The sequence below is a fragment of the Gordonibacter massiliensis (ex Traore et al. 2017) genome, assembly GCF_019731765.1.
Lineage (GTDB): Bacteria > Actinomycetota > Coriobacteriia > Coriobacteriales > Eggerthellaceae > Gordonibacter > Gordonibacter massiliensis.
The window spans coordinates 51,313-108,050 of sequence record NZ_JAASIO010000010.1; the positions used below are offsets into that span (position 1 = coordinate 51,313).

The 56,738-nt window shown below is 63.9% G+C and carries 55 protein-coding genes (1 of these 55 running past the window's edge); 11 read left to right on the plus strand and 44 right to left on the minus strand.

Annotated features, from left to right (window positions below):
* Positions 1–195: 195 nt before the first annotated feature.
* The 3 genes from HCH03_RS11425 to HCH03_RS11435 form a co-directional block, all read right to left on the minus strand.
* Positions 196–999: a trimeric intracellular cation channel family protein gene (locus HCH03_RS11425; protein ID WP_221689594.1), complete on the minus strand. Its 804-nt coding sequence runs from the start codon at positions 997–999 to the stop codon at positions 196–198.
* 87 nt (positions 1,000–1,086) lie between these two features.
* Positions 1,087–1,617 (minus strand): methylated-DNA--[protein]-cysteine S-methyltransferase, encoded by a 531-nt coding sequence (locus HCH03_RS11430; protein ID WP_221689595.1) that lies wholly within the window; start codon positions 1,615–1,617, stop codon positions 1,087–1,089.
* 8 nt (positions 1,618–1,625) lie between these two features.
* Positions 1,626–3,326 carry a DNA-3-methyladenine glycosylase 2 family protein gene (locus tag HCH03_RS11435; protein WP_221689596.1) on the minus strand — a complete coding sequence of 567 codons (1,701 nt, stop codon included), beginning with the start codon at positions 3,324–3,326 and terminating at the stop codon, positions 1,626–1,628.
* A 262-nt stretch (positions 3,327–3,588) separates the two neighbouring features.
* On the opposite strand from HCH03_RS11435, the gene HCH03_RS11440 reads away from it, so the two are divergent.
* Complete coding sequence (locus tag HCH03_RS11440) at positions 3,589–4,419, plus strand: hypothetical protein (RefSeq protein WP_221689597.1); 831 nt, start codon at positions 3,589–3,591, stop codon at positions 4,417–4,419.
* Between the two features lie 226 nt (positions 4,420–4,645).
* Positions 4,646–5,755, plus strand: a complete 1,110-nt coding sequence (locus tag HCH03_RS11445; protein ID WP_221689598.1) for a DUF3089 domain-containing protein — start codon at positions 4,646–4,648, stop codon at positions 5,753–5,755.
* A gap of 60 nt (positions 5,756–5,815) precedes the next feature.
* Here the strand turns inward: HCH03_RS11445 and HCH03_RS11450 are convergent, their stop codons facing one another.
* The 8 genes from HCH03_RS11450 to HCH03_RS11485 form a co-directional block, all read right to left on the minus strand.
* Positions 5,816–6,445 carry a TorD/DmsD family molecular chaperone gene (locus tag HCH03_RS11450; protein ID WP_221689599.1) on the minus strand — a complete coding sequence of 210 codons (630 nt, stop codon included), beginning with the start codon at positions 6,443–6,445 and terminating at the stop codon, positions 5,816–5,818.
* A 205-nt stretch (positions 6,446–6,650) separates the two neighbouring features.
* Positions 6,651–7,874 carry an NrfD/PsrC family molybdoenzyme membrane anchor subunit gene (gene nrfD / locus HCH03_RS11455; RefSeq protein ID WP_221689600.1) on the minus strand — a complete coding sequence of 408 codons (1,224 nt, stop codon included), beginning with the start codon at positions 7,872–7,874 and terminating at the stop codon, positions 6,651–6,653.
* A gap of 16 nt (positions 7,875–7,890) precedes the next feature.
* The gene (locus tag HCH03_RS11460) at positions 7,891–8,508 is read right to left on the minus strand and encodes a 4Fe-4S dicluster domain-containing protein (RefSeq protein WP_185905628.1); all 618 of its coding nucleotides are present in this window, start codon (positions 8,506–8,508) and stop codon (positions 7,891–7,893) included.
* Between the two features lie 9 nt (positions 8,509–8,517).
* A complete protein-coding gene (locus tag HCH03_RS11465) occupies positions 8,518–10,932 on the minus strand; it encodes a molybdopterin-dependent oxidoreductase (RefSeq protein ID WP_221689601.1) in 2,415 nt (804 codons plus the stop codon).
* A gap of 895 nt (positions 10,933–11,827) precedes the next feature.
* Positions 11,828–12,766, minus strand: coding sequence for a slipin family protein (locus HCH03_RS11470; protein WP_438821626.1), 939 nt, complete (start codon positions 12,764–12,766; stop codon positions 11,828–11,830).
* A gap of 80 nt (positions 12,767–12,846) precedes the next feature.
* Positions 12,847–13,329: a GntR family transcriptional regulator gene (locus HCH03_RS11475; protein ID WP_221689602.1), complete on the minus strand. Its 483-nt coding sequence runs from the start codon at positions 13,327–13,329 to the stop codon at positions 12,847–12,849.
* Between the two features lie 17 nt (positions 13,330–13,346).
* A complete protein-coding gene (gene nrfD / locus HCH03_RS11480; protein WP_221689603.1) occupies positions 13,347–14,333 on the minus strand; it encodes an NrfD/PsrC family molybdoenzyme membrane anchor subunit in 987 nt (328 codons plus the stop codon).
* Between the two features lie 475 nt (positions 14,334–14,808).
* Positions 14,809–16,107: an ATP-binding protein gene (locus HCH03_RS11485; protein WP_221689604.1), complete on the minus strand. Its 1,299-nt coding sequence runs from the start codon at positions 16,105–16,107 to the stop codon at positions 14,809–14,811.
* 243 nt (positions 16,108–16,350) lie between these two features.
* Here HCH03_RS11485 and HCH03_RS11490 point away from each other — a divergent pair, with 243 nt between their 5' ends.
* Positions 16,351–16,734: a hypothetical protein gene (locus tag HCH03_RS11490; RefSeq protein WP_221689605.1), complete on the plus strand. Its 384-nt coding sequence runs from the start codon at positions 16,351–16,353 to the stop codon at positions 16,732–16,734.
* Positions 16,735–16,856: 122 nt separating this feature from the next.
* On the opposite strand, the gene HCH03_RS11495 is transcribed toward HCH03_RS11490, so the two are convergent.
* From HCH03_RS11495 to nrfD (HCH03_RS11535), 9 genes are all read right to left on the minus strand, one after another.
* Positions 16,857–17,711 (minus strand): TorD/DmsD family molecular chaperone, encoded by an 855-nt coding sequence (locus tag HCH03_RS11495; RefSeq protein WP_246599989.1) that lies wholly within the window; start codon positions 17,709–17,711, stop codon positions 16,857–16,859.
* Entirely contained in the window at positions 17,692–18,153 is a 462-nt protein-coding gene (locus tag HCH03_RS11500; protein WP_221689606.1) for a DUF4405 domain-containing protein, read from the minus strand. The genes HCH03_RS11495 and HCH03_RS11500 overlap by 20 nt, the downstream gene beginning before the upstream one ends.
* Before the next feature lie 10 nt (positions 18,154–18,163).
* Positions 18,164–18,520 (minus strand): hypothetical protein, encoded by a 357-nt coding sequence (locus HCH03_RS11505; RefSeq protein ID WP_221689607.1) that lies wholly within the window; start codon positions 18,518–18,520, stop codon positions 18,164–18,166.
* 129 nt (positions 18,521–18,649) lie between these two features.
* Positions 18,650–19,876: an NrfD/PsrC family molybdoenzyme membrane anchor subunit gene (nrfD, locus tag HCH03_RS11510; protein WP_221689608.1), complete on the minus strand. Its 1,227-nt coding sequence runs from the start codon at positions 19,874–19,876 to the stop codon at positions 18,650–18,652.
* A gap of 18 nt (positions 19,877–19,894) precedes the next feature.
* A complete protein-coding gene (locus tag HCH03_RS11515) occupies positions 19,895–20,515 on the minus strand; it encodes a 4Fe-4S dicluster domain-containing protein (protein WP_246599990.1) in 621 nt (206 codons plus the stop codon).
* A 12-nt stretch (positions 20,516–20,527) separates the two neighbouring features.
* The gene (locus HCH03_RS11520) at positions 20,528–23,038 is read right to left on the minus strand and encodes a molybdopterin-dependent oxidoreductase (protein ID WP_221689609.1); all 2,511 of its coding nucleotides are present in this window, start codon (positions 23,036–23,038) and stop codon (positions 20,528–20,530) included.
* Between the two features lie 366 nt (positions 23,039–23,404).
* Positions 23,405–23,812, minus strand: a complete 408-nt coding sequence (locus tag HCH03_RS11525) for a GntR family transcriptional regulator (protein WP_080143642.1) — start codon at positions 23,810–23,812, stop codon at positions 23,405–23,407.
* A 199-nt stretch (positions 23,813–24,011) separates the two neighbouring features.
* Positions 24,012–24,980, minus strand: a complete 969-nt coding sequence (locus tag HCH03_RS11530) for a slipin family protein (protein WP_246599992.1) — start codon at positions 24,978–24,980, stop codon at positions 24,012–24,014.
* A gap of 14 nt (positions 24,981–24,994) precedes the next feature.
* Positions 24,995–25,930 carry an NrfD/PsrC family molybdoenzyme membrane anchor subunit gene (gene nrfD, locus HCH03_RS11535; protein WP_221689610.1) on the minus strand — a complete coding sequence of 312 codons (936 nt, stop codon included), beginning with the start codon at positions 25,928–25,930 and terminating at the stop codon, positions 24,995–24,997.
* 126 nt (positions 25,931–26,056) lie between these two features.
* On the opposite strand from nrfD (HCH03_RS11535), the gene HCH03_RS11540 reads away from it, so the two are divergent.
* The 4 genes from HCH03_RS11540 (at position 26,057) to HCH03_RS11555 (ending at position 29,489) form a co-directional block, all read left to right on the plus strand.
* Positions 26,057–26,230 (plus strand): hypothetical protein, encoded by a 174-nt coding sequence (locus tag HCH03_RS11540; RefSeq protein WP_221689611.1) that lies wholly within the window; start codon positions 26,057–26,059, stop codon positions 26,228–26,230.
* A gap of 252 nt (positions 26,231–26,482) precedes the next feature.
* On the plus strand, positions 26,483–27,280 hold the full coding sequence (locus HCH03_RS11545; protein WP_221689612.1) for a glucose 1-dehydrogenase: 798 nt from the start codon (positions 26,483–26,485) through the stop codon (positions 27,278–27,280).
* Positions 27,280–27,957, plus strand: coding sequence for a YczE/YyaS/YitT family protein (locus tag HCH03_RS11550; protein WP_221689613.1), 678 nt, complete (start codon positions 27,280–27,282; stop codon positions 27,955–27,957). The genes HCH03_RS11545 and HCH03_RS11550 overlap by 1 nt, the downstream gene beginning before the upstream one ends.
* 404 nt (positions 27,958–28,361) lie before the next feature.
* Positions 28,362–29,489 carry a lactonase family protein gene (locus tag HCH03_RS11555; RefSeq protein WP_221689614.1) on the plus strand — a complete coding sequence of 376 codons (1,128 nt, stop codon included), beginning with the start codon at positions 28,362–28,364 and terminating at the stop codon, positions 29,487–29,489.
* A gap of 6 nt (positions 29,490–29,495) precedes the next feature.
* On the opposite strand, the gene HCH03_RS11560 is transcribed toward HCH03_RS11555, so the two are convergent.
* The 11 genes from HCH03_RS11560 to nrfD (HCH03_RS11610) all read right to left on the minus strand — a co-directional run bounded on the left by HCH03_RS11560 (position 29,496) and on the right by nrfD (HCH03_RS11610) (position 39,301).
* Positions 29,496–29,978 (minus strand): PIN domain-containing protein, encoded by a 483-nt coding sequence (locus tag HCH03_RS11560; RefSeq protein WP_221689615.1) that lies wholly within the window; start codon positions 29,976–29,978, stop codon positions 29,496–29,498.
* Positions 29,948–30,265, minus strand: coding sequence for a type II toxin-antitoxin system RelB/DinJ family antitoxin (locus HCH03_RS11565; RefSeq protein ID WP_221689616.1), 318 nt, complete (start codon positions 30,263–30,265; stop codon positions 29,948–29,950). The genes HCH03_RS11560 and HCH03_RS11565 overlap by 31 nt, the downstream gene beginning before the upstream one ends.
* A 153-nt stretch (positions 30,266–30,418) precedes the next feature.
* A complete protein-coding gene (locus tag HCH03_RS11570; protein WP_221689617.1) occupies positions 30,419–31,105 on the minus strand; it encodes a TorD/DmsD family molecular chaperone in 687 nt (228 codons plus the stop codon).
* Positions 31,071–31,547: a DUF4405 domain-containing protein gene (locus HCH03_RS11575; protein ID WP_221689618.1), complete on the minus strand. Its 477-nt coding sequence runs from the start codon at positions 31,545–31,547 to the stop codon at positions 31,071–31,073. The genes HCH03_RS11570 and HCH03_RS11575 overlap by 35 nt, the downstream gene beginning before the upstream one ends.
* Before the next feature lie 9 nt (positions 31,548–31,556).
* Positions 31,557–31,913 carry a hypothetical protein gene (locus HCH03_RS11580; protein WP_221689619.1) on the minus strand — a complete coding sequence of 119 codons (357 nt, stop codon included), beginning with the start codon at positions 31,911–31,913 and terminating at the stop codon, positions 31,557–31,559.
* A gap of 129 nt (positions 31,914–32,042) precedes the next feature.
* Positions 32,043–33,269: an NrfD/PsrC family molybdoenzyme membrane anchor subunit gene (gene nrfD / locus HCH03_RS11585; protein WP_221689620.1), complete on the minus strand. Its 1,227-nt coding sequence runs from the start codon at positions 33,267–33,269 to the stop codon at positions 32,043–32,045.
* An 18-nt stretch (positions 33,270–33,287) separates the two neighbouring features.
* On the minus strand, positions 33,288–33,917 hold the full coding sequence (locus HCH03_RS11590; protein ID WP_185905647.1) for a 4Fe-4S dicluster domain-containing protein: 630 nt from the start codon (positions 33,915–33,917) through the stop codon (positions 33,288–33,290).
* A 5-nt stretch (positions 33,918–33,922) separates the two neighbouring features.
* On the minus strand, positions 33,923–36,451 hold the full coding sequence (locus HCH03_RS11595) for a molybdopterin-dependent oxidoreductase (protein ID WP_221689621.1): 2,529 nt from the start codon (positions 36,449–36,451) through the stop codon (positions 33,923–33,925).
* A 448-nt stretch (positions 36,452–36,899) separates the two neighbouring features.
* A complete protein-coding gene (locus HCH03_RS11600; protein WP_221689622.1) occupies positions 36,900–37,907 on the minus strand; it encodes a slipin family protein in 1,008 nt (335 codons plus the stop codon).
* 27 nt (positions 37,908–37,934) lie between these two features.
* A complete protein-coding gene (locus tag HCH03_RS11605; RefSeq protein ID WP_080143653.1) occupies positions 37,935–38,333 on the minus strand; it encodes a GntR family transcriptional regulator in 399 nt (132 codons plus the stop codon).
* Between the two features lie 14 nt (positions 38,334–38,347).
* Positions 38,348–39,301, minus strand: a complete 954-nt coding sequence (gene nrfD, locus HCH03_RS11610; RefSeq protein ID WP_221689623.1) for an NrfD/PsrC family molybdoenzyme membrane anchor subunit — start codon at positions 39,299–39,301, stop codon at positions 38,348–38,350.
* Between the two features lie 284 nt (positions 39,302–39,585).
* Here nrfD (HCH03_RS11610) and HCH03_RS11615 point away from each other — a divergent pair, with 284 nt between their 5' ends.
* Positions 39,586–41,103: a response regulator transcription factor gene (locus HCH03_RS11615; protein ID WP_221689624.1), complete on the plus strand. Its 1,518-nt coding sequence runs from the start codon at positions 39,586–39,588 to the stop codon at positions 41,101–41,103.
* A 28-nt stretch (positions 41,104–41,131) separates the two neighbouring features.
* Here HCH03_RS11615 and HCH03_RS11620 read toward each other — a convergent pair whose 3' ends face one another.
* The 7 genes from HCH03_RS11620 to HCH03_RS11650 all read right to left on the minus strand — a co-directional run bounded on the left by HCH03_RS11620 (position 41,132) and on the right by HCH03_RS11650 (position 48,759).
* A complete protein-coding gene (locus HCH03_RS11620; protein ID WP_221689625.1) occupies positions 41,132–42,166 on the minus strand; it encodes a 4Fe-4S binding protein in 1,035 nt (344 codons plus the stop codon).
* Complete coding sequence (locus HCH03_RS11625) at positions 42,163–42,786, minus strand: 4Fe-4S dicluster domain-containing protein (protein ID WP_221689626.1); 624 nt, start codon at positions 42,784–42,786, stop codon at positions 42,163–42,165. The genes HCH03_RS11620 and HCH03_RS11625 overlap by 4 nt, the downstream gene beginning before the upstream one ends.
* Before the next feature lie 18 nt (positions 42,787–42,804).
* Positions 42,805–43,500 (minus strand): TorD/DmsD family molecular chaperone, encoded by a 696-nt coding sequence (locus tag HCH03_RS11630; protein WP_221689627.1) that lies wholly within the window; start codon positions 43,498–43,500, stop codon positions 42,805–42,807.
* A gap of 181 nt (positions 43,501–43,681) precedes the next feature.
* On the minus strand, positions 43,682–44,503 hold the full coding sequence (locus HCH03_RS11635; RefSeq protein ID WP_221689628.1) for a DmsC/YnfH family molybdoenzyme membrane anchor subunit: 822 nt from the start codon (positions 44,501–44,503) through the stop codon (positions 43,682–43,684).
* A complete protein-coding gene (locus HCH03_RS11640) occupies positions 44,503–45,135 on the minus strand; it encodes a 4Fe-4S dicluster domain-containing protein (protein ID WP_221689629.1) in 633 nt (210 codons plus the stop codon). The genes HCH03_RS11635 and HCH03_RS11640 overlap by 1 nt, the downstream gene beginning before the upstream one ends.
* Complete coding sequence (locus HCH03_RS11645; RefSeq protein ID WP_221689630.1) at positions 45,125–47,911, minus strand: molybdopterin-containing oxidoreductase family protein; 2,787 nt, start codon at positions 47,909–47,911, stop codon at positions 45,125–45,127. Before HCH03_RS11645 ends, HCH03_RS11640 begins: the two co-directional genes overlap by 11 nt.
* 239 nt (positions 47,912–48,150) lie before the next feature.
* Positions 48,151–48,759, minus strand: a complete 609-nt coding sequence (locus HCH03_RS11650; protein ID WP_221689631.1) for a hypothetical protein — start codon at positions 48,757–48,759, stop codon at positions 48,151–48,153.
* 641 nt (positions 48,760–49,400) lie between these two features.
* Between HCH03_RS11650 and HCH03_RS11655 the strand changes: the two genes are divergently transcribed.
* From HCH03_RS11655 to HCH03_RS11665, 3 genes are all read left to right on the plus strand, one after another.
* Positions 49,401–50,999 (plus strand): DEAD/DEAH box helicase, encoded by a 1,599-nt coding sequence (locus HCH03_RS11655; protein WP_221689632.1) that lies wholly within the window; start codon positions 49,401–49,403, stop codon positions 50,997–50,999.
* A gap of 232 nt (positions 51,000–51,231) precedes the next feature.
* Positions 51,232–51,612 (plus strand): helix-turn-helix domain-containing protein, encoded by a 381-nt coding sequence (locus tag HCH03_RS11660; protein ID WP_221689633.1) that lies wholly within the window; start codon positions 51,232–51,234, stop codon positions 51,610–51,612.
* A 2-nt stretch (positions 51,613–51,614) separates the two neighbouring features.
* On the plus strand, positions 51,615–52,886 hold the full coding sequence (locus HCH03_RS11665; RefSeq protein ID WP_221689634.1) for a type II toxin-antitoxin system HipA family toxin: 1,272 nt from the start codon (positions 51,615–51,617) through the stop codon (positions 52,884–52,886).
* A gap of 28 nt (positions 52,887–52,914) precedes the next feature.
* Here the strand turns inward: HCH03_RS11665 and HCH03_RS11670 are convergent, their stop codons facing one another.
* From HCH03_RS11670 to HCH03_RS11695, 6 genes are all read right to left on the minus strand, one after another.
* The gene (locus HCH03_RS11670; protein ID WP_080143658.1) at positions 52,915–53,838 is read right to left on the minus strand and encodes a slipin family protein; all 924 of its coding nucleotides are present in this window, start codon (positions 53,836–53,838) and stop codon (positions 52,915–52,917) included.
* 25 nt (positions 53,839–53,863) lie between these two features.
* Complete coding sequence (locus HCH03_RS11675; RefSeq protein WP_438821546.1) at positions 53,864–54,247, minus strand: GntR family transcriptional regulator; 384 nt, start codon at positions 54,245–54,247, stop codon at positions 53,864–53,866.
* Between the two features lie 228 nt (positions 54,248–54,475).
* The gene (locus HCH03_RS11680; protein WP_221689635.1) at positions 54,476–55,102 is read right to left on the minus strand and encodes a TorD/DmsD family molecular chaperone; all 627 of its coding nucleotides are present in this window, start codon (positions 55,100–55,102) and stop codon (positions 54,476–54,478) included.
* A 33-nt stretch (positions 55,103–55,135) separates the two neighbouring features.
* Entirely contained in the window at positions 55,136–56,119 is a 984-nt protein-coding gene (gene nrfD, locus HCH03_RS11685) for an NrfD/PsrC family molybdoenzyme membrane anchor subunit (protein ID WP_221689636.1), read from the minus strand.
* Positions 56,120–56,194: 75 nt separating this feature from the next.
* Positions 56,195–56,722 carry a 4Fe-4S dicluster domain-containing protein gene (locus tag HCH03_RS11690; RefSeq protein WP_221689637.1) on the minus strand — a complete coding sequence of 176 codons (528 nt, stop codon included), beginning with the start codon at positions 56,720–56,722 and terminating at the stop codon, positions 56,195–56,197.
* A 2-nt stretch (positions 56,723–56,724) separates the two neighbouring features.
* Positions 56,725–56,738: the 3' portion of a molybdopterin-containing oxidoreductase family protein gene (locus HCH03_RS11695; RefSeq protein WP_221689638.1), read on the minus strand. The gene runs 2,404 nt beyond the window's last position; the window shows 14 of its 2,418 coding nt (coding positions 2,405–2,418); its start codon lies off the right edge, out of view; it ends in the stop codon at positions 56,725–56,727.

A 56,738-nucleotide genomic window follows, 5' to 3' on the forward strand; every position in this document is an offset into this window, starting at 1 on the left:
CCACCGTCTACCATCTTGCCCCGCAAAAACCCGCCCCCCCCCCCCCCCGATTTTCATCACTTACCCACGAGGTTGTGGTTTCGACGCCGATCCGTTTCCTTCGACGCAGGTCCGCTTCCCCCGGTTGCACCCGCCCTCTCGCGGGGGTCTTCGCCTTCGATTTCTTCCTTTCGCGCATTCCGTCGGGCCCTGCCCCTATCGGCGCCCTTCGCCCTCGCGATCCCCTTTCCGCGCGCGCGAGCGCTTGCGCTGCCGTCGTACCGAGATGCGATCGCCGCCGTGCAGGAACACGCCGGACACGAGCCGTTTGAGCGAGCCCAGGCCGCGCGTGACGTGCGGGGTGAGGTCGGCCTCGTCGCGCGTCTTCCAATCGAAGTACACGCTCCAGTAGCGCAAGAGCACCACGGCGAGCACGCAGGCGATGCCGGCCACGACGAGCGGGCTTCCCAGGTACGCGAGCACGGTGAAGAGCAGCGCGCCGCCCAGGCCCGCCACCGCGTAGAAGTTCGACTGTTGGAATATGCCGGGCGTCTCGCCCACGCAGATGTCGCGCACCGCGCCGCCGCCCACGGCCGTGATGGCGCCCAGGACGACGGTGAGCACGAAGCCCTCGCCGCAGGCGTACGCCTTGCTGGCGCCCGCGAGCGCGAACAGGCCCACCGACAGCGCGTCGGCGAAGAACACCGTGGCGTCGAGGTGCTTGAACAGGCCGCGGAAGTAGAACACGAACGCGCACAGCACGATGCACAGCAGGATGAGGTCGGGATGCGACGTGAAGTACACGCCCTTGTCCTGCAGCAGCACGTCGCGGATGATGCCGCCGCCGTAGCCCGTGAGCAAGCCCAACACCACGGTGCCGATGATGTCGAGCTTGCGGTCGCACGCGAACAGCGCGCCCGTGAGCACGCCCACGACGACGGAGAAGTAGTCGATGCCCCACGGCACCGTGAGCACCTGCCCGTCCGCGAACGCCGAGCCGATGAGTCCCGCTATGTCCATGCGCGCCTTCCTGCGAGCCCCGGTAAACCTGCGGTGCCCAGTGTCACCATTTTCGGCGGCTCGGTCAAGGGGCGGGGTTATGCTAGCCTACAGCGCGGTTCCCTTCGTGGGGACTTTCAGGGCGTCGACGTCGACGCCTTCCAGCTTCAGCAGGGCGATCTTCTTCTGCAGGCCGCCGGCGTAGCCGGTGAGGCTGCGGGTGGAGCCCACCACGCGGTGGCACGGCAGGATGATGGAGATGGGGTTGTGCCCCACCGCCCCGCCCACGGCGCGGGCCGAGGTGCGCGCACCGGTCTCTTCCTCGATGCGGCGCGCCAGCTCGCCGTACGTGGTCAGCTGGCCGTAGGGGATCTCCGCGAGCATCGTCCACACGCGCTGGCGAAACGCCGTGCCGCGCGGGCGCACGGGCGGGATGGGGCCGGGATCGGCGCCTTCGAAGTAGCGGTCGAGCCAGGCGCGCGCCTCGTGGAGCACGGGCAGGTCGGGGCGCTCCTCGGTTTCGCCGAGCGTGGCCTCGAAGTACTTCTGGCCGTCGAGCCACAGGCCCACGAGGGCGTCGCCGTCGCTGGCGACGGTGAGGGGGCCGACGGGTGAATTGAGGGTGCTGAGGTAGTCCATGGTTGATCCTATCGTTCGGGTGACGGGTTTGCGGCGGACCGGTCGGACGGCGGGGCCTTCGCAGGCGGGGCCGGCTCGTGCGGCACCGACCACAGCGACATGACGGCGTAGGAGCGCCAGGGGCTCCACGCCTTCGAGAGCGCCGTGAGCTCGCGCGGCTTGAGGTCGGGAAAGGCGCTCTTCACGCCCAGGTCGGACGCCGGAAAGCCGTCGGGGTGGCCGTAGGCGCGCATGAGCAGGTACTGCACGGTCCAGTCGCCGATGCCGGGGATGGCGGCCAAGGCGCGCGCCTCGGCCTCGAGGTCGGCGCCGGGGCGCAGCGTCACCTCGCCCGCGCACACGGCCTGCGCGAGCGCGCAGATGGCGCGGGCCCGCTGGCCGATGACGCCCAAGGCGCCCAAGCGGTCGGTCGCGTCGTCGGCGCAGAAAGCGGAGGGCGGCGGGAACGCCGTGTCGAGCGCCGGATGCGGCGTGGCCGCCGGCGCGCCGAACTCCCGCGCCACCCGTCCCGCCAACGTGCCGGCCGCCTTCACGGTGATCTGCTGGCCCAGGATGGCGCGCACCGCCATCTCGAAGCCGTCGAAGCAGCACGGCAGCCGGATGCCGGGCATCCGGTTCGCGACGGGAACGCGCGCGTGGAAGTCGGCGAGGCCGGCCTCCACCGCAGCGGGAAGGCAGTCGGTGTCGAACAGGCGCCGCACGCGCGCCACCACGAGGGGCAGCTCGTCGAACAGCTCCGGCGACACGGTGAGCGCCAGGCGGTTACGCGCCGGTTCGTCGACCACCTTGATCCAGCCGACGAGCGGCGACGTCCCCGCGGCGAAACCGGCGGACGGGGCGGCGGGCGAGAAGCCCGCGGAGCCGATGGAGGCGTCGGAAGCGGTGGGCGCGGCGGCGGAATCGCTCACGGAAACCGTACCGGGCCCGCCGCGATCGAGGCGCACGGTGCGCAGGTACGCGCCGCCCTCGACCGCCTCGACGCCTTCGATGGCGCGCAGGCGCAGGAAGTCCAGCAGCAGGTCGAAGCGGTACGGCGGGCGGTACCCCACGTGCAGCACCACCGGTCCGGCGTCCGCGCGCACGGCCCCCGCCGCCTTCCGGCGAAAATGGCTGGGCGCCATGCGGTAGCGCTGCGAGAACGCGTCGTTGAAGCGGCGCACCGACGAGAAGCCGCAGGCGAAAGCCACGCGCGTCACCGGAAGGTCGGTGTCGGTGAGCAGGCTCTTCGCCAGAAGCAAGCGGCAGGTGGTGCGGTACGCCGTGGGCGTGACGCCGTACGTGCGCTCGAACAAGCGACGCAGCTGGCGCTCGGACAGGCCCAGCTGCGCGGCCACGTCGGCGATGCGGCACGAGCCCGCGTGCTCGCGGATGAGCTCGGCGGCGCGCTGGACGGCCCGGTCGGTGTCCTGCGCGATGGGAGCCCCGGGAGCCAGCTCGGGACGGCACTTCAGGCAGGGGCGGAATCCGGCCGCCTCGGCCTCGGCGGCGGTTCGATAGAACGTGCAGTTCTCGCGCTTCGGGCGCTTGGCGGGGCACACGGCGCGGCAGTACACGCCCGTGGACTTCACGCCCACGAAGAACAACCCGTCGAAGCGCGCGTCGTGCGCCCCCAGCGCCTCCCAGCACGTGTCGCCGTCAGGCAGCACGGATCCCGCGAACGCATCGGCGGGAAACGCCCCGCCCTCCGTTTCAACTTCCCGGTCATCCATGATCGCGTCCTTTCAGCGACGGTTTCCCCCTGCGCCCATGAAACCACACTCCAGCGACGCGCGCTAGCCATTTTCGGACACGCAAGGCGCCGGGCCGGTTGACCATAGCGGCGAGCCGACGATGCGGAAAAACGGAGCCGATGCGGCATGCGTATTCGATGATCGGCCCACGAATACCTTGCGAACTGGTATGATACGTCTCAAACGAAAAACGGGGGCCAAACCGCCTGTCCGCTCGCTTTCGATAACGAAGGGGAACGCTGTGAACAAATGGATCGCCTGCGCGACCGCGGCCTGTGCCGTGGCCTTGTCTTTGACGTTGGTCGGCTGCGACTCGCAGGTCGAGGAGCCGAACGTTCCGACCGACTCGGCATCGGGCTCCACCGGCGGCTACGGGTACACGCTCACCGACGCGGAGAAGCTGAAGGCCCTGGCCATAGGCGAGACGGCCGTGTGGCGCGACTACGAGGTCACCGTAACGTCCGTCGACCGCGCCGACGGCAAGCTCACCGCCCATATCGACGTGAAGGGCCACACGCTGGCCCAGTCGCTGAGCACCGAGTGCCTGTTGTCGTTCGGCATGCCGCCCGTGAGCTCGTCGTTCGACGGCGACGTTATCACCGTGCCCGCCGGCGAGACGGCGTCGGGCACGCTCACGTTCGACGACCAGTACACCTCGCAGCGCCTCTTCTGGAACGACGGCGCCACCGAGGGCACGTGGGACCTCACGCTGCCGGCGGTGCAGCCCGAGCGACAGGGCGCCGAAAGCGAGGGAACCGAGCCGGCCAAGACCGAGAACGCCAAGCAGGAGGAGCCGAAGAAGGACGAGGCCGCCGAGGCGCAGAAGCAGGCCGTTGCGGCGCTCGAGGCCGAGATGCCCTCGCTGTTCGAGAACAACACGTTCTACACGTTCCAAAGCGTCGACACGTCCACCGCCACCGTGACGCCTCAGGAAGGCGGCGGCTACGAGTACGTCAACGACGTCACCGTCACCGGGGGCGACGGCGCGCCCACCACAGCGAACGTGCGCCTGATCTGCGAGGCGAACGGCAACTGCATATCGATGACCGTGGACGGCGCGTTCTTGTTCTAGGCGACGCGCGAATCGCGGCGCTCAACTGCCGCGATTCGCTGGACCCGCGAAGGGACGGGGCGGATCGGCCACGCGGCGCGATCCCGGCCACCCGCCGATTCCGCGCATCGCTGCCGGCACGACGCGCAAAGGCACCGCTTTCGCGCTCGCCGTCGCAGGCAGGGCTCGCGATGCCGTACAATGAGGCAACGCCCGTCGCGCTCCCCATATGCAAGGAGGGTCCGAGATGAAGCACCCGCCCGCCCCGCTCCGCCTAACGCAGCGCCCTCGAAACCTGATGGCCGCGCTGCTCGCCCTTTGCCTGACGTTCGCAGGAACGGCGCTTGCCGGCTGCTCGGACGGACGGGGCGGATATTCCACAAACAAGGCCCTCTTCACCTCCGTTTACGACCCAGACGACCTCTCGGCCCACATCAGGGACCAACCCGTGGACTACGCCGATCCCGCGTACTGGGTGTCGCGGCCGAGCGAGACGCCGCTGCCCGTGGACGTGTTCTACTTCTACCCCACCTCTTGGTACAAGGTGAGCGACGACGAGTCGAACCTGTGCGCCATCGACAACGAGATCATGCGGGAAACGGCGCCGGCGGTGTTCGAGGAGCAGGCCACGGCGTTCGAGACGGCGGGCAACGTGTTCGCGCCGTACTACCGGCAGATCGACGCAGCATATTATCTGGGCGAATCGAAGATCAACCAGATGAAGCTGATGTCCGGGGCGCCGCTGCTCGACGCGTTTGCGGCCTTGGACTACTATTTCGAGCACTGCAACGAGGGACGTCCGTTCATCTTGGCCGGACATTCGCAGGGGTCGAACCTGCTCGAATACGTGCTGACCGGTTACATGAACGAGCATCCGGAGCTCAAAGAGCGCATGGTGGCCGCCTATTTGATCGGGTACGGGGTTATGAAAAACACAGGATACCTGACCGGCTCGAACGCCTTCAAGTTCGCCGAGGGCCCCGACGACACCGGCGTGGTGATCTCGTACAACACCGAGGCTCCCGAAATCGAAGGCACGAACCCCGTGACCGAGCCCGGAGCGCTGAACATCAACCCCATCACCTGGACGCGCACGAGCGAGACGGCTCCCGCCAGCGCAAGCAAGGGCGCCCGCATCGGCGGCGTGGACGTAGGACCCTTGGCGGACGCCACCGTCGACCGCGCACGCGGCGCGGTGATCTGCTCCACGGTGGACCCCGACGAGCACAGCTCCGCGAACGGGGTATTCCCCCGAGGCGTGTACCACGCCCAGGACTACGCGTTCTACTATTACGACCTACGCGCGAACGCCGAGCTGCGCGCCGCAACGTATTTGGCCAGGCACGGCCGGGTTTAAACGGGAGCTGACGAAACGTTCGGCAACGACGTTCGAGCACCGCTCGACAGCACGCAGGAGCTAGCGGGAGAGCCGGGCCGCTTGAAATTCGAGAACGCTCTGAGCAAGCGCGAGCAACCTGGTGAAGTATCCGTCGGGAAACGCTTCAATCACGCGGCCACGCAACGATGCGATCCACGATAGGGGATGTCGTTCGATAAACGAGTCGAGAGCGGCCTCGTCCGCTGCTTCACCGGCGGCGAATCGGCGACAGCACTCCGACAGGTACAGCAACTCGATTCCCATATGATCCTCGTACTGGCGATTCTCGTTGCGCAACTCCAGCCCGGCCTCGCGCAAAAGCTCGCGCATCTCGAACGTGGCCTGGCCGAAGCCCACGGTAACGCCCTCGCCGCGGTGCATGGTTTCCCACGGGGGCGCAGCGGGCGACGGAGGGCCCACGAACAGGCGCGTGTATTCAACGGCTACCTGCTGGACCGCCTCGTCACGCGGCCGGGTTGCCGCCGCTTCCGCATATCGACCGCAGGCGTCGATGCACGCCCGGATAGCCTCGTCACCGAAATCGGGGAACGACTCCCAAAACGCATAGTCGAGACCGACCGACAGCGTTTGCGTCATGGGCTTCAATAACGAGTTCCCCACGAACCCGTAGACTTCGGAAAGCGCACTCCAAGGGATGTCTGCCGACATAATGGACTCCTTCGATCAGGGCGCTTAAGGCGCCGAGCGTTGCTTGCAAGGATACCCGCATCCACCAGCGGGAGCGGCAGGGCACGGGTGAGGAAGGGAGCGCGACCCGCAAGCGGTACGACACCGAAAGGCAGGACGCGACAGTATGAGGGAGGCACGGAGCCCAAACGCCAGGCATACGGACTCCGTATCGCGAATCCCCGGTTTAAACGGCTTTTGCGGCTATCCCGCCCTCCGCCGTCTCTCCAGCCGAAACCGGTTGCGGAGCTTTCGAAAGCAGTTTCTTTGACAGCAGCATGAAGGCCAGGACACCAAGCGAGACCACGCCAGCCGCAACCGTTATCTCCACCCAAGTGGGGACATACGAGCTCGTGATAGCCCATACGTCCACGCCCCCAGCATGAGCAGCAGAGGACGATCCCGACATGATGCCGGGAGCCCCCGCCACATTGGGAACGACGAACGAGGTCAGCAGAAGCCACACGCGTTTGAAGAACACGCCCATCACCACGCAGACGCTCGCCGCAGCCACCAAACCCATACGCGCACGATTCCTCGCGAACACGAGAATGCAGAATGGGATGAGCACTCCCACGATGATTTCGAACCAGAAGAACGGGGCCGTGACGCCCGTCGCCATGATGGCGAGCGTCTCGGCGCCGGCAGCGCCCGGGTACGCCATGGTCAGCGCTTCGCAGCCCACGAAGAACCCGTCGACGGCGATGCACGCGGCCAACAAACCAGCCAGGTTGGAAATGAGCTTCTTCTCCACCTTGAACGCGCCGGACTTGTTGAGGCCCATGAGCGACAGCAGCAGCAACGCCAGACCGGAGTCCATGGCAGACACCACGAACAGCGGTGCCATGATGGCCGAGTACCAGCCCTCCTTCGCCATTTCCAGACCGAAGATCCATGCGGTCACGGAATGCACGAGGATCGCCACGGGCAATGCGAAACGTGACACGATAGCCACCTTGTTCTGCGCACCCGGCTTCTTCGACTTCATGAAGTACAGGTACACGACGTTGATGACCAGGTACAACGTGATGACGCAAATATCCCAGAACAGCGGCGACGTGGGGTTCGGCCCCGTAACGATGCGCCAAACGCGCCCGATGCCGCCAAGGTCGATGAGCACGAACATACCGGCACAGCAGATGCACACCGTGGACAGGATGACGGCGGGAAGCGCCACCTTCTTGTACTCGGCCACATGGAACACGCTGGCAGAGGAGGCCACGATCAAGCCACCGGCCGAGAGGCCAACAAAGAACATGAAACAGGTGATGTACAGGCCCCACGACGTGCCGTTGTTCATACCGGTGACACCCAAACCGTTCATCAGTTGGTAGATCCAGGCGGCGATGCCGGCCACCGTCAGCGCGCCGAGCACGCCGGCAACCACTTTGAATTTCGTTGAGGTTCCCATGATTCGCACCCCCTTCTTAGTTGAAATAGTGAACTTGCGGACGCGTACCCTGCTCTTCAAGAAGAACGCCGGCATTGCGCTCGCGGAGCACGGTCGATATCTCGCTCTCAGGATCGTCAAGATCGCCGAAAACGCGCGCTTTGGAAAGACAGCATCTTACGCACATGGGCTCGTCGCCGCGATCGGTGCGCTCTTTGCACAACGTGCATTTCTCCGCCACGCCCTTCGGGCGCACGGGCACGTCCTTGTCCCCATAATTGAAATCGGGATCGCGTACCGGCTCGTTCCAATTGAAAACACGGGCATTGTACGGGCACGCCGCCATGCACATGCGGCAGCCGATGCACTTGTCGTAATCGATCTCCACGCGCCCTTTTTCGTCCTTGTACGTGGCGCCCGTGGGGCACACGCGCATACAGGCGGGATTCTCGCAGTGCTGGCAAGCCACGGGCAAATGCGAGCGAGAGACGTTGGGATAGACGCCCCTCACGCCGACCTCGAACTCGCAATCCTCGTTGAGCACGCGGTTCCACGCCATGCCCATGGGCACGTTGTTCTGCATTTTGCACGCCATGGCGCACGTATTGCAGCCCGTGCAACGATCAAGGTTGATGGCTATGGCCAATCGAGTCATTTGAACCACCTACGCTTTCTTCACTTCGATAAGCGTGTCATTGAAGGGAGTGACTCTTCCCTTGGCAAGCGCTTTTCCACGAGGATTCACGGCATCGTTGGTGACGTTTTGCACGTTTCCGGCATCCATGTACTTGTCCCAAATGCCCTCGACGACGGCAGCCGTCCCAGGACGAACCGCTTCAGTGGCAACGCATGCGCATCGGAACGAGCCTCGATCGTTGAACGCCTCGATCACATCGCCGGACGCCAAGCCACGAGCAGCCATATCAGAGGGGTTCATTTCCAGTGTCGGCTCGTAATGCTGGCGCAACCACGTGGCGTCCATAAAGTTTTGGTGAATGAAATACTTTGACCTTCGCTGCGTCATGATAAGAGGGTATTCGTCTCGCAGAGGGTTGTCCTCGTATGCTTCGTTAGGTGCTTCGTACTGGGGCAGCGCCTGTCCGTAGCTCACCAGATTCTCGTAATACAAGTCGATCTTTCCTGACGTTGTCTTGTATGTTTGCCCGCTGTAGCTGCGCGCGATATCCGGCTGGTTCTTGAGAGCAACCACTCCGTTGTTGGCAAGCAAGTCGTCGAGGGTGATGCCGACGATCGCCTTGTCAGTCGCTTTGTCCAACTGGAAGCGCGCAAGCTCCTCTTGGCTCTTTGGTAGCGCATCGCCATACCCTAAACGCTTGGCCATTTCGCGATCGATCCAGAAGTCCGTCTTGCTCTCAAAGAGAGGGTCCAGCACCTTTTGCTGCAGGAGAACGTGCCCTCGCAGAGCTCGGAGAAAGCCGACTTCCTCATCGACTTCGAAATGAGAGCACACGGGCAGAACGATATCGGCCCAATCCACCGAAGGCGTATGCCAGATATCCTGAACCACTACGAAATCGAGGCTCTTCGCCCACTCGTTCGTGCGGTTTTGATTGCCTGCGATTTGCTGGAAGGCGCCGTTTTGAACCCACATGAAACGTATGCCGCTTTCCTCGTCGCGATAGTCGACGCTCGCCTTGGGCGCCGGCGCTGTTTTGCATTCGGAAGGCAAGGGCCAAGAGGCCAGCTTGCCCGCCCCGAATATTTTCTGATACGCATTCACGTATGCGCCCGCTCCCCAACCGGGGATGTCGGTTCCAAAAGAGCCGACCAGCGTGGCGAGAAGAACCGCTGCATGGCCGGCAACATCGGCATTGTAGAATTTCTCGCCGCCGCCAAACCCGAACGACAGGATCGAGGGCCCGTTGTTTGCGTATTTGTCGGTGATCTCGATGAGAACGCTCTCGTCGATGCCGGTGGTCTCGGCGGCCCAGGAGGATGGGTACTGGCTCTGGTTCTCTCTGAGCAGCTTGAACACGGTAGCGTATTCCTCGCCGTCGATAGAAGTCTCGAAATTGAGGACTGGATCTACGTCAGCCTCATTGTACGCGGCCAAAGCACCAGCGCTCTCGTCCCACACCATGAAAGGATTGTCGGATCCCGCCTGCTTGACGTCGTCGACGGGACCTTTTCGCAAGAGAGACCCGTCCGAGCGCTTGACCAGGAAGGGCATGCTCGTATTGGCCTTCAAATACGGAGCGTTGTACCACCCGTTATCCAAAATGAGCGATATCATACCGAGGTAAAGCGCCGGATCGGTGCCCGCAACCATGGGAATCCATCGCGAGCTCTTCTCGGCGGTGATGCAGAAATTGGGGTCGAGCGTGATGATCTCGGCCCCCGCCTCCTTCGCCTCAAAGAAATACTGCGCGGTCACCATGCACGTCTCCAACATGTTGCAGCCAACGTTCAGGATGGTTTTGGCGTTCTTCCAGTCGGTAACCTCGTTCGACGAGGCACCCTGTTGGCCCGACTCGGCAAGCGCTGGCGAAAAACCGTTGCCCATACCTATGTCGATGCCACGGTGGGGCTTTTCCTGTCCCTTGAGCAGCTGGGGAAGAAACGTGGTGAGCGAGTCGACGGCCGTCTGGATGGCTATAGCCCCAACACCGTACTTTTCCTGCGTCTCTTTCACCTTGTCGGCGATAGTGTCGAGAGCTTCGTCCCAGGTGATTTCAACGAATTCGCCCGTCCCGCGCTCACCTACGCGTTTGAGGGGAACCTGCAAGCGCTCTTCGCTGTAAGTATGTTGTATTTCGGAAATACCCTTCAGGCAGATGGTCTCGTTACGCTTGTCCGGCCAATCGTTCGGCTCGACCAAAACCATGCGTCCGTCGCGCACCGTGCACTTCAAATGGCAGTTGCACTGGCAATGGCGATAGTGAAAGGTGTAACCGCAATGTTCCTCGGGTGCTGCATGCGCCTCCGTCGGTGCAAGCCACCCGTCAGCCGTCGTCATGCCGGCAGCCCCCACAAGGCCAAGCGCTCCCGCAGCAACGCCGGCGGCCTTGATAAAGCTCCTTCGCGTAAGTCCGCTTTGCGAACCGATCGCTTCTGACATGTCTCCTCCTAAGATGGTATCAGGGCATTTCGCATCGTGCCTGCGAAGTTGGAACCTCGTCTGGACGGCCGTTGCGCAGTCAAGCGCACTCCCCCTGCGATCGATTCCCCCTGCGGCACGACTCGTACGAGAATGCCTTTCTATCCCTCGTGAGAATTGGCCAAATTCTTCTTCCTGTACTATACGAAATTATCATATGACAATCAAGGATTGTCATATGATAATTTTCGATTGTCATTATTCTATTTTCAACATAATACTGGTTGATGCAACTTATTGATTCCGCAGGTCAGGTATACAATCGGAAAATATTTGAGTGATCGTTCAAGTTATAATTTTACGATCATCGGGGGAATCAATCCCCTATCGCATACCCCTTTTCATTTGATTTACGAACAAATGTTTCACGTGAAACATCGTTGCGAAAAGCATACGAAACCGTCGAACATGTCGAACGGCGATTCATGGAGAAAAGCGTGCTGAGTTTTCGGAAACGACGCCTTGTCGCGGATTATTCAACCGCAGACGTTTGTCGCTTTGCGGCACCTTTCGCATTTGGAAGCACAGTAAACCGCAACGCTTAAATATTGCAACTTGTCATTTGCGACGTTTTCCAGAACCCACTGGGCACCGCTTCTTCAGTTGTGCCAAGTGCGGAATATTTAGTTTCTATAGATTGGAAATTAAATATTCCACATAGGGAACCTTTGAAAAGGTAGCTGTGGTTCCAGCACGAAAAACGGCCTTTAATCGGTGCATGCCCGTGGTGGCTTTCTGCTGTTTTACATCGCGTGCGTTTAGCCGATACCGGGACAACGCCCGAAAAAACTTTATTAAATGATCGGAGAAACGATCGCCACAACGTCGAAACTCCCCGCAGCTTCACGCCGCCCCGCTACTTCCCCGCCGCGCCGCCCAGCACGTCCTTCGCATGGTCGCCCAGAACGTCGCCGAAGCCTTCGCTGAAGCTCGAGGGCACCACGACGGTGCCGCCCGTCTCGCGGACGCTCTCGTACAGCAGGTGCATGGCGCGCAGGCGCAGGGCGGCGTCGTTTTTGGCGTAGGTGTCGCCCATGTCGTCCATCATCTCGCAGATGTCCTGCTCGGCCTCCATGAGGATGATGCGGGCCTTCTTGCGCTGCTCGGCCTGCGCCTCCAAGGACATGACCTCCTGCAGCTCCTTCGGCAGCAGGATGTCGCGCACCTCCACCGACAGCACGGTGATGCCCCAGGGCGCCACCTTCTCCTCCAGCGCGCGCTTGAGCTCGCGATCGAGCTGCTCGCGACGAATGGCCACCTCGGCGGCACCGGCGCGGCCGATGGCGTCGCGCAGGGCAGTCTGCGCGGCCAGCTCCACGGCGCGCGTGAAGTCGCCCACCTCGGTGCAGGCGGCCTTCGCGTCCCACACGTGCCAGAACAGCACGGCGTTCACGTCGAGCGGAACGAGGTCGGCCGTGAGCGTTTCCTCGGCGCCGAACGTGGTCACGCGCACACGGCCGTCCACGCGCATGGTGTTCTGCTCGATGACGGGAAGCGTCCAGAACAGGCCCGGCCCCGACACGCGGTTGAACCTGCCCAGACGCAGCACGACCACCTTCTCCCACTGCTGCGCGATGTGCACCGACATGGTGGCCAGCACCGCCAAGACGAGCGCGCAGACGATGCCCGCCACGCCGACGCCCCCGGCCAGCACGCCCGCGACGGCGAGCACCACGCAGAACGACACGACGAACACGACCGCCGAGAACAGCAGCACGCCGGCGTTCGAGGCGCGTTCGCCCACGATCTCCGTGTTCGCGTCGGGCACCACCTGGAAGGCCTTGCGCCTGCGCACGGGCGCCACCGCCTCGGCGCGGCCGAACGCCGCCGCGTTCGACGAAACGTCCTGCGCGTCGAATCTTCTACCCACGGAAATCACGCTCCCGTCTGCTTCGCGCGGCCCTTTGGGCTCACGTCTATCTCCACTATGCGGCCCCTGCCGCCCGCTTCGCCGTCGGCTGCCGAACCTTCGCCGGCGTCGCGCTTCAGCTGCTTGATCTTGCGCGTCATGCAGCTCTGGATGTCGTCGAGCGTGAGGCCCAGGTCGCGGCACGACGCCACGCAATCGTCGAGGATGCCGTCGATCTCCTGCGCGTGCTCCTCACCCACGTCGGCGTCAAGATCGCGCACGAACACGCCGCGGCCGCGCGTCGACTCCAAGTATCCGTCCGTCACCAAGCTCAGGTACGCTTTGTTCACCGTGTTGTAATTGATGGATATCTCCGAAGCCAAACCGCGCACCGTGGGCAGCTGGTCGCCCGGCTTGAAGTAGCCGGAGTTTATCAGGTAGATCAGCCGTTGCCGCAGCTGCACCCAAAGGGGCACGTCGGTCGCGGTATCCACTTCGAACGGGAACATGAGCCTCAAACCCTTCTCTACCCTACCGTCATCGCGAGCAGCGGATGCATGCCCGCCTCCACCACGCAGAACCGCATGGCGAACCCGCCTACCAGAATGCACGCCGCCGCTGCGATGGCGAGCGGCGGACAAACGCTGCGCGGGCGCGCCAGAACCGCGTCGAGCACGAGCGGAACGGCAAGCCCCACCAGCACGAACCCGCCCCAGAACAACCATGCCGCCTCGCCGGCCACCAGCGCCTCGGCCGATACCGCCAGCGCCTCGGCCGTGCGTCCCGCCACGAAGTCGCCGCCGATGCCGGCGAGCGCCAAGCCAACGAACACGGCCGCGACTACCGCCTCCAGCACGATGACAACCGCGTCGGCCGCCGCCAAGCGGCCGAGCGCCGTGGCGAACGTGCGCGCCGCGCCCGTGAACTGCGCTACGGCAAGCACGAGCGCCGCGCCGCATGAGAGCGACGACAGCACGAACAGCACCGGCAGCCAGGGCGAGGCCCACAGGGGCACCGCGCTCAAGCTCTGCAGGAGCAACCCCGTGTACGCCATGACCACGAGGGCCGCCACCGCAAGCGCCACCGCAAGCACGCGCACCGCCCGCAAGCTCGCACGGCGCGCGAATCCGCCCCACGCAAGCGCTGCGAGCGCGGCGAGCACTGCGCATGCGGCGAGCGACCAAGCGCCCACCGCCACGAACGACAGCGTGGGATTCGCGAGCAACAGCAGGACCCGGTCGGCGCGCCCCACGTCGGCCAGCAGGAAGACCATGCCCAGCGCAAGCGTCACCAAAGCCGCCGCGTAGCCGGGAGCCAGCAGCTTGCGGTACGGCTCGGGAACGCGCAGCACCACGCGCGGAGAGGACCGGCGCGAAACGCTCCCTCGCGCCCCGTCGATCGCGACCGCCACGCGCTCGCGCGGAGCCAGCAGGCCCAGCACCGCGAGCACCAGGCACGCACCCGCACCCGTACCGCCCAGGAACAGGTAGCACACGATCATCGGACCGAGCATCGAGCCACCCCTTCCCCTTCCGACCGGCGCTTGCGCATGACAGGCGGACCCTGCGCGCACCTGTCATGCGCCCCGCTCCGCGAGCCGCCCGCCCGACGACGCGCCCAAATTATCATAAGACAATCACGGGGACATTGTATGACATTTCGTCGAGCCAAGCCAGATATTGCAGCGCGCGCGTTGCGAGCACAACGCGCAAAGGCCCGCTTTTACGCCTCGCCGCCGAATCTTGCCACCACGACCTCACGCTCGGCCTGGGACGGGCTGTGCCAAAAGAGCCGATTCTCTCTCGTTCTGTGTAGGGCAAGGGCTCTGCCCTTGCCGCTCAACAGGGAACATTTCCGCACGTCGTCGGCAAGGGCAGAGCCCTTGCCCTACACAGAACGGCCGCCGAGAGAGCACGTTAAGACAACTTTTTTGGTACAGCCTATTCCAAGCCGAACCTGAGCGTCGCCCAACCGCAGATACGTCCGACTTAGCTCCCGATGCAGAACGCCGCATAGAGGGGCACGCTCTTGATGCCGTTCTCGAAGCCGAACTGCTTCGTTGAGACTCGCAGCACATAAGGCGGTTGATACGCCTTGCGATACGCCTCCAAACTGCGCGCCGAAACGTTTCCGCCCGACTTCACCTCGACCGGCACCACATCGCCCTCGGACATCTGAACGACAAAGTCCACTTCCGCCCTGCTCGTCGTTCCCCAGTAGAACGGCTCGAAACCGTTGGCAACCATTTGCTGCATAACGTAGTTTTCGGCTATGCCGCCCCGATAGTGCGATCCCTTATCCGCGGCGGGTTCAAGGTCGGCGGCATCGACGCCGTACCACGCTGCGAGCAAACCGACATCGAGCAGATACAGCTTGAAGAAATCCTGCTCCACGAAAGCCCCGAGCGGCTTCCGACCTTCGCTCACCCGATAGCAGAACGACACGAGTCCGGCGGCATTGAGCCAGTTGATAGGGGCCTCGTACTGAAACGCCCGCGCCGAGGACGAGATCGTGGCGTACTGGAACTTGTGGTTCTCCTTTGCAAGCTGCTCTGGAACGCTTCGCCATACGTTGAGTATCTTCGCGCTGTCGAGCGGGCTCGCGTATTTCGTCATATCGGCGATATACGCGTCGGCGATGCCTAACTGGATGGGTTGAATCTCGCTCGGGGAGGCACTTGACGAAGCGGCGTCAACCGCCTCGGGCATGCCGCCAACCAACAGGTAGCGACGGTAATGGCCCAGCGCGTAGTCATGCAACCCCATCGGGCGGTCGTCCGCATAAGCGGCGCGAATCAAATCGGCAAGCTGCTCCTCCCGGAACGCCCAGAGGAACTCCTCGAAATCGAGCGGATGCATGGTCAACGTATCAACTTTGCCAACGGGATACGAGTACTCCTCTCGCCCAAGGGCAACCCCCAGCAAGCTCCCCGCAGCAACGACGTGGTATTCGGGAGCGCGCTCGAAAAAGTATTTCAAAGAGGTGAGCGCTCGGGGGCATGCCTGCACCTCATCGAAAAACAGCAACGTGCTTTCGGGATCGACGGACGTTTTCGTTATGACCTCGAGTTGCGGTAACAGCGCTTCCGGCGTGATGTCGCCTTCGAACAATGCGCATGCGTTTTTCTGTGCCGAGAAATCGATATAGAGCAGATTGCGGTACTGTTTTTGCGCAAAATCAAGAATCGAATAGGTTTTTCCCACTTGGCGGGCACCGTTCAGCACGAGCGGCTTGCGGACGCGCGAGTTTTTCCACGCGAGAAGCGCTTCTTCGATTTTTCGCCTCATGACGGAGCCTCTTTCTGCTTTGGCTATTAAATTGAAATTCCGTTAAAAGTGTAACGAAATTTCAGGAAATTCCGTTAAAAGTGTAACGAAATTTCTATTTCAAGTAAAGCAGGCTGGCGAAACTCATCTCATGCGAAGACCTTGCGGCGGGCACGTTGCGGGACGGTGGCGGTTTGGGCGTTGCCGGAGCGCGCACGCTACACTGGCCGGGAAACCGACGAACCCATGAGGGAAGGAGGACGCATGGAGTCCACTGTTTTCAGGAAAATGCGCTTGCAAGAAGGCGCGCGGGGCATTGCGCTGAACGCCCCTCCCGAGTTTCACGAAATGGCGGCAAGGCAGCGGCTGGTCGCGTTCCCCAGCAGCGGGCCGTACGATTTCGCCTTGCTGTTCGCCGCAAGCATCGAAGAGTACCGGGCGCGCGCCGTGGAGGCGCGCGAGGCGCTCTCGCAACGAGGAAGGCTGTGGGTCGCGTTCCCTCGGCCACGCGGCGTGCAACCGCGTACGTTCGGTTGGCATGCGCTCTGGTTGACGGCCCGTCGCGAGGGGCTCGAGGAGATGAGGGGCATCCCGTTCGATGACGCGTGGGTCGTCGCCTGCTTCAGGCAGGCGGTGGAGAAACGGTAGCGAACTTTTCTGATATCGGGAACAAAATAATGTCCAAACCAAGAAGCCGATTTGGGTTACTCCGAATCGGCTTCGTTTATAGGTGTTCGAACGCATGAAGATGGGGCGTACGGCATGCCCTCCTATCTAACAGCTGCGCTAAGCAGCTGCGCGGCCGCGCGGTAGAACGACTCGCGGGACTCGGTGGCGAGGCGCTCGGCGAAGCGGGGCATCCAGGCGCGGGCGTGGTCCTCGAGGAAGGACGCGTAGGCCGCGGCCGGGGATCCGCCGGGCAGGGCGGCGGGGCCCGTGCCCTCGGGCGGCCCGGCGATGCCGGCCTCCAGCATGGCCAGGTATTGCAAAAGCTCGCACTCGGTGGCGGCGTGGTCCAAGGGCTCGTTCGTGCCCTCGGGCTGGCCCAAGCCGCACGCCCTCATGAAGCGCTCCACCTCCATGGAGTGGGGGTTCACGAACAGGAGCGCCTGAACGCCGTCCTCGGCCGCGCGGTGCACGCCCTCGTAGGGGCTGCACGCCGCGTCGGGCGCGCCCACGAACAGGCGCGTGGCCTCCGCGCGCAGGGAGCTGAGCAGGGCGTCGGGGACGCGATCGCCGGCCAGGGCCCCGGGCTGCGGGAGATCCTTCGACTCCGCGCCTGCGGCGCTGCGCTCAGGATGACAGGGGACGGGCGTCGCCGCGCTCTGCTCGGGACGACAGAGGGAAGGCGTTTCGGCGCCGCGCTCGGGATGGCCGGGGACGGGCGCTTCGGCGTCGCTTTCGGAACGGAGGCGAGCCGGCCCTTCGGCAGCTCCCTCGGAGCGACAGGGGGCGGCGTCCAGCCCGAGCGCATCCGCCACCTCGCTGGCCGCGTCGGCCCACTCGCCGCTCGCCACGGCCTCCGCCAGCTCGGCGTCCGGGTAGCGCAGCGAGAACGCCAGCAGCTCCCACATGGTCGCACGGGCCCGCCATGCCCTCCGCTCGTCATTCGAGTTCGTCTGCATGCTCCGTATCCTTTCCCCTCATTGCAAACCGCATGAACCATCGCGCGTGGACCACCACGTGCACCAGCAGCAAAGCCAGCAGCACCTTGGCCGAGACCGCATGGAGCGGATCCCAGAAATAATAGCCTTGCGCATAGTATCCCAAAGCGGGCAAGACCGCGCCGGATACCAAAACGCCCGACACGACGCACACCATGAAAGCCACGACGATGCACGCGTCCAGCGCCAGATTCCCCGCTCGGCTCCACGATGGGCAACGCAACGCCGATCGCGTCGTTTCCGCAACCCAGTCAGCGTGCGCGGCCGCATGCACCAGAAAAACGAGCACCAGACCGAGTCCCACCCATTCGTGCAGCGCGATGCCCGTCAAAGCAGGATTGGCCACAACCGCGTACACCGCAAGCGCCACCGCATCGACGATCAGGTTCTTCTTCGCGTCCATAACCCTCCCCCTACATTTTACGAACGAGCAGCACCAAAGCCAGCACCAGCACCACCGGCGCCAGCACCCACAGGTTCAGGCTGGCGTCGGACGCCTGGTGGTAGCGGGTGGCCAGCGTGTCCCATGCATGGCAGTCGACCGACGAGCAGCTCGCCTCGGGGCACGTCATCTCGTGCACGCCGTCGGGTTCGGGCACATCGTCGAAGCCGTGGCACTTCCCCGACGCGCAGCCCACGGCCGGGCACGGGGAGTCGGCTGCAATAGCCTGCGGGAAATCCACCGACGGATCGAGTGCCGACCCCGCTGCGAACACGCACGCGCCGACGAGCAGGAAGGCGGCCAACGCGAAAACAAGTTTTCTTGCCATGGACACCATCGCCCTTCAAGACGGGAGCGCCCACCGTGCAACACCTGACGAACAGGCAAGCGGGCGCTCCGTCGAACAACGGAGGCGCGCCGGGCAGGGAGGGTTGTCCGGCGCGTTCCGAACGAATGGTTACTGAGGCTTCTCGACCGGTTTGAGCGGCAGGAACTTCAGGCCCAGCAGGAGCAGCAGGGCGCCCAGCCCCACCACGCCCAGCACCACGCCGAACTCGATGGGCTGGGGCCAGTACACCATACCCTGGTAGGCGCCGGCCATACCGCCCGCCCAGTTTGTCGCCGTGTAAGGCGTCACGACGCCGGCGTAGTCGATGTTGGGGATCTGGAAACCGCCCACCAGCAGCTGCACGCGCTTGCAGAAGATGCCCACGATGGCCAGCAGGGCGCCCGCCACGATGAGCGGGTTCGTGCGCAGCCTCGGCGTGAAGGCGATGATCGCCGTGACGGCGCAGCCGATCACCTCGATCCAGAAGAACGGCGCGAGCGGGCCGGACACCAGCATGGCCACGACCTCGGCACCCGAGGCGTTCGGAAAGCCGGCCGTGAGCAGGTCGCAGCCGAAAAAGTACAGGTCGACAAGCACGAACGCTCCCAGCAGCTTCACCATCTTGACCACGTTCTCCTGGGCGAGCTCCAGGTAGCCCGCTTTTCGCAGCGCGATGACCACCACCAGCACGAGAGCCGTGCCGCACACGAGGGCCGACGACACGAACCACGGAGCCAGAAGCGCCGTGTACCACATCTCGCGGCCTTGCTGCAGGCCGAATATCCAAGCCGTCACGGAGTGCACGAGGATGGCGCACACGAGCGCGACCACCGAGATGACGCGCAGGGACTTCTCGGACCCCTTGCCTCCCTCGAAGCGAAGCGTGGCCCACAGGTACACGATCGACAGGATGAGGTACACCGCCAGCACGATGATGTCCCACATGAGCGGCGATCCTAGGTTCGAGTACGCGAACAGCTCCCACAGGCGCAGCGGGTGCCCGAGGTCGACCACCACGAACCCGATGGCCAGCACCGTGCAGCAGATGGACGTCCACACGGCCACCTTGCTGATGCCCCCGAAGCCCTTCATGCCGAAGGCGCGCGGCACCGAGCTGATGATGAGGCCGCCGGCCGACAGGCCCACGAGGAACATGAACATGGTGATGTAGAGCCCCCACGAGTCGAGGTTGCGCATGCCGGTCTGCACGAGGCCGCCGGAGAGCTGGACACCCCAGAGGACCAGGCCCGCAACGGTCACGATCGCGGCCACGACGATGCCGATGTTGAGCCCTTTACCCCCGAACTTGGCAGCAGGAGCCTTGGCGGGCTTGGCCGCCGAAGTTGTCTCAGACATGTTGTTCTCCTTATCTCCCTAGACGAGGTAATAGACGGAAGGACTCGTCCCGCGATCGGGAAGAAGCTGCATATACTCGCGCTCGCGAATAAGCCTTGAAACCTCCGAATCGGGGTCGTCGAAGTCGCCCCAGAATCGCGCACGACCGGGGCAAAGTTCCATACAGGCGGGATCCTCGTCTCTCGCGATTCGCTGATAGCAGAAGGTGCATTTCTCCACCACGTGTTTCTGATGCTTCGGAACGTCGGCGTCGCCGAACGACGCGTCGACGGCGTACTTCGGCTCCTCCCAGTTGAACGAGCGCACACCCGTGTACGGGCACGCCGCCATGCACATGCGGCAGCCGATGCACTTGTCGTAGTCCTGGCGGACGATGCCGGTCTCGGCGTCCTTGTAGGTGGCGCCCACGGGGCACACCTTCACGCATGCCGGATTTTCGCAATGCTGGCACGACACCGCCATGAATCGCATGGAGAGGTTCGGGTACTCGCCACGCGGAGTGTCTATGGTGTCTCCGCCGTCAGTCAATATACGGTTCCACCACACGTCTTCGGGAATGTTGTTCGCCACTTTGCACGCCATGGCGCACGTGTGGCATCCGATGCAGCGTTTAAGGTCAATAGCCATTCCGTAATGCATAGTCCTCCTCCTTTACGCCTTCTCGATCTCAACCAGCAGGTCCGAGAACTGCGAATTCGCCACATACGGGTTCGTTTCACGGCTCGACAGATCGTTGTAATGGCCTTCGACGTACTGGCAGGCCTGCCAGCCCTTCGGCATGTTGCACATGCCGGGACGGATGCCCTCGCTCAGAATCACCTTCATCACCGCTTGCCCGCGATCATTGAACACGCGCACCATATCGCCGTCTGCAATACCACGCGCGTGCGCATCGATGGGATTGACCTTGACCGTCGGTTCGGGATCGAGCTCGCGCAGCCAAGGAACCTCGCTGAAATTCGAGTGAACACGCCAACGCGTATGTTCTTGGAAGCACACCAAGGGGTATTTCTCGAACAGCGGGTTTTCAGGCCAAGCCTCTTGCGGAGGAACGAAGAACGGCAGGCGCTCGAGCTCCTTGTCGATTTCCTGCCCCCAGTTCATGCTAGGTGCAAGCTTTTCAAAATAGAATTGGGCGCGCTTGGTGGGCGTGCCGAACGTGCCGTCGGCGCCGTAGATATACTCGCCCTCGGGGAACCAGCGGATGATCTTCTCCTTCTGCAAGCGCTCCCACGAGACACCGAATTTCTTCGCAGTATCGGTGTCGAGAATATACCGCATTGCCTCCTGGGGAGAAAGGTCGTCGTACACCTCAGGCCAGCCCATGCCTTTTGCCAGAAGGCCGAGTATCTCGTAGTCGGATTTGCATTCGCCCGGCGGGTCAACCGCCTTCTCCTGCAGGCACACGTACGGCGTGAGAAACGCGGTTCCGCAAGTGAAGTCGTCAACCTCGAACCAGTGCGCCGCAGGCAGCACGATATCCGCGTACTGGGAAGTGTCGGTCATGCGGATATCGACCGCCACGACAAGCTCCATCTGCTCGATCACCTTGATCAAGGTCTGACGATCGGCGATGTAGTTGAGGGGGTTGCAGTTGTTGATGTAAATGCTCTTCATAACGAACTTCGAGCCGTTGTACATTCCCGTCTCGAGCGCCTCCGAAAGCTTATGGGCAAGTACGCCGGCTGCATAAGAGCTTTGCCCTTGGTCTATAACGGATTGATCGATGTTTGCAGCTTGCCTGATGGGGGCAAGGCAGCGCGCCATATCAAGAGGTACAGGGCCTGGCTGGCAAATGCCCGCGCTCGAACCCGGCTTGCCTATGTTGCCCGAAAGCATGGCGAACGCTCCGATAGCCGTGAAGGTGCTATGGCCGTTGTAGTAGCGGTCGTACCCGAATCCCTGGAAAATGCTCGCCGGCTTGTTGTTCGCGTACAAATGCGCGATTTCGCGCATCGTCTCGACCGGCACCTCGCAGATGTCCGTCGCGACCTCGGGCGGATACTCGCGAACGCGATCAAGCAGCAGGTCGTACGCGGTCCTCACCGCGAAGTCCCCCGCCTGGTACGCACCTTCGAGCGCAGGCGATGTCGCCTCGCCTTCCGCTCGGGGTTTGCCCTCCGCCTCGTCCCAGACGGCAATCGGATCGATGACCGACGGTTTCCCGGTCTTTGCGTCCACCGGGCCTTCGGCGGGAGCCACGCCGAGATCGCTCATGCGCAGGTACGCGCCATCCTCTTTGACGAGGAAGGGAGCCACCGTCGACTTGAGAAGGAACGGAACGTCGATCATATCTTCGTCGATGAGGATGTTGGCCATGGCGAAAGCCAAAACGGCATCGGAGCCAGGGCGAATCGGCACGAACATGTCGGCCTTGGACGCGAGCGTCGTGAACGACGGATCGATGACGACGACCTTGCAGCCAGCATCGATGGCGTCGGCCAGGAAATGCCACGACTGCATCTGCGCTTCTGTGAAGTTCGTTCCCCACGCGATGACCGTGCGTGCGTTGCGCAAGTCGGTGATCTCGTTGTACGAACCCGACAAACCGCTGCCGTACATCGCCGAGGAAGCCGTGTAGTAGTTCATATCGATGGCTCCGGAGATGGGGATGGCTCCGAGCTTTCCCATCAAGCGGTTGTACGCTCCAAGGTAATGGCAGCCGTTGAGCAGGCCGAAACTACCCGATTGCGACCAGCAGCCTATGGCGGCCGGGCCGTATTCCTCGCGGAGCTCCTTCCATTTCGAGCAGATGGTGTCGATGGCCTCTTCCCACGTGATGCGCTCGAACTCACCCGAGCCGCGCTTCCCGACACGCTTCATGGGATAAAGCGGGCGATCCGGAGAGTAGATGCGCTGCGGATGCGTGATGCCCTTCAGGCAGATGCGGTTGTACTGAGGGTCGGGGCATTCGGCGTTGCGCACGCGCGCCACCTTTCCGTCGCGCACATGTATTTCCAGCGGACAGCCGTTCATGCAGTTTCCGCGACACACGCCGTGGAAGACCTGGTCTCCGGACGGTGTCTTCCGCTCGTTTTCCGCCAACGCCTGCAAATTGGGCGTTATCGCTCCTCCTATTGCAACGACGCCAGCGGCGACGCCGGTTGTCTTGAGAAAGGTTCGACGGGTGAGCCCGACTTGCGGGCTGGTTGTTCCTGACATATCTCCTCCTTCAAAGATCGTGCCAGGATATCCCCTGCGAATGGTTTAGCGACGGACTGATCGCAGCGCCTTGTCGACCTCTCAACCGCGCATCGCGAAAGCCAGCCCCAGCCCAAGCGCAATCTTATCGGATATCCCCTTCGGTTCCTGATAAGAATTGGCCAAATCCTTGATTGTCATCTTATCACAATGATTTGCGACAATCAATCTAACAAACTAGCCTTGTTTGGGAATACTAGGAATGAGACGATGCCGGGATATCAGGCTTTTCAACTGGGGGAACTTTATTTCTCTTAACAGTCAGCAGAGAAATGCTTCCAAAGACTGTTCCGCTCATGCGGAGAGTAGCGGATTCGAATCCGAGCGCTACGCCCGCTCGCCCACCGGCTTCTTCTGAGCCAGACGAGCCCGCACCATGGCGAGGATGTCGTCGTCGGCCATGCCGGCGTTGGAACAGGTGCGGATGAGGTCGTCTACCAGCAGTTCCACGGGACTGTCGGTGGCGAGCGCGGCGCCCACGGCGTGACGCTCGGCCACGAACGTGCCCCTGCCCTTGCGCGTGGAGATGTAACCCTCGCGCTCCAAGTCCATGTAAGCGCGGTTCACGGTGTTGTAGCTGATGTCCAGATCCACTGCCAGCGCGCGCACCGTGGGAAGCCGGTCGCCCGCGACATACGCCCCCGACCCTATGAGGTAGGCGATGCGGTTCTTCACCTGTATCCACACAGGCAAACCGCTGCTGTAGTCTATTTCAAAGGATTCAAGCGGGCTCATACGGGCTTTCTCTCACATTCTTGGTTAGCTTATGATAACAGACGCAGGCAACCGCGCGTTTCCGCCCCTCGCACGTCCTCTCAATCAACGCACACGGGGCACGACAGGCGCCCGATCTTAGCCAACGCGGGGCGCATCGCCCGCCTTCCCCACCTCAGCGCGCGGACGGGGCAGCGGCAAACGCACGCGGCCGACACGGTCAGCGGCTGCGGCCTGCGTCGCCGGCCTTCTCCGCCGCGTCGGCGAACCCGTCGGAGAACGAGCTGGGCACCGTGACCACGGCACTCTTGGACTTCTTCACCGTGTCGTACTGCATGAGCATCGTGCGCAGCTTGAGGGCGGCCTCGGGGTCGCCGTAGATCTGCGCGGCCTCGGTCAGCATCTCGGCCAGGTCGGCCTCCACCCCCACCACCGACATGCGGGCGTTCTTCTCGCGATCGGCTTGGGCCTCCAGCGACATGGCCTCTTGCAGCTCGTCGGGGATGACGATGTCGCGCACCTTCACCGAGATGATGTCGACGCCCCAGTCGCCCGCCTCCTTCTCGATGTCCTCCTTGATCTCCACGTCCAGCTGGTCGCGGCGCAGCGCCACCTCGGCCACGGTGGAGCGGCCCACGGCCTCGCGCATGGCCGTTTGCGCGAGGAACGACACGGCGGCGTAGTAGTCCTCCACCTCGGTGCACGCCTTCTCGGCATCCCACACCACCCAGAACAGCACGGCGTCCACGGTGACGGGCACGAGGTCGGCCGTGAGCGTTTTCTCGGCGTAGAACGGCGTGGCGATGGTGCGCTGGTCCACGCGGATGGTGCCGTGCTCGATGATGGGGATGGTGAAGTACAGCCCCGGCCCCACCACGCGCGCCAGCTTGCCGAAGCGCAGCACCACCACCTTCTCCCAGGAAAGCGCGATGTGCGTGGACGACAGCACGAGCAGCGCCACCAGCAGCATGGCGACGATGGCCGCAAGGCCGATGCCGCCGGTGGCGAGGTAGGCGACGCCCAGCACCACGGCGCAGGTCGCCACAAACACGGCTATGCTGAAGATAACCGCGCCGTTGCGCGAGGACTTGCGGGGAACGTACGAGGTGGCGGCCCTGATCTCGGCTTCCTTGTCGGTGAGCTCGTAGGGGGCGTCCCGCATCGTGCGGTCGATAGCGCGTCGTTTCATGGTGTCGCCTTTCGTCACATCGTCAAACCGTACAGCATGCCGGGCATCTGCGTCACGTCGTAGGCCGCCGCGCCCACCACGCAGAACCTGAGCACGAACCCGCCCGCGAGCAGGGCCGCCGCGATCCAGAGCAGCTGCGTGCGGCTGTTGCCGTGCGTGAGGTACCGCTCCAGCACGAAGGGGACGACCAGGCCGCACAGCACCACGCCTCCCCAGAACAACCAGCGCATATCGCCGGCTACGAGCGCTTGCGCCGCCAGCGCCGTGCCCTCGCCTCCCAGCGCCCAGACCACGTACACGAGCAGGACCAGCGCCTCCGCGGCTACGAGGACCCCGTCAACCAACGCGAGGCGTGCGAGCGGGCGCGTGAACGGATGGCGCGTTTCGACGAACGCCGCCCCGAGGAAGGCGCAGGCGATGCCGCACGACAGCGACGACAACGCGAACACCGTCGGCAGCAAGGGCGTCTGCCAGAACAGCACCGAGGCCAGACCCTGCAGCAGGACGCCCGTGTACATCACGGCCACGAGCCCGGCCGCCACGCCGAGTGCCGCCACCGTCCACACGGCGGCAATGCGGATGCGCGGCCGGTCGAGCAGCTCGAACAGCGAGAACGCTCCGGCGCACACCAGCGCGACGGCAAGCGCGTAGGCTCCCACGGCGATGGCCGACAGCTCGGGAGAGGTGAGCAGGTTGAGCAGGCGTTCGGGATGCCCGAGATCGACGAGCAAACAGAGCATGCCCGCAGCCAAGGCGACGAAGCACACAGGCCAACCGCGCGCGAAGAACTCGTCGGGAAGTGCGAAGGCCCGTTCGATACGGAAGGGCGCGCCCGGCAGCCGCGTGAAGCGACGGCGCACGTTGGCGCACTCCAAAACGCCCAGCACGACAAGCGCGCCCGCCCCGGCGCCGCCGAGGAACAGATAGCTTATCGTGAGCAGGTTGAACACGCGAGCCTCGATCCCCTGAGCGCCCGTCGTAAGCAGCTGGCCTGGCGCTTTGTCGCAATGTACCAATTCATAGGTATTATAACATGCGACCGCGAAACCCGCACATCGGCATGCTAGCATGCGTGCATGCTTGATTTCCTCGAATTCATACTCGACAGCCTGATCCTGTTGTCGCCCGATAGGGTCAAGGACGATGAGGGGCAGTTGCATCCCTTCTGGGTCGTCTTGTGCCTCTTGGTCGTTTTGGGCGTTGTCGCCGCGCTCGTCTTCGGCGTCCTGTACCTTCTCGGCGTCCACTGACGGCGCTGCGGCATACCACGCCCTTCTTCGGCAAACGCCCCAACAGCCTGCAAGCAGCACGGCGGCAAGCGCGCTTCCGAACCGACGAAACAGCACAGCCCCCTCCCGCTCGCCTCCACCACCGGCGAAACCCTGTCGGTTTCGGCCGCATGGCAAAGCCATGACGAACGCACGCCGATTCGGACATCCCGCCTCCCGTACCCGGTGCGCTCCCCATACTCTTCGACAACAACCGCTACCAGGAGGTGTTCCATGTACTCCGACCTCAACGGCAAAACGGCCGTCGTCACCGGCGCGTCCGTCGGGCTCGGCCACGGCATTGCACGGCGCTTTCTTCAAGAGGGCATGAACGTCGTCGTGAACTACCACAGCGACGAGCATCGCGGCGAGGCCCAGAAACTCGCCGACGAGTTCAACCGCGACGGAGAGCCCGAGCGCGTCGTGCTCGTGCAGGCCGACGTGGCTCGCGAAGAAGGCGCCCCGAAGCTCCTCTCGGCGGCGCTCGAGCAGTTCGGCGGCTTGGACGTTTGGGTGAACAACGCCGGCATCGAGTCGCGCAACCCCACCCACGAGCTGCCGCTCGATGTGTGGGAGAAGACGCTCGCCGTGAACCTGACCGGCGTGTTCCTGGGCTCGAAAGCGGCGCTCGCGCACTTCGTGGAGCGCGACCGGCCGGGCTGCATCATCAACCTGTCGTCCGTGCACGAGCGCATACCCTGGCCCACGTTCGCGCACTACGCAGCCAGCAAAGGCGGCGTGAAGCTGTTCAGCGAGACCATCGCGCTCGAGTACGCGCACCGGGGCATCCGCGTGAACTGCATCGCGCCGGGCGCCATCGAAACGCCCATCAACGCGGAGAAGTTCGCCGACCCTGACGCCCGCGCCCAAACCGAGCGCATGATCCCCTTGGGGCGCATCGGCACGGTGGAGCAGGTGGCAGCAGCGGCAGCCTGGCTCGCTTCAAGCGAGTCGAGCTACGTCACCGGCACGAGCCTGTTCGTGGACGGAGGCATGGCCCTGTACCCGTCGTTCGAGCGAGGCGACGGCTGATGGCCCGGTGGATGGACCTGCGCCACACGTACAACCTGCCCGGCAAGCTGCTGTTCTCGTGCATCGGCGTCGTGTGCATCGCGCTGGGCACGACGATCTGCCGCGTGGGCGACGTGGGCGTGGACCCTTTCACCGCCATGAACCTGGGGCTGAGCGCGCTTGCGGGCGTGAACTTCGGCACGTTCCAGCTGCTGGTGAACCTGGTGATATTGGTGGTGGTGTTCGCGTTCGACCGCTTCCAAATAGGCTTGGGCACGATCATCAACATGGTGGCGGTGGGATACCTCATCGAATTCTTCACGTGGGTGTACCGCCTGCTGCCATGGCAACCGTCGGGCCTGGTGAGCGCCGGCGTCCATCTGGTGGCGGGCACGCTACTGTTCACGCTGGGCGTGTCGCTGTACCTGAAGACGCGCATGGGCGTGGCGCCCATCGACGCCATCGCGCCCGTGATCGTGGCGCGCACGCGGTTCTCCTACACGCCCGTGCGCATGACGCAGGACATCCTCGTAACCGTGGTGGCCGTGCTCGCGGGAGGGCCCATCGGCGTGTTCACCGTGGTGGCCGCGTTCATGACCGGGCCTTTGATCACGGCGTGGAACCGGCTGGCCACGTTGCGCCTGTACCGGCGCTTCCACGTGCTGGATCGGGAAGAGCTCGCAGCGGAGAGGGGCTAGCGCATGCGCTACCTGCTCGAGGTCGGCAGCAGGCCGAGCGAGCGGACGCGGCCAAACCCCTTCTCGGCTCTGCCGGCAATGGACCGGATAGCGGCCCATCAGCACCATCGCGATCATCGCCGTAAGTCATCAAGGCGCGGTCGCGCAGCGAGAACCTTCCTTTCCGCACGAAAATCGCCGGAATGTTGCGTTTCGGCCCGCTTTCGAGCGTTTTCTGCATTGCTCGACGCCCAAGCTGTCGGCGTTTGCGCAGGTCGTGAAAAACGGCTTTTGGAAAAGGCTTTTCCGATGCAACATTCCGGCGATTTTCGTGCGAAACAGGAAGGGCCCGCCGTCCAACCAAAGCCGGTAGGCCGGCCCGAACCGTTGCCAAGCGGAGCAGGCGAAGAAAGGAGGCGAGGTTTATGGAGCAGCTGCCGAGAAGCCGTCGTCTGTTCGTAGGGACCTACACCGACGGCGGTGCGAGCGAAGGTATCTACGTGCTCGCGTTCAACGAGTTTGAGCGGAGCTTGCGCGTGGAGCATGCCGGCACGCACGCGCCGAACCCCTCGTTTCTCGTGCGGTCGGGATCGGCGCTCTATGTCGCCCACGAGCTGTCCGACCGAAGCTGCCTCGCCGTCTACTCTGTTGCGGACGACGGGTCGCTCGCCTGCCGCGGCGCGTGTTCTTCCCCTGCGGACGCCGGCACGTGCTTCGTCGCCGCGCATCCGAACAGGCGCTGCCTGTACGGCGCGAACTACGAAAGCGGATCGGTAGGCCTGTGCCTGCTCACCGCTGACGGAAACCCCTGCGGAGGCCTGCCGTCGGTGCGCCATGTGGGAAGCGGGCCGAACCGTGCGCGGCAGAGCGCGCCCCACGTGCATTCGGCGAGTTTCGTGCCGGGCACCGCCTTGCTGGCCGTGGCGGACTTGGGATGCGACACCGTCACACTGTATCGGGCCGAAGCCACAGGCGCGCTCGAGATGCCTCCGGTCGAGACGGTGCGCGTACCGGCCGGCTCGGGGCCGCGCATGCTGGCGTTCCATCCCCGCCTGCCGCTGGCGGGCCTCGTTAACGAGCTGGCCGACGACGTGCTGCTGCTCCGTTTCGACCGGGCGGGACGGCATTGGGAGCAGATAGGGTGCCTTGAACTGCCCACTGCGCCCGGCAAGCGCGGCGCGCTCAACGGCAGCAGCGATACGGTTGGCGCGACCCAAGATGACACGACAGCAGCGAGCGAACGCACCGTGTTGGCCGCGCATCCTGCGTTCTCGCCTGACGGACGGCACCTGTACGTGTCGGTACGCGGCAGCGATCGCATCGCATTGTTTAACTTCGACGCGAACGGCAACGCTTCACTGCAGGCGGACTATTCGTCGGGCGGACGCGGGCCGCGCCACTTCTCGCTGTCCCCCGCTGGCGACCACCTGGCCGTGGCAAACCAGGACAGCGGCGAAGTGGTCCTGTTCGCCCTCGATGCCGTTTCGGGCGCACTCCAAGGGGAAGCCCGGATCGCCGTCCCCCAGCCCTCGTGCGTCGTATGGGAAAGTTGAACCCTGCTAGTCTTCGGGCCAGTCTATCGACTCGTACTCGAGGTCGGCGGGTTGATAAATGTTCACGAACTCCTCCGGCGTCAATACGGGAACGGGCGACTTCGAGAAATCCCGCTTGTTGCGCGTCACGATGAAATCGATGCCGTGGCGGTAGGCTGCCCAAGCGATAAGGTCGTCTTCGAAGTCGCCCTTGCCTTCTTCGTGTCCAAGGCGGCAATCGGCAGCAGTAACATCGAGTATCTCGAACATATCCATGATCTTGCCGAACGCCTTGTGGGCATCCCGTTTCGACATGATCTTGCGCGCGGAGAGCAGATACACGATGGACGGAGCCATGGTCACCGTGATACTGGCCTCGAACCCTCGATGGAACGCAATGTCGACCGATTGATACGAGCTCTCGAAATCGCCCGTTGTATCCCACAAGTCGATAATGACGTTGGTATCGAAGAGCACCTTCACGCCCGCACCCCCGGTCGATGCTTCCACAGAAGATGCTCGCGATATGCGTCGCGCGAATCAATCGAGACTTCGGCGTCTTCGAACGTACGGCCCAGCCGCACGAATTCACGCAATGCAGCCCGCTTCGCTTCCCCCGCGCTGCGCTCGATTTCCCGCGCGCGTGCGAAATCGGGAAGCTCCTGCGTGGCCTCTAGCTCCCGGAACAAATCGCGGATCAGCTCGGACACGCTCACGCCCTCGCGCTCGAGCACCTGCATGCCGCGCTCTTTGAGATCCTCGGGCAGGCGCACGTTCAACGTCGCCACCGCTGCCATAGCCAACCTCCTTGCACTTCGTGATCTTGAGGCTATTTTATCAGATTGCATTATGTAATGCAATCTGATAAAACCAAAGGACAAGCGGAACAACACAAGGCTCGGAAGTCGAGTGCAACGTCGCTTGTATCAGTAGAAAACGCAGATAGCACGCTACCCCACTATCACCCCCAGCAGCCGGGCGACCGCGCGGTAGAACGGCTCGCGGGACTCGGCGCCGAGCTTCTCGGCGAAGCGGGGCATCCAGGCGCGGGCGTGGTCCCCGAGGAACTTGCCGTAGGCGGCGGCCGGCGAGCCGCCGGGGAGGTCGGCGGGATCCATGCCCTCGGGCGGTCCGGCCAGGCCGGCCTCCAGCATGGCCAGGTACTGCAGGAGCTCGCACTCGGTGGCGATGTGGTCGAGCGGCTCGTTCGTCCCCTCGGGCTGGCCCAGGCCGCAGGCGCGCATGAAGCGCTCCACCTCCATGGAGTGCGGGTTCACGAACAGGAGCGCCTGCACGCCGTCGTCGGCCGCGCGCCACACCCCCTCGTAGGGGCTGCAGGCCTCATCAGGCGCGCCCACGAACAGGCGGGTGGCCTCCGCGCGCAGGGAGTGGAGCCGGGCGCCGGGCGCATGCCCGCCGGCCGGGGCGGGCTCGCCGGCGAAACCCTCCGGCAGCGCCAGCCCCAGGGCGTCCGCCACCTCGCGGGCCGCCTCGGCCCACTCGCCGCTCGCCACGGCCCCGGCCAGCTCGGCGTCCGGGTAGCGCAGCGAGAACGCCAGCAGCTCCCAGGCGGTCGCGCGGGTTCGCCAGAGCGCCTCGGACTCAAGCGTCAGGTCTTTCGCAGGCGTCGTTTCCATTCTTCTCGCCCCTTTCCTTTTTCAGAACGTTGTAGAACCACTTCCAATGCACGACCACGTGCACGACGAGCAGTGCCAGCAGCACCTTGGCCGAGATCGCATGGAGCGGATCCCAGAAGTAGTAGCCGTTCGCGTAAAGCCCGAAGGAGGCGAGCACCGAGCCCGACACCCCGAGGCCCGACACCGTCACCACGACGAAGGCGGCCAAGGACAGCGCATCGAGCAGGAGGTTGCCCAAGCGCACGGCCGACGGCGCTTTCGCCGCCCCCTTGACCGTATCGACGATCCAATCGAAGTGCAGTGCGGCGTGCACGAGCAGCACGACGAAGACGGCGAGCCCGAGCCACTCGTGCACGCCGATGCCGGTCAGCGCGGGGTTGGCCGCCACCAGGTACACCGCGAGCGCAACCGCGTCGACCGAGAGGTTTCTCTTAGCATCCATGAGCGCCCCTTAAAGTTTTCGAACGAGCAGCACCAGGCCCACCACCAGCACCACCGGCGCCAGCACCCAGAGGTTCAGGCTGGCGTCGGACGCCTGGTAGTAGCGCGTCGCGAGCGTGTTCCACGCATGGCACTCGACCGAGGAGCAGCCCGCCTTCGGGCAGACCATCTCGTGCACGCCGTCGGGCTCGGGCACGTCTTCGAAGCCGTGGCACTCCCCCGACGCGCAGCCCACGGCCGGGCACGGGGAGTCCGCCTCGATGGCCTGCGAGACGGCCACCGACGGGTCGGCCGCAAGCCCCGCGCCGAACACGCAGGCGCCGACCAGCAGGAACGCCGCCAGGGTCGCTAAGAGTTTTCTTGCCATAGACGCACATCGCCCTTCAAGACGGGAGCGCCCGCAGCGCAAGGCCAGACGAACGGACAGGCGGGCGCTCCGTCGGACAACGGGGGCACCGGACAGGGAGGGATGGCCCGGCGCGCTCCGACCAAACGGTTAGTGAGACTTCTCCACAGGTTTGAGCGGCAGGAACTTCAGCCCCAGCAGGAGCAGCAGGGCGCCCAGCCCCACCACACCCAGAGTCACGCCGAACTCGAGCAACGAGGGGAAGTAGACCATCGCCCCTCCCGCGCTCTGCAGCGCCGCGCCCGCATCGGTCAGCGCAGGCCCGGACACCACGGCCGGCAGATCGAGGTTCGGAATCTGGAAGCCGCCCACCAAAAGCTGCACGCGCTTGCAGAAGATGCCCACGATGGCCAGCAAGGCTCCCACCACGATGAGCGGGTTCGTGCGCAGCTTCGGCGTGAAGGCGATCACGGCGGTGACGGCGCATCCCACGACCTCGATCCAGAAGAACAGGGCGAGCGGCCCCGTGGTCAGCATGGCCACGATGTCGGCGCCGGATCCCGCCGGAAACGCCTCGGTCAAAAGGTCGCAGCCGAAGAAGTACAAGTCGACGCACACGAACACGCCCAGCAGCTTCACCATCTTCACGACGTTCTTCTGGTCGAGCTGCAAGTAACCCGCACGGCGCAACGCGATGACCACCACGAGCACGAGCGCCACGCCGCACACGAGCGCGGACGACACGAACCACGGGCCCAAAAGCGCCGTATGCCACATCTCGCGCCCTTGCTGCAGACCGAAGATCCAAGCAGTAACGGAGTGCACGAGGATGGCGCACACGAGCGCGATCACCGAGATGACGCGCAGCGACGTGGCCGACCCCTTGCCGCCTTCGAAGCGCAGGGTGGCCCACAGGTACACGATGGACAGGATGAGGTACGTGGCCAGCACGATGATGTCCCACATGAGCGGCGACCCCAGATTCGAATAGGCAAACAGCTCCCACAGACGCAGGGGCTGCCCCAGATCGACCACCACGAAGCCAATGGCCAGCACCGTACAGCAGATGGACGTCCACACGGCGATCTTCGAAATGCCGCCGAAGCCCTCCATCCCGAACACGCGCGGCGCGCTGGATATGATGAGGCCGCCGGCCGACAAGCCCACCAGGAACATAAAGCAGGTGATGTAGAGCCCCCACGAGTCGAGGTTGCGCATGTTCGTCTGAACCATGCCGCCCGAGAGCTGCACGCCCCATAGAACCAAACCGATCACAGTCAGAACGGCCGCCACGATTATGCCTATATTCAACCCCCTGCCCCCGAATTTGGCAGCAGGAGTCTTGGCGGACCCAGCCGCCGAAGTAGTCTCAGTCATGGTTTTCTCCTTATCTACCTAGACGAGATAGTACATGGAGGGGTCGGTGCCTTCACTCGGTAGCAGTTGCTCATACGAACGTACGGAAAGAAGTTGAGACACCTCGGAATCGGGATCGTTGAAATCGCCGAAATGACGCGCGCGAGCAGAACACGCCTCCACGCAAGCGGGAGCAAGCCCTTTCGCCAAGCGATGCCAGCACAACGTGCATTTCTCAACAACATGCTTTTGATGGGTGGGGACATCGGGATCGCCGACCGAGAAATCAAGATGATATGCCGGCTCCTCCCAGTTGAAGGAACGCACGCCCGTGTAGGGGCACGCCGCCATGCACATGCGGCAACCGATGCACTTGTCGTAATCCTGACGCACGACGCCCGTCTCTTCGTCCTTGTACGTCGCCCCAACAGGACACACCTTCACACAGGCGGGGTTGTCGCAATGCTGGCAAGCAACCGTTATATTGTGCATCTTGACGTTCGGATACGTTCCCTCAGGGGCATCCAAATGCTCGCCCCCCACCGTCATAACGCGATTCCACCAATTGTTGTTGGGAAGATTGTTCTCTATCTTGCAGGCGACCGCACACGAGTTGCAGGCTATGCAACGCTTAGTGTCGATCGTCATGCCCAGTCGTTGATTAGCCATGGCTCCTACCCCTCATTCCAAACGCGAACTTCGACTAGATTGTCAAAGTAGCTCTCATTGACCCCGACGGGATCGTAAACCGACGTCAGCAACTCCGACCAAGACCCCGCCTTGAACTGGTTCTGTTGCCAGCTTTTTGGATACACGGTGCAGCCAGGGCGGATGCCTTCGTTGAGAACAGCCTTCGCAACGCAATGCCCGCGGTCGTTGAACACTTCGACATAGCTCCCGTCGGCGATGCCGCGCTCGCGAGCATCGACGGGGTTCATCTTGATCGTCGGCTCGGGATCGAGTTCTCGCAGATACTGATTGTCGGACCACATGGAATGCACGCGGAAACGAGGGCGCTCGCTTAGCAGAATCAGTTTGTACTTGCTCCACTCTGGGCTGCCTTCGTACGCCTCTGCCGGATCGAAGTAATGAGGAAGGTGCTCCCTGTCGACATCGAACTCCTGCCCCATATCGAACTGAACCGTGGGGTTTTCTACGTAAAATTCCATACGTCCCGAATCGGTCTTGAATTGAGCGTTCTCCCATGGAATCCACGGCTTGTCTGGATACCAGTACATGTCTTCATTCTCCTTGATGTTTTCCCAAGTGATTCCAAGCTTGGCGAGCGAAGGCGTATCGATGACCTGTGCCATATACTCGTCATCCGTCAATGAAAGCAAATCAGGATGGCCCATCTTTTCAGCAAACAATCTGAGGATGTCGATATCGGATTTCGATTCATAGAGCGGCTCGATTGCCTTCTCGCTGTAAATGAAGCATTGGGTGGCCGAGATCGCGACCACGTCTTGCTGCTCGAACCAATGCGCGGCCGGTAGGACGATGTCGGCATACTTCACGGTATCGGTGAAGGTGTAATCGGCAACTACGAGAAAATCGAGGTTTCCAACGATATCGCGCAAGTACTCGTTGGTATTGACCTGATTGCACATAGGGTTGCCCGAATAAATATAGAGCGATTTAATGGGATAATCTTTGCCCTTGTACTTGCCCGTCCTCATGATCTCGGGAAGGAACAACGCCGAGATCATAGGATACTTCGCAGCAGTCATACCCTTGACCAAAGCGTTTATTCCCCAGCAGGGCTTGAAATCGCCAATGCCCGTTCCGGCACCCGAATAGCCTATCTGACCGGTCAACGCCGCCATCGTGATGTTGGCATGCGCAGCGTGAACGCCGTTCGTGTAAGAGTTAGAACCCCATCCGAGCCTATGAATGCAGGGGCCGTCTATGGCCATATGGGCTAATTCGACAATGGTATCGGCGGGTACGTCGCAAATTTCCGAAGCCGCCTCTGGTGCATAATCCATAATGTCCTCAACGAGAAGATCATACGCCGTGCGGCAAGCGATCCCGTTGAAATCGTAGGTGCCGTTCAGAAGCGGATCGGCCGCTTCGTCGGCTCCAACCGCCTTTCCATCGGAATCAAGAACCGCTGGCTGGTCGATGGTTTTGGTAACAGTCGAGCTTTGGCCTACGGCAGCGCCTTTATTGGAGCTCGAAGCCGACGAGACCTGATCGCGCTGCGTCTCGACCACCTGCGGCTCCACACCCAAATCGCTCATCCGGAGGAATTTTCCCGTATCGCTTCGCACCAAAAACGGAGCGCATGTGTGCTGTTTGAGGAATGGTTTATTGACAAGATCCTCGTTGACCATAACATACATCATCGACAAGGCGAGGGCAGCGTCAGTTGCCGGTCGCACAGGAACCCACTTGTCAGCCTTGGCGGCAAGCTGAGTTAAAACGGGATCGATGACCACCAGCTTTGTTCCCGTCTCTTGCGCCTCTACAATGAAGTGCCAGTCGTGCATCTGCGCATCGGTGATATTCGCACCCCAGACAAAGAGCGTTTTCGAATTCTTGAAGTCAGAAGGATCATTCAAAACCCAGTCCCCTAGATTTCCAACCACGCGGTTGATACCGCGCGTATTGGCCTGGTCACGCGCGATCTTGATCTGGGTGGCGTTGATCTTGTTGAAGAAAACGTTGAACATAGGCGAGGCAACGCCGCTGATCGTTCCCATGTTTCCAGATCCGCGTGTATAGGCGATGGCCTGGTCCCCGTACTCTTCCCGGATCTTTTGCCATCTTTCGGAAATCTCGTTTAGCGCCTCGTCCCAGCTGATGCGCTCCCACTCTCCTGAGCCTCGCTCGCCGACGCGCCTCATGGGATACTGCACCCGATTAGGCCCGTAGATGTTGTAAGGATGGCTCAACCCGCGCAAACAAATCCGATCGATCTCCCCGTTTGGATATGAATTGAATTTGCGTTTAGAGGTCTTAACGACTTTATTATCGCGCACATGTATATTGAGCTTGCACGTACCCGAGCAGTTACCGCGACACACTCCGCAGAATATTTGCTCCTCGTCGGTAGCTTTCTGCCCGGCTTCGTAGTCTGCTGCGAGCGCCTGCAGGGTCGGCGTCGTTCCAGCAACCGCAACGGTGCCTGCCGCCAAACCGGTCGTCTTCAGGAAGCTCCTGCGCGTGAGTCCGGCGTGCGGGCTCTTCGTTTCCGACATGTCTCCTCCTCCATTCATGTTGCAGAATGCCTAGGGGCGTATCGGACGAAGGTGAGCGTTCCGCGAACGGCTTTCCCCTTCGGCTGCGTGGCGCGCGAGCGTTCGCACACGGTGCATTTCCGAGATTTCCCCCTCATATCAGAAATCGGCCGATTCCCTCTTGTCATAGTCTGCCATACGTCACTATGATTATCAATACAGAACTATGACAGAGTATGACAAAATATTATTCTATTTTTGAGATAATATTGATTGAACTGGTGTTTTATACCTTGATATGTCTAGTCAAGGTATCTGTAGCGTATGACAGGGCAGGCAGAAATAGCCCCGCCCCGCCTCCCGGCTGACGCCGTGCGGGATCCTTCGACTACGCGCCTAGCGGCGCTCCGCTCAGGATGACAACGTGGAGGGCGCGACCGTCGCCCAGCGACCGCCGCGCCTCCTGCTTTCACTCCCCGGCGCCCTTCGCCGTTCTCGCCGTGCGCTCTGCCGCTTTCTCGGCGTCGCCTTCCACGAAGCCCTCGGAAAACGCGCTGGGGATGACCAGCGTGCCGCCGGATTTCTCCACGCTCTCGTAGGCCAGGTGCATGGTGCGCAGGCGCAGGGCGTCCTGGTCGCCGTCGTACACCTCGGAGGCGTCCTTGAGCATTTCGGAGATGTCCTTCTCGGCCTCGGCCAGCACCATGCGGGCGTTGCGCTTGCGCTCGGCCACGGCCTCCATGGCCATGGCCTCCTGCAGCTCCTTCGGCACCACGATGTCGCGGATCTCCACGTCGATGATGGTGATGCCCCATGGGTTCAGCTTTTCCTCGATGGCTTCCTTCAGCTCCTCGTCGAGCTGGTCGCGACGCGTGGCCACCTCGGCCACGGTGGCGCGGCCGATGGCCTTGCGCATGGCCGTCTGCGCGATCCACGCCACGGCCGACGAGTAGTCCTCCACCTCCACGGTGGCGTTCTTGGCGCTCCACACCATCCAGAACAAGACGGCGTCGACATTGATGGGCACGAGGTCGCTCGTGAGCGTTTCTTCGGCACCGAAGTACGTGGTGGCCACGCGCTGGTCGATGCGCAGCGTGTAGAACTCGATGATGGGCCAGGTGAACACGATGCCGGGGCCGGCCACGCGGTTGAACTTGCCGAAGCGCAGCACCACGGCCTTCTCCCATTCCAGCACGACGTGCACCGACGACGCGGCCAGCCAGCCCGCGACGGCGGCCACCGCCAACGCAACCAGGCCGATGCCTCCGAGCGCCGCCTGGAACAAGGCCAGCACGATGCCGAACGCCACCACGAACACGACCACGGCGAACACCACGGCCCCGTTGCGGGAGGCGCGGCGCCGGCCCGTCTCCATGCGCACGCCCTCCGGCACGGGTCGTGCGTTGCCGAACGCGGATGCGGTCGCTCCCCCCGCGCCCGCCGCAGTCGAACCCGCGTTCTTCTTGTCGCGCTTCATCGTAGCTCCTCCGATCTCGAAACGAGGCTAGTTGCCCGCGTCTCGCTTCTCCTTCGCGGCCTTGATGCTGGCAGCGAACTGCTCCTCCACGTCCTCGAGGGACATGCCCAGCTCGAAGCAGCGTTTGAGGTACTCCTGCGTCACGATCTCGGCCGTGGACGATATGCTCACGCCCGGCTTGTCGCTCACGTCGAGCACGAACGCGCCCTGGCGGCGCTTCGACTGGATGTAGCCGTCCTGCTCGAGGCTCATGTACACCTTGCTCACGGTGTTGTAGTTCACCTCGACCTCGGCGGCCAGGCCGCGCACCGTGGGCAGCTGGTCGTCCGGCTTGTAGTACCCCGAGGTGATAAGGTATATGAACCGGTTCTTCAGCTGAAGCCAGATGGGGATGCTGCTCTTCTCGTTGATCTCGAACAGGGCCACGGATCCGCTTCCCCCTACATCGCCCGTTGCGTTTGCGCAGCGGGCTCTTCCAGTTCCAAGGCGCGATGCGCGCCGGCGCCCACGACGCTGCCGCGCAGGCACAGGCCGCCCACCAGCACGAGCACGGCCGCCACGGCCAGCGCCGCACGCAGAACCGGCTTCGTGCGCCCGCGCACGGCGCTGACGGCTTCCACGACGAACGGCACGATAAGGCCGCACAGAACGAAGCCGACCCACCATGCCAACGCCTCGCTGCCGCCCATGAGCTGCGCTGCCGACGCAGAGGCGGCAGGGTTGCCGCCGCCTAGGGAAATCTCCGCGAACGCCGCGGACGCCACCGCCTCCAGCGCGATCACCGCTGCATCGACGCAGGCAAGCGAATGCACCGCGCGGGTGAGATCGGCGTCGAGCTCGGAGAAGAACGACGCCGCCAGCGCCACGGCGATGCCGCACGACAGCGACGACAGCACGAACATCACCGGCAGCAACGGGGACTTCCACAACGCCACGGCGTTCAACCCCTGCAGCAGCAGGCCGGTGTACAGCGCCACGACCGTGCCCACCGCCGCAGCCACCGCCTCCACGGCCACCACGACCGAGCGCGGCACGGACGGCAGGTAGACGAACCGCACCAGGGCGAGAAACGCCCCGCACAGCACCAGCACCGCCAGCGCGTAGGAGCCCACGGTCAAATACGTGAGCGACGGGTTCAGGAACAACGCGAGCACTCGGTCGATGCGACCCAAGTCGATGATCAGGCACAGCGTGCCCAGCACGAGCGCGGCGAAACCCGCGAGCAACGTGAAGGACGCCACCCGCTCGACAGGCGGGGCCTCGTCGACGGACACGCGCGCGTCGGTTCCGAAAGGAGCGCGCACCGCCACGAGGTCGAGCATGCACCCGACCACGATCGCGCCCGCCCCGGCACCGCCGAGAAACAGATAGCCCACTGTTAACGCGCCGAACATATTACCTCCCAATGCCGCAAGGTTTTCCGCAGCATACGGCCATTCGTTTGAACGCGATTCGTCGCGCGGCGCAAAACGCGCCGAAACGGCGCCCCGCCAGTATCCCACAAAACGGCCGTTCTGCATATGACACCCTGTCATATGCTCGGTTAAGGCGCCGCAAGACGGACTCGATGCGAACCGAATCCAACTCCTTCGCAGACGCGTCTCCCAACCACGCCTGCAATCCCGCAGTTCAAAGGGTGTGCTACCATGGATTGCACCTTACTTGAAGGGAGATACGCATGGTCGACGCGCGGAGGGCGGAACGTGAAGATTGGATGTCGCCTTTAGCCGAGCAGTGGCCCTACCTGCGGTTTCTGGGCCTGGGTGCCTGGTGGGCGTGGATATGGCTGTGCTACAACAGCATCGAGATCACGCGCATGTTCCCGGCCGATCAGCAGCCAACCTACGTGCTGCAGATGTACCTGTTTTCCACGCTGGGCATCGCAGGTTCCATGTTCACGGCAGCAGTCGCCTGGAAGCGCATGACAAGGCTTATCGACAAGCGCCCGTTCGTCATCGGGTTCGGCGCGTTCGCAGGCCTCTCAACCATCCTGCTGGGGTTCTCGGTGATCATGGGCGCCGGGGTGTTCTTCGTGCTGGCCGCCGTGTTCACGGGAATCGGCACGTCCATGCTCTGCTTGAAGGTGGGGCGACTGTACGGCAGCGTTTCGTTGGGTGACTCGCTCACGGCGGGTGGCATCTCGCTTCTGCTGGCGGCGCTGCTCTACTTCGTGGGCGTGGGCATCCCCGCCGAGTGGCGGCTGTTCTACCTTGCAGCGCTTCCGGTGGCGTCGGGACTGCTCTTGTCGATAGGCTCTATCGACCCGTTCCCCTCCGCCGTGTCGGGCACGGGCGAGGGGCGCGGAAGAGGGCCGGTACAGCGCCTGTACCGCAAGCTTGTGGCCGCATCGGCCCTGGTGGCGTTAACCGCCGGCATAGGCAAGGGCATCTCCAGCACGCTCGCGGACAACGCGCTGTTCGCGCACGAGGGAACCGTCATCGTGTTCTGCATCGGCGTGGCGGCGGTGCTTATAACCTACGTGGTCAACCGAGGCGACGTCGTGCGGGGAGCGCGCCAGGCGTACTCGGCGCTCATGGTGCTGGGCATGGCCATGATGCTCGGCACGTGCTTCGGCCTCGATATCGCGTACCTGAGCGTGGGCAAGGAGGCGCTTTGGCTCGTGTTCTCGTGCTTCATGGCCTATTTGGCGTTTCGCTACGACCTATCGCCCGTGCGCGTGTTCGGCATCGGGCAGGGCGCCTACTTCCTGGCATCGACGGCCGGTTGGGCCCTGGGCGCCGCCATCGCGCCCTCGTACGGCGAGGGCATGGTGCGCATGGGCGTGGGCGTGGCGCTGGCGTTCTTGGTGATCATCGTGCTGGTGTACGTGTTCCCGGAAAACGATCTCAAACGCATCATGGCATGGTCGGTGGACGGGGACGCGGTCGACGCGAGACGCGAGCGGCACGGCGGAGGGCAGGCGACCGCCGATCCACAGGAGCTTGCAAGCCCGGTTGCTCCGGACGCTCCGAGGCAGCCCAGCACGGCCCGCGCGGCCGACCCGCGGTTCGGCCTGTCCGCGCGCGAGCTGGAGATACTCGACCTGTTCGCCCAAGGACGCAGCGCGAACTGGATCGCCGACCACTTGGTTATCTCCAAGAACACCGTGCGCTCGCACCTGCGCGCCATCTACACGAAGCTCGACGTGCACACGCGCCAAGAGCTGTTGGACTTCCTGGCGGGATCTTCCCTCTAACTCCGGACGGACGTTGCGCGCAATCGACTCAACCGGCTTTGACGGGATCGTCGCCCCGGTCGCTTGAAGCGGCCGATCGGGTGGATCTTCCGTCATACGCCGCCGAGCCGGCCGGCTTCGCCTTGATGCGGATGGACGCGGTGGGGCACTGCTTGACGCATTCGCCGCAGCGGGTGCACTCGCCCAGCTGCACGGCGGCGTCCTCTGCGTGCAGGTCGATGCGCTCGGCGCACGCCGAGGCGCACACCGTGCAGGGCTTGCCCTGCGAGGCGCGCAGGCAGGTCGAAGCATCGATGCGCGGACGGAACAAGCGCGCGAAGTGGCCGAACACGTTGAGCAGCCCGGCCACGGGGCACAGGTTCATGCACCACTTGCGGTACAGCACCAGCTCGACGGCGAGCGCCGCGGGGAACACGACCACCGACATGGTCACCTGCTTGTCCACGACGAGATGCCACAGAGATCCTACCGTACCGAACGTCAAGCCAATAGGGCACACGAGGCAGAACAGCGGGATGCCCGCAACGAGCGTGGCGACGAGCACGACGCCGAGGGCCCAGGTGCGCTTGTCGCGCACGAGGCGGCGCAGGCTCGCGGCGGCGCCCTTCGCCTCGCGCACAGCCGAGCACGCATGGGGCGGGGCGGCGGGAACGGCGATCGCCCGTGCGGCTTCTTCGGCGAGCGCGCCCGGCTCGACGCCGCCACCCGCTCCCGACCCGCCGTCGTTCGCGCCGCACGCCTCCCCCGCGCCTTCGACCTTCGGGTCGCGCTTGAAGAACCTGCGGATCACCGGGGCGGGACAGCCCCAGGCGCACCAGGCTCGCCCGAACAGCAGGGCGAACGCCACGACCACGCCAAGCGAGATCAGCGTGACGGGCACGAGGGCCTTGGACGCCAACAGCACCTCGATGCCGCCAAGGGGACACAGCAGGAAGAACTGCCCGATGCCGAACGAGGAGGGGGTGCCTATTCCCGTATCGAAGGCGAGCGACGCGATGACCGCCACCAACACCAAGGTCAGCGTTACGACGCGCGCTTTCGTTATGCGATCGCCCTGCTTCATCGTGCATCCTCCCCCGCTCGGAACGTCTTCTCGGTGACCACTTCGATGCCGCGCGCCTTGCCGCCGCTGAAGGACGTGAACACGTTGGCGGGACAGATCTTCACGCACTCGCCGCAGCCGTTGCACTTCGCCTCGTCCACTACGGGACGCCGGCCCGCGTCGAATGAAAGCGCCTCGTAGGGGCACGCGTCCACGCAGATGCCACAGCTGTTCGTTTCCAAAAACGCCAGGCAGCGATCCTCATGCAGGATGGCCGCGCCGATGCGCCCCCGCTCGGGCGCGTACGGGTCGACCGCTCCGATGGCGGCGGTCGGGCAAACCTCGCGGCATTTGTCGCAGAACGTGCAGCTGTCGCCCGCGAAGCTGACCACCGGCGTGCGGGCCTGCAGAAGCCCGCCCTCGACGCCGAGCGGTTCCAGGACGTCGGTCGGACACACGCTGATGCACCGCTCGCACTTGATGCAGCGCGCCATGAAGTCGCTTTCGGGAAGCGCACCGGGCGGGCGCAGCACGTCGGCCTCGGCAACGAAGGGCCGCACGCCCGCCCCTGCCACAACGCTCGCAAGGAGCGCCGCACCTCCGATGACGAATGTCCTGCGCGTGGGGTTGTTCACTGGCATGGCCGAAACCCTTTCCGCCTACGCCGCGGCGCTGGTGCCGTCGAGCTGGGCCAAGATGCTGCGCAGCAGGTCGCTTCCCTGCTCGAGGGCGCCCTGCGCCACCAGCAGCATGCCCGGGTAGAACGCGAGCGTCGCGTACTCCTGCGCCACCTCGCGCAGCTCGGGGATCCAGTTCAGCAGGTGCCGCTCGATGAACTCCAGCTGGCGGACGACGTTGCGACGCAGTTCGGCCTTGTCCTTCGCCTGGGCCCACGCGGCGGCGCGCTCGTTCATGTCGACGAGGTACTCCAGCTCGAAGGCCAGGTGGTCCTCCGGTTCGTGCAGGTCGGGATTCACCTGGAAGCCGTCCTCGAGAAAGCGCGCCACCACGTCGTCGCGCGCGTCGCCCATCATGATGCGCTCCTCTCCCGTGAAAACCGACTCGTAGGGAACCGCCGTTTGACGGTCCTTCGTGAACACGCCGGCCGCCAGGAAAACGCGAGCGTACTCGCAGGCGAGCTGCGTGCGCCGATCGGGCGTGGAGAAGGCGAAGTAGCGCCGCACCAGCCGGTAGCCCTGGTCAAGGCGGGCGTTGCCGGTGTCGCTCGGATAGTCGCCGCGCGCCAGCTCTTCGATGGCCTCGTCGTTCAGCTCTTTGAAGAACACCTGGGAAAGGAACCGGTACGTACCGGCGCTCTCGCTGAAGAAGTCGAGCAGTTCGGTATGGGTGAGCATGGTGAGGTCTCCTTTTGTTGTGACTGTTTGCTTGTCGTTATGAGCGAACGGAGGTTTTCGCTTGTCATCCTGAGCGCAGGCAAGGTCCTTGTTGTCATCCTGAGCGACCGAAGGGAGTCGAAGGATCCCGTGCGGCGGGGCCCGCGCTTGCCGGGCAAGAACGCGGGCCCGCACCCCTTTCCTAGTCCAGCGCCACCAGGAAGAAGTTCATGAACGGCGAGCCTACCAACCACATGGCCGCGCGCAGCGCTATCGCGGCCACCACGCCCGCAACCAAGGCGATGGCGCCCCAGGCAAGTGCGTTCTTCGGCTGCTTCATGGCCAGCACGCCGCATGCGATAACCGCAACGACGGCCACGAACAGGGCGACCGCCCACACGATGGCGCCGTTCTGCGCCTCGGCCAGATACGACCCCGCCGTGATGCAGAAGGCGGCGGCCAACACGGCTCCCAGGGCGCCGCCGATCACGGCGAGCAGTCCCGAGAAGGACATGGCCGTACCCTCGCGCTTCTGAACGGCCTTCATGAACAGGTTGAGCCCGGCACCGGCCGAAGCGGCCGTGCCGAAGTACGCCAGCGGAAGCGCCACCGACATCCACGCGGGACGGGCTTCCATCAGGTAGGACGAGCCGCACAGGTACGTGAACACCACACCCACGCACAGCGCCAGCACGCCAACCACCGTGCGCGCCTTCTCGGACGAACCGCGCACGAGCAGCACGAAGTACACGGCCAGGATCACGCACAAAACCCCGATCATGGCCGCTTCGACGAAGATGCCGGAGGTGGGATGGTTCAACGCCTCCAAGATGCGGTCGACGTGGCTCAAGTGCATGACCGACATGCAGCCGCCCACGGCCACGAGCACGAAGGACGCGACGGTCTCGGCTTTGTTGGGCGCCTCGTCTTTCTTGAACAGGCTCGCCAGCATCGAGCAGGCGAACAGCCACGCGCCGGCCCCGCTGATGACGGTGAACAGGACCAATGCCCATTGGATTTCCATTAGTCCACGCTCCCCTCGGTCGTCACGTACAAGTTGGTGGTTTGGGTCAGGTCTTCCGCGCGCCACTCGCCGAACTTCGGCGACAGGATGTAGGCGGAAAGCGGCCCGTTGCCCGCGTCGGGCAGGTGGTGGATCGCGTCGGGCGACGCCGCCGCCAGCTCCTTCGACACATCGGAGTTCGGGTCGTCCAAGTCGCCGTAGAAGCGCGCCTTGCCGCAGCAGTTCTTCACGCACGCCGGTTTCTCGCCCGCCGACGTCAGGTGGTTGCACAGCGTGCACTTCTCCACCACGCGCTGCTCTTTGTTCCAGCTGCGCACGCCGTAGGGGCAGGCCATCATGCAGTACTTGCAGCCGATGCACTTCTCCTTGTTCACCAGCACCATGCCGGTGGCCTCGTCGCGATACGACGCGCCGGTGGGGCACACGCGGGTGCAGGGCGAGTCCTCGCACTGCTGGCACATCGTCGGCAGCCAGTAAGTGGACACGTCGGGGAACTCGCCGAACGGCTCCACCTGCACCACCTTGTTCCAACGCTCGCCCAAAGCGATGTCGTTCTCCATCTTGCACGCCACTTCACAGGCATAGCAGCCGATGCAGCGGTCGAGGTTGACTACCAAGCAATTACGCGCCATAGACGGCATTACCTCCTCCGGTGTTCTCAGACGGTTCGGGCAGCCACGGGGTGAAGTCCTCGGGCTCGGTCCACACGCCCTCGGGCGCGCCGTCGGCCTTGGTTATCTTGATGGTGATGCCGCGCAGGGTGTAGGTTCCGTACACGTCGTTGAACGGGCACTCGTCGTTGTTCTGGGTCAGCAGGTTGATGTTCATCACCTGCCACGCGCGGTTCGGATCGTCCGAGTCCAGCAGTTCCGGGTTCCAGAAACGCTCCTGGTAGATGACCTTCGGCGCCACGCTCTTCGTGACGCGAGCACGGCCCTGGGTCTTGCCGCGGCGCGATTCCAGCCACAGCCAGTCGCCGTTCTCGATACCGATCTCCTTGGCCGTCACGGGGTTGATCCACGTCTCGGGATAGGGGTACAGCTCGCGCGTGTAGGGCGTGTTGCGCAGCGTGCCGTGGTGGAAGAACGGGATGCGGCCCTGGGTGAGCACGTAGGGGTACTCGGTGTCGGTGAGCGGCGACTCGAACGGCTCCAGGTAGTACGGCAGCGGGTTGTAGTTGTCGGATTTGGGGTACACGTCGGTGGCCGGCTCCATGCTGCCCGAGCCGTCGATGGCGCCCGTGTTGCCCAAGAGGATGTTGCCGTCGAAATACGGTTCGCAGCGCTTCGAGGTGGTATGGAAGCCGGCCGGCAGCTCCGGGTTCTCCTCGTCGGGGAACAGGTGGCTGTTGTACGACTTCTCGGCGTACTCCTCGATAGTCTGGTACTCGCTGGGCGCCTGCGCGTCGAACTTCTCCCAGTTCCAGTCGTCACGGTCGTAATAGAAGCTGCCCACGAAGTAGCCTACGTAGTCCTTGTACTCCTCGTAGGTGCGCCAGTACGTGCCGTAGAACTTGCCCGCGATGTCGGGGTTGAACGAGTCGATGGCGCGCTGATGCCCGCGATCGGCCAGCGCCGCGGCCAGCCACGACCAGTGCATGCACTCGTCCACGGCTTCGTAGAGCTGCGTGCAGGGACGGCGGATGGCGTAGGTGTTCAGGCGGTCCTGCGCGTACGCCGTTTCAAGCCACTCGGCGGTGGGCAGCACGTAGTCGGCCAGGCACACGCTGGTGGTGGTCCAGTGCATGTACATGTGCACGTTCAGGTCGGTGGTCATCATGGCCTCGTAGAAGCGCGTGGCGTTGCCGATCATGGCCAGCTTGTTGCCGCTGCGCTCGATCCAGATGCGCGGACGGTAGGGCTCGCCGGTCTCGATGGCCTTGAGCACCGTGGGGATGTGGCTGGCCAGCCAGTGGCCCAGTCCCTTGTGCTCGGTGTAGCCGAGGCGCGCGTTCGCCTCTTCCTCGGGCATGCGCAGCGGGTGGTCGGGATGGTGCAGGCCGAAGGGCTGCACGACGTAGTTGCACGGCTCGACGTAGCAGGGGCGGTCCTGCACGATGGAACCCGGCTGGCGGATGCAGCCCATGAGGATGTCGAGAATGGCGTCGCCTTGGGCGGCCTGCGCGGAGTTGCGCGCCTGGTCGGTTGCCACGCCCAGCGAGATGCCGGCGTTCGGGCAGCCCTCCACGTAGATGTTGATGGCGCGCTCGATGTCGTCAGCGTTGAGCCAGCAGATGTCGGCCGCCTTCTCGAGCGTCCATTCGGCCACGTGGTCCTTCATGACCTGGAACGCGGTGCGCGCCTTCTGCCCGCCCGGCAGCTCGTAGGTGCCGAACATCTGGGGGTCGAGGGCTTTGTCGAACGGATAGAGCATGGCCTTCGCGCTGTTGGTGGCCTTGTCCCACACAACGTACTCGTCGTGCGCGCCCAGCCCCAGCTCGTCGGCGCGGTACGTGAGGCCGGTGGCCTCGTTCACCAGGAAGGGCAGGTTCGTCCACTCGCGACAGAAGTCCTGGTCCCACAGCTCGTGCTCGATGATGTAGTTCATCCAGGCCAGCATGAGCGCCACGTCGGTGCCGGGGCGGATGGCCAGCCACACGTCGGCGCGCGCGGCGTCGGGCGTGAGGCGCGGGTCGATGACCACCGTCTTCATGCCGGCGTTGCGCAGGTCGGTGACCACGCGACCGGTGGAGCCGATGCCGTGGTAGCTGGGCCCCACGCCCCACATGACGTAAGTCTTCGTGGGCGTGCATTTGTCGTCGGGCAGGATGCCGGGCAAATACACCTCGGTCACCGGGCCGTCGGCCAGCGACGTGTCGGCCGTGCCGTTCAGGCAGAACTCCATGTGGTTGCGCGGCAGGTAGCACTGCGCGCAGCCGGGCTCGAAGAAGTTGCCGCCGCCCCACACGGACAGGAAGCGCGCCGGGCTGAAGAACTGCGGGTTGCCGCCGCCGCCCGTGGAGCACACGAGGCTCTTCGGGCCTTCCTTTTGGTAGTACTCCCACATCACGTCGGCGATCTCGTTGATGGCCTGCTCCCATGAGATGCGCTCCCACTGGTTGGAGCCGCGCTCGCCCACGCGCTTCATGGGGTACTTGATGCGGTTGGGGTTGTACAGCGCCTGGATGCCGGCGAGGCCCTTCGCGCAGGCGGCTCCCTTGTTCATGGGGTCGTCCGGATCGCCTTCGAGCTTGACCACCTTGCCGTCGCGCACGTGCGCGATCATGCCGCAGTTGTTGAGGCAGGCACGGCAGATGGTGCGCACCTTCTCCGTCTTGCTTGATTCGGCCGCAACGGCGGGCTCGACCTGCATCAGGTTCGACCCGACCGAGCCGCTCATCGCGGCGGCCGCAGCTGTGAAAGCACCGAGCTTCACGAAACTGCGTCGGCTGATGTCTGTTTTAGCCAAAACGTTCCTTCCCTTCTCGTCTTGCTGCTGATTGCTATTCGGAGCCTGCGGGCGTCCCCTACGGCTGGATCCGATCAGAGATGCGGGGTCGGCTTGGAAATTCAACGCGCGCTGCGGCCCCTCGGCGCACGCCCCCTCCGTCCGCACCCGGGGCGCCGTCTCGCAAAAGGCGGAGCGCCCCTGGTCGGAGGATGTTCCCGGGCCCGGGGAGGGAGGGGAAAGGGCCCGAGACGGATAGGTTAGACGGCGACGTGGGCCTTGCCCGCGTCGGTCGTGCGCCACGTTCCCTGCCAGGCGATGCCGCCCGCCGACTCGAGCGCGTCGATGAAGTACTGGGGATACACGGCGGCTTGCTTCGTCGCTGGGTCGGGTTGGGTTGGGGGCATGTCGCCGACGAGGCGTTCGAGCTCTTCGCGCGTCGCGCCCCGCTCGGCGTTGCAGGCGTCGAGGATGGCCTCGAACACGTCGCGGTGCCGGGGCTTGTCGGCGATCAGCGCATGGAGCGTCCGGTCGGGCGCGTACGCCCGGAGCAGCTCGCGGCCTTCGCCGGTTACGGAGAGGCGCGCTTCGACGGCGGCGTCTTCCGCCGCGGCGGCGTCGAACTGCAGATCCTCGAAGGTGCCGTCGTAGGGTTCGCCGTCGAGCAGCACCTGCTCGTTCAGCGCGCCGCCGCGTACGAGGATGTCCACGCAGGCGGACGGGCTTTGCCGGTACGCGTCGTCCCACGCTTCGAACGCGGCTTGCTCCAGAGATGAGCGGCTTTCGCCTTCGTGCCGTTCGGCCAAAGACAATAGAGTAAGCAACGGTTTCTTGAGCAACGGGTTGTGCTCGATCAGTTCGCTCGCCACGATGGGTCCCCTTCTTTTCTCGCAGGGCGGGGGTTGGTGCGCAGCGACGCGCCGCATGTTCGCAAGCGACGCCCCATCCGCTCCCCGCCTTGTCCTCCTTCAAACCCTCGCTGCGAGTATAGGAAGCGGCCGAGGGCGCGCGCATGCCCCTAAAGGGACGTTTCACGCGGCTCGGCATGGTGATTCTCAGGCGTTCAAAAGGGACTAGTCACCTTGTTTTTGCTGGTGGGAGTTATTCTTTGATTGGTATTGAATCTGAGTATCCAATTTCGGAAATCCGAGGCTCGCGCTCGTGTCGGCTGTTTTCATCCGTATGTTTCCGCGCGACGGCAAGACGACCCTCCACCGCAAAGCACACGCGAAGAACGATAGCGGCACACCACACGGACAACCTGCCTCCATTTATGGAGTTTCGCGCACAAGCGGGACGTTTCGCGAGGTTCTCGGCGCAGCACGGCCCTCGAGCCCCCATACTGGACAGTCGCTTCACACGAAACTCTTTCTCGTTTCTTTTCGCGCTTAGGCCAACGGATTGCAGAAAGCTGCTCGAGTCAAGCGCAATGCACGCCGCTGGAGCGGGTGCGAAAGCGGAAAGCGGGCCGCACGGGCGGCCGTCCGTCGAAGAGAAACGGAATACCCTTATGACGAAATTCGCCGACCTCGGCTTGTCCAAAGACGCCCTCGCGGCGGTCGAGCGCCTGGGCTACGAGAACCCCACCCCCGTCCAAGAGCAGGCCATCCCGCTGGTTCTGGAAGGCCGCGACCTCATCGCCGCCGCCAGCACCGGCACCGGCAAGACGGCCGCGTTCCTGCTGCCCATCCTGAGCACGCTCCCCCGCGTGAAGGGCCGCAACCGCGCGCCGCGCGTGCTGGTGGTGAGCCCCACCCGCGAGCTCGCCCAGCAGATCGCTCGCACGTGCATGCAGATATCCCGCAAGACCGGCCATTTCACCACCACGGTGTTCGGCGGCACGCCCTACGGCCCGCAGATCAAAGAGCTGCGCGGCGGCACCGACGTGCTCATCGCCACCCCCGGCCGCCTGATGGACCTCATGAAGCGCGGCGTGGTCGACCTGCGCAGCGTGCAGGCGCTCGTGTTGGACGAGGCCGACCGCATGCTGGACATGGGCTTTCTGCCCGACGTCACCACCATCGTGGACGCCACGCCGGAGTGCCGCCAAACGCTTTTGTTCTCGGCCACCATCGACCGCTCCATCGAGAAGAACCTGGGTTCGCTTTTGAAGGACCCCGCCGTGGTGGAGGTCGCCCGCAACGGCGAGACCGCCAAGACGGTCGAGCAGTTCATGATGCCCATCAAGAACTACGACAAGCCCGAGCTGTTGCAGGCCGTGCTGCGCGAGAAGGGTTCCGAGCGCATCATCGTGTTCGCGCGCACCAAGAACCGCACCGAGGACTGCGCCGAGGCGCTGTGCGACGCCGGCTTCCGCGCCGAGTCCATCCACTCCGACAAGTCGCAGGGCGCTCGCCGTCGCGCGCTGGAGAACTTCCGCCGTGGCAAGACGTCCATCCTCGTAGCCACCGACGTGCTGGCGCGCGGCATCGACGTGCCCGACGTGGACCATGTCATCAACTTCGATCTGCCCGACATGCCCGAGGACTACGTGCACCGCATCGGCCGCACGGGCCGCGCGGGCGAGAAGGGCTACGCCATCTCGTTCGTCACCCGCGAGACCAGCCGCACGCTCAAGGACATCGAGCGCCTCATCGGCAAGGACATCCCGTTCATGGAGCTGGAGACCTACCAGCTGGATCCGTCGCTGCTGCAGAAGCCGAAGAAGGGCGCGGGCCGCCAGGGCGGCGCGAAGGGCGCCGGCTCCAAGCCGTACGGCAAGCGTCCCGCCGGCAAGTCCTACGGCAAGGGCGGCTACCACAAGAGCGAGGACCGCTCCGGCGGCAAGCCGTCGCACGGTAAGAGCTTCGAGGGCAAGGGCGGCGCCAAGCGCTCGGGCGAGGCCGCAGGTGCCGAGAACCGCAGCAACGCCAAAGGCGGCAAGCGCTTCGAGCACGACGGCGCCAAGCGCCCCGGCAACGGCTACGACCGCACGGGCGCGGGCAAGCGCTCCGGCAAGCCGGCGGGAGCCCGCGGCGAGAGGGGCTTCGACAAGCCGCAGCGCGAAGGCGGCAAGCCCGCGAAGAAGCAGCGCTCCAAGAAGGGCAACGGCGGCTACGACTACAGCCGCTTCGCCAAGAACGAGAGCGCCGAGGTGGAGAGCCGCTAAAGATAGCCCCGCCGGTTGACGCAAAACGGATCCAGACCATGAGAAACAGGCGCCTCGAGCGCCTGTTTCTTGTATTGGGGGAAAGCGCAGGAAAACATCTAACCCGGAATCGGTTTCTTCGCCCAATACGCGCAATATATTTCTCATATAGATATGTGTATTATATTGCGCATCTTAGTATATGCAGTATAATGCGCACCATCAGGTACGGTAATCAGCAAAAGGAGGCTCGATGCCCGCCAAAACCATAGCGCTTCCCCGGCAACTTGGCGTGGCGGTGCGCGACCAACGCAAGCGCCTCAACCTAACGCAAGCCCAGCTGGCCGAGCGTTCCCGCGTGTCCCGCAGGCTCATAACGAACCTGGAGCTTGGCGACGCCGACGGCATTGCTCTCAGCAACGTTCTTCGCATCCTCGACACCTTGAACATGGATCTGTCCGTGAGTTGGCAAGAAATGTCCGGATCGCCGAAACCTCAAAACCAAACCGGCAAGCCTCTTCCCTCGACCAAGCAGGGCGAACCGTCGTATCAAGAAGCCCTCGACGGCATTGTCGTCGCCGCGCTTCGTCAAGCGGGGTCCGACGCAGCAACCCCTGCAGAAAAAGGCAGGTAGCTGTGGCCGAATCGACCCTGATCGTGTTCGTCTGCGGCCGCCGCGCCGGCACTGTCGAACAGGACAACGCCGGTTTGCTCAGCTTCCGCTACGACCCCGACTACAACGGTATCCCGCTTTCCCTCTCTATGCCGGTGTCGAACCGCACCTTCCCCCACAAGGTGGTGCAGCCTTTTCTTTTCGGTCTTCTGCCAGATGACCGAAGCGTTCGCAGGAGCATCGGCCTCGAGTTCGGCGTGAGAAGCGACAACCCCTTCCTACTGCTTCAAAACATAGGCTTCGACTGTCCGGGAGCCGTGCAATTCTGCCTTCCCGAACAGGTCGACGGCCTGCTCGGGCGCACAGCCGAGTTCGAGCCCATCGACGAGGCGGCCATTGGCCGGCGGCTGGCGGCGCTGAGGGAGCGCCGTGAAGACTCGTGGCTCGGATCCCAAGAGCATTGGTCCCTCGGCGGCAACCAAGGAAAATTCGCGCTCGCGCGTCACGGCGATCGCTGGTTCGAGTGCCACGGCTTTGCCCCAACCACGCACATCTTCAAAAACGGCGTGCATGGGTTCCGCTTGCAAGCCTTGAACGAATTCGTCTGCATGCGTCTGGCGGCTCGATGCGGCCTTCCGGCCGCCGGGGTGAGCTACGAAACCTTTGACGGAGAGCCGGCCATCGTGATCGAGCGCTACGACCGGGCAAAGCTGCCCGGCGGCGCAACCCTGCGACTGCATCAAGAGGATTTCTGCCAGATCCTCGGCATCCTCCCCGAAAACAAGTATCCGGAGTACGGAGGACCGGGAGCAGCGGACATCTTGGGCGTCATCGCATCGACTGCGAAGGCAGCGAGAAACACCAAGCTGTTCACCGCCATGTTGTTCTTCAACTACCTGGTGGGCGCACCCGACGCCCACGCGAAGAACTACTCGCTGCTCCTCGGCGAGGGGTGCGATGCGCTTGTGGCGCCGCTGTACGATATTGCGTCAGGGCTGGCCTACGACGAACTGCGCCGCAAAGCACGTTTGGCCATGAGCATCGGAGGCGAGAACAGGATCGGACACGTGACCCGCAACAGCATCAAACGCTACGCCGAAGCGAACGACCTCGCTCGCTTCGATTTGGGAGAAGCCGCGTGCGTCGAGCTCATGTCCGAACTCGCCCAAGCAGTGCTGGACAACCTTGCCGAGGCGTTCAACGACGCACAAGCGGCGGAAGGAGCAGACGAGCTGAGGGATCGCTTGGAAGAGCCCATCGCCGAGCTGTGCCGAACAACGCTCAGTCGGCTTTAGAAGCCCGGATCTACGGCCCCGCTCGCCCTCACTCGCCCAGATCCAGCTTGCCCACGTTGAAGCCGTCGGCTAGAGAGCTCGGGGCCAGCAGCACGCCCTTCGAGTCCTTGGCGCCCTCGTAGGCCAGGTTCATGGCGCGCAGCTTCATGGCGCGGGGGTTGCGGTCGTACACCTCGGCCGCTTCCACGAACATCTCGGAGATGTCCTTCTCCACCTCGGCCAGGATGATGCGGGCGTTGCGCTCGCGCTCGGCCTGGGCTTCCTTCGACAGCGCGTCCTGCAGCTCGCGCGGGATCATGATGTCGCGGATCTCCACCGAGATAACCGTCACGCCCCACTGCTCGCACTTCTTGCCCAGCATCTCCTCCAAATCGCGGTCGATCTGCTTGCGACGCGTGGAGATGTCGGCCAGGTTCAGCTGGCCTATCACGTCGCGCATGGCCGTCTGCGCCGAACGGAGCACGGCCTTGGGGTAGTTCTCCACCTCCAGGCATGCCTTCTCGGCGTCCCACACCATCCAGAACAGGATGGCGTCCACATCCACCGGCACGAGGTCGGCCGTGAGCGCGGCCTCGGCGGAAAACGAGGCGGTGGTGATGCGCTGGTCAACGTGGATAGCTGCGTACTCGACGAACGGAATGCAGCAGTACAGCCCCGGCCCGGCGATGCGGTTGAACTTGCCGAGGCGTAGGATGGCCACGCGCTCCCAATGCGGCGCGATGCGCACCGACGTGGCGGCCACGAAGCCTACCACGATGGAAGCGGCGACGGTCAACGGCGACGCGAGCCCAATCGTCAACAGGAACGGAACGAGGAACCCCACCGCGAACACGGCGAGGAAGAACAGGTACACCCCTCCGCGGGAAGCGTCGTTGGCCTCGAGTTCGGTCTCGGCGATCTTCCGCTCGCCCTGCGCGTCGTTTCCGGCACCATTACGCTTGAACAATCCCATCGTCGCCCCTCCGATCGATCGTCGTTCACTCCGCTTCGCCTGCGGCGGCCAGCCGGCCCCTCACCAGATCGGCGATATCCTGGCGAGGCACGCCCAACTCCCGGCATTGACGGATGAACTCGTCCGCCAGAAACTCGACCTCGGACTTCGCCGCCTCGGCCTCGGCGGGGGCCCTCTCGGCCACGAACGTCCCCTTGCCGCGCTTCGACACGATGTAGCCGTCGCGCTCGATGTCTTGGTACACCTTGCTCACCGTGTTGTAGTTCACGCCCAGATCAACGGCCAGCTCGCGCACGGTGGGCAGCTTGTCGCCAACTTGGAACTTCCCAGACGCTATCAGGTATATCAAACGATTGCGCAACTGGAGCCACAGCGGGATTCCGCTGTCGCTGTCGATGGTGATCTGCACGGTTTGATTGGCGGCGCTCACTCTGAGATAGTCCCCACCTTCGTTCGCCACATTGTTTCGTCACATGATAGCATTCCTCGTCGCGCTTGCCACGCACGTCCGCCATCAGCATCGAGGCTCCGCGCGGCCGACCTGGAGGGAGGGTTGGCCGACCGGGCGGAGCCCGCAAACCGGACGCCCCGCCGAATCGGCGAACGCCGACCCTTGGGGCTCGCGAAGGTGCGATGGCTAGGCGAGGGCAAGCTCCTCCCGTTCGAATTCCAAGAACTGGCGCGTCGTTTCGGCGAGCCCGCGGTACAGACCCAGCTTCGCGCGTCTTTCAAGGTCGTCGCAAAGCTGCGGCACCCACGTCAGCAGGTGGTCGCGCGCAAACGCCCGCTGCGCCTCATGCGCCGCATCGGCGGCCGCATCGTCGCCTGCCGACGCGGCGTCCAGCTCCTTGCGGCAGAGCCGGGCCATGAACTCGAACTCGATGGCCACGTGGTCTTCGGGAACGTTCAAGTCCCCCGCGCGCTCGAACCCCGAGCTCCGGTAGTCTGCGAGCACCTCGTCGCGCGCCTTCTGCATGAGCAGGCGCTCGGCGCTCGTGTACACCGATTCGTAGGGGAACACCGGGTCGGCGGACATGTTCAGCAGCAGCGCCGCGAACTCGGCCGCCGCCTCCGTTCGCACGGAGGCGAGGTCGGCGGACGGCAGCTCGGCCACGAACCGGCCCAACTCCCCTTCGAGCCGCGGAGGCCGCTCGGCCAAACGCGCCAAAAACTCCTCCGTCACCTCTTCAAGGAACATGTGGGACAGAAACGAGTACGTGGCCTCCCTCGCCTCGCAACTCGCGCGATCGACATGCGCTTCCATATCCGCCTCCCTCGACATCTGCCTACTCGTCTTCTACGATATCAGCATAACCACGTTCTGGGCCGCCTGCAGCGCCGCCGGACTGATGAGCGCAGCGTGCAAGCCGGCCGACAGCACCAGGAACCGCAGCGTGAACCCGCCGACGAGCGCGCAGGTCGCGCCTCCTATCGGAACGGCGAGAGCGATCTTGCCGCCGCCCTTTCGCCTCGAAACCACAACCTGAACCAAGGCCGTCACGAGCGGAACGCCCAGTCCCACGACAACCACGAGCAGCCAGAACTGCACGCTCAGCACGCCGTTGGTGAGCAAGCCCACCGACAGCGCCTCGTTCGAACCCGCACCCTGCATCGTCAGCACGAACGCCGCCAGCACGATGGCCTCCAGAACCACCAGGCACACCACCGCCCACTCGAGTGCCGTGCGCACGCCGTGCGCGCCTTCGTCCTTCTCCAGCACGGTGGCGAAGATGGCCACCGCCGCCACGCCCGTGTCAAGCGCCGACACGGTGAACAGGGCCGGCAGCAGCCACGAACCCCACAGGGGGATGGCCGGCGCCGCGCTCAACAGCACGCCCGTGTACGCCGCCACGGCGAGCGCGCACGGAATGCCGATGATGGCGAGTGCCTTGTTGATGCCGTCGCGCGCCCGGCCGAGCGGCTTCACAACCGACCCCAGCCAGTCGGCTATCTTGTCGGTGGTGAACAGCGCGCTCAACGCAAACACGATGATCGTGGCGAACAGGAGCCATGCGCCCACCGCCATCCACGACGAACCGTTCACAAAGCTCTTGAGCAGGATCATGGCCTGGAAGGGCTTCGCCACCTCGGAGACCAATGCCAGCAGGCCGATGGCCAGCGCGACCACCGCCGTCCACACGCCTCCCGTCACGGTTTTCTTGAACCGCCCCGGCTTAGCTAGGCGCAAGATGGACACCGTCAGAAACGCGCCCGCGCCCAAACCGCCGAGGAACAGGTATATCGCCGGCAGCCAACCCCACGTCGTCTGCAACTCAACCATGAGTGTTCCTCCTTTCCGTCATGTCAGCCGGAAGCGACCCGAACCTTGCGGTCCGCGACCCCCGGCGTCGAGTTGTCACGACACGACGACCGAGGGCTTCGTCGCGCTGTCGGCCATCTGCCTTGCCTTCTTGCCGGCGACCTTCTCGGCCAGCTCGCCCATCTCACCGTACTGCAAGGCCTGCGTCGGGCACGTGGCCACGCAATGCGGCATGTCGCCCGGCGTCACGCCGTTGCCGATGCAGCAGTCGCACTTGTCCATGCCGGCCTCGGTGTACTGAGGCACGCCGAACGGGCAGGCGAAGAAGCAGTAGCGGCAGCCTATGCACTTCTCTTTGTCCACCACCACGATGCCGTCCTCGCCGCGCTTCGAGATGGCGCCCGCCGGACACACCTTCGCGCAGGCGGGATCACCGCAGTGCATGCAGGACATCGACACGAACTTTCGCGTGACGTTCGGGAACGTTCCGCTTTCAATCTCGTGGACCTTGCGCCGGGCGATGGTTCCCGCCTCGATGCCGTTCCACTGTTTGCAGGCCACCTCGCACGCCCAGCACTTGATGCAGCGCTCGGTGTCCATATAGAAGCCGTATTGTTTCGCCATGGCTAGTTACCCTCCT

Bases quoted from the DNA above. Each gene is read 5' to 3' on its own strand.
- HCH03_RS11635 (WP_221689628.1), bottom strand. From the start codon at position 44,503: ATGGAAATCCAATGGGCATTGGTCCTGTTCACCGTCATCAGCGGGGCC.
- HCH03_RS11615 (WP_221689624.1), top strand. From the start codon at position 39,586: ATGGTCGACGCGCGGAGGGCGGAACGTGAAGATTGGATGTCGCCTTTA.
- HCH03_RS11425 (WP_221689594.1), bottom strand. From the start codon at position 999: ATGGACATAGCGGGACTCATCGGCTCGGCGTTCGCGGACGGGCAGGTG.
- HCH03_RS11625 (WP_221689626.1), bottom strand. From the start codon at position 42,786: ATGCCAGTGAACAACCCCACGCGCAGGACATTCGTCATCGGAGGTGCG.
- HCH03_RS11690 (WP_221689637.1), bottom strand. From the start codon at position 56,722: ATGGCGAAACAATACGGCTTCTATATGGACACCGAGCGCTGCATCAAG.
- nrfD (WP_221689623.1), bottom strand. From the start codon at position 39,301: ATGTTCGGCGCGTTAACAGTGGGCTATCTGTTTCTCGGCGGTGCCGGG.
- HCH03_RS11465 (WP_221689601.1), bottom strand. From the start codon at position 10,932: ATGTCAGAAGCGATCGGTTCGCAAAGCGGACTTACGCGAAGGAGCTTT.
- HCH03_RS11460 (WP_185905628.1), bottom strand. From the start codon at position 8,508: ATGACTCGATTGGCCATAGCCATCAACCTTGATCGTTGCACGGGCTGC.
- HCH03_RS11680 (WP_221689635.1), bottom strand. From the start codon at position 55,102: ATGGAAGCGCATGTCGATCGCGCGAGTTGCGAGGCGAGGGAGGCCACG.
- HCH03_RS11545 (WP_221689612.1), top strand. From the start codon at position 26,483: ATGTACTCCGACCTCAACGGCAAAACGGCCGTCGTCACCGGCGCGTCC.
- HCH03_RS11630 (WP_221689627.1), bottom strand. From the start codon at position 43,500: ATGCTCACCCATACCGAACTGCTCGACTTCTTCAGCGAGAGCGCCGGT.
- HCH03_RS11575 (WP_221689618.1), bottom strand. From the start codon at position 31,547: ATGGATGCTAAGAGAAACCTCTCGGTCGACGCGGTTGCGCTCGCGGTG.
- HCH03_RS11620 (WP_221689625.1), bottom strand. From the start codon at position 42,166: ATGAAGCAGGGCGATCGCATAACGAAAGCGCGCGTCGTAACGCTGACC.
- nrfD (WP_221689608.1), bottom strand. From the start codon at position 19,876: ATGTCTGAGACAACTTCGGCGGCCAAGCCCGCCAAGGCTCCTGCTGCC.
- HCH03_RS11525 (WP_080143642.1), bottom strand. From the start codon at position 23,812: ATGAGCCCGCTTGAATCCTTTGAAATAGACTACAGCAGCGGTTTGCCT.
- HCH03_RS11590 (WP_185905647.1), bottom strand. From the start codon at position 33,917: ATGGCTAATCAACGACTGGGCATGACGATCGACACTAAGCGTTGCATA.
- nrfD (WP_221689620.1), bottom strand. From the start codon at position 33,269: ATGACTGAGACTACTTCGGCGGCTGGGTCCGCCAAGACTCCTGCTGCC.
- HCH03_RS11505 (WP_221689607.1), bottom strand. From the start codon at position 18,520: ATGGCAAGAAAACTTGTTTTCGCGTTGGCCGCCTTCCTGCTCGTCGGC.
- HCH03_RS11600 (WP_221689622.1), bottom strand. From the start codon at position 37,907: ATGAAGCGCGACAAGAAGAACGCGGGTTCGACTGCGGCGGGCGCGGGG.
- HCH03_RS11515 (WP_246599990.1), bottom strand. From the start codon at position 20,515: ATGCATTACGGAATGGCTATTGACCTTAAACGCTGCATCGGATGCCAC.
- HCH03_RS11445 (WP_221689598.1), top strand. From the start codon at position 4,646: ATGAAGCACCCGCCCGCCCCGCTCCGCCTAACGCAGCGCCCTCGAAAC.
- HCH03_RS11640 (WP_221689629.1), bottom strand. From the start codon at position 45,135: ATGGCGCGTAATTGCTTGGTAGTCAACCTCGACCGCTGCATCGGCTGC.
- HCH03_RS11565 (WP_221689616.1), bottom strand. From the start codon at position 30,265: ATGGCAGCGGTGGCGACGTTGAACGTGCGCCTGCCCGAGGATCTCAAA.
- HCH03_RS11490 (WP_221689605.1), top strand. From the start codon at position 16,351: ATGGAGTCCACTGTTTTCAGGAAAATGCGCTTGCAAGAAGGCGCGCGG.
- HCH03_RS11570 (WP_221689617.1), bottom strand. From the start codon at position 31,105: ATGGAAACGACGCCTGCGAAAGACCTGACGCTTGAGTCCGAGGCGCTC.
- HCH03_RS11555 (WP_221689614.1), top strand. From the start codon at position 28,362: ATGGAGCAGCTGCCGAGAAGCCGTCGTCTGTTCGTAGGGACCTACACC.
- HCH03_RS11485 (WP_221689604.1), bottom strand. From the start codon at position 16,107: ATGAGGCGAAAAATCGAAGAAGCGCTTCTCGCGTGGAAAAACTCGCGC.
- HCH03_RS11670 (WP_080143658.1), bottom strand. From the start codon at position 53,838: ATGGGATTGTTCAAGCGTAATGGTGCCGGAAACGACGCGCAGGGCGAG.
- HCH03_RS11520 (WP_221689609.1), bottom strand. From the start codon at position 23,038: ATGTCAGGAACAACCAGCCCGCAAGTCGGGCTCACCCGTCGAACCTTT.
- HCH03_RS11530 (WP_246599992.1), bottom strand. From the start codon at position 24,980: ATGAAACGACGCGCTATCGACCGCACGATGCGGGACGCCCCCTACGAG.
- nrfD (WP_221689636.1), bottom strand. From the start codon at position 56,119: ATGGTTGAGTTGCAGACGACGTGGGGTTGGCTGCCGGCGATATACCTG.
- HCH03_RS11580 (WP_221689619.1), bottom strand. From the start codon at position 31,913: ATGGCAAGAAAACTCTTAGCGACCCTGGCGGCGTTCCTGCTGGTCGGC.
- HCH03_RS11435 (WP_221689596.1), bottom strand. From the start codon at position 3,326: ATGGATGACCGGGAAGTTGAAACGGAGGGCGGGGCGTTTCCCGCCGAT.
- HCH03_RS11540 (WP_221689611.1), top strand. From the start codon at position 26,057: ATGCTTGATTTCCTCGAATTCATACTCGACAGCCTGATCCTGTTGTCG.
- HCH03_RS11495 (WP_246599989.1), bottom strand. From the start codon at position 17,711: ATGCAGACGAACTCGAATGACGAGCGGAGGGCATGGCGGGCCCGTGCG.
- HCH03_RS11550 (WP_221689613.1), top strand. From the start codon at position 27,280: ATGGCCCGGTGGATGGACCTGCGCCACACGTACAACCTGCCCGGCAAG.
- HCH03_RS11450 (WP_221689599.1), bottom strand. From the start codon at position 6,445: ATGTCGGCAGACATCCCTTGGAGTGCGCTTTCCGAAGTCTACGGGTTC.
- HCH03_RS11660 (WP_221689633.1), top strand. From the start codon at position 51,232: ATGCCCGCCAAAACCATAGCGCTTCCCCGGCAACTTGGCGTGGCGGTG.
- HCH03_RS11500 (WP_221689606.1), bottom strand. From the start codon at position 18,153: ATGGACGCGAAGAAGAACCTGATCGTCGATGCGGTGGCGCTTGCGGTG.
- HCH03_RS11655 (WP_221689632.1), top strand. From the start codon at position 49,401: ATGACGAAATTCGCCGACCTCGGCTTGTCCAAAGACGCCCTCGCGGCG.
- nrfD (WP_221689603.1), bottom strand. From the start codon at position 14,333: ATGCTCGGTCCGATGATCGTGTGCTACCTGTTCCTGGGCGGTACGGGT.
- HCH03_RS11430 (WP_221689595.1), bottom strand. From the start codon at position 1,617: ATGGACTACCTCAGCACCCTCAATTCACCCGTCGGCCCCCTCACCGTC.
- HCH03_RS11595 (WP_221689621.1), bottom strand. From the start codon at position 36,451: ATGTCGGAAACGAAGAGCCCGCACGCCGGACTCACGCGCAGGAGCTTC.
- HCH03_RS11475 (WP_221689602.1), bottom strand. From the start codon at position 13,329: ATGTTCCCGTTCGAAGTGGATACCGCGACCGACGTGCCCCTTTGGGTG.
- nrfD (WP_221689600.1), bottom strand. From the start codon at position 7,874: ATGGGAACCTCAACGAAATTCAAAGTGGTTGCCGGCGTGCTCGGCGCG.